Below are 56596 nucleotides of genomic sequence, written 5' to 3'. Positions count from 1 at the left end.
AGACTTTAGCCGTTCCAGAGTGGAAGTTTCCGGTACTGATAAAAGCATATTGCGTTGCCAAATTACCCTTTGGTTTTCGCTCGATGTAGCCAATTTTACTATGAACCTTCAATCCAGGAACCCCAAAAATTACATTAACACCAGCATCCTGTAGACGTTTGGACCATTTTACGTTGTTGGCCTCATCAAATCTTGCACGAAGTTCCAATACAGCCGTTACTTCTTTACCATTTCTAGCTGCGTTGATCAAAGCGCTCATCACTTGGGATTCTGATGCAACTCGATAAATGGTTATTTTAATTTTGGTAACATAAGGATCGATGGCTGCTTCACGTAAAAACTTCAAGAATACCGAATAATCATGGTAAGGAGCTACGATCATATGATCTTCCAAAGATATAGCCTCAAAATAGGTTCTGTATTTTTGGAAACTGTGTTGAACGATTGGCGTTATATTTTCATATTCCAAATCACTTCTTCCCATATTGGGGAACTTCATCAAATCTCGTTTGTTGTGGTATTTTCCACCTGCATTGATGCTATCATAATCGTCAATGCTTAATTTGTAAAGTAAGAACTCCAAAGTATCTTGTGCTAATTCTCGGTCGTATACTAGTCGTACAGGTTCCCCTTTACGTCTTCCTTCCAAACTTTTGGCAACTTTTTCTAGTAGACTGTTTTCTAAATCGGTATCCATATCCAATTCCGAATCTCTGGTGATTTTGATGGAATGTGCCTCAATATGGTCAAAATCAAAAACTTTGAAGATTTCACCCAAATGATAACGAACGATATCCTCTAAATACATCACATATTGTCTTTCATCAATTTTGGGTAATAAGACAAAACGAGGAAAAATATGGGTGGGGATGTCTATCAAAGCATATTTGGATTCGTCATAATGCTGAAATTTCACCGCTAGATAAAATGCTCCATCACGAATTGCTGGAGTCTTCAGCTCTTTTTCCAAAATGTATACCCCAATGGAATGACTCAATTCTGAGGTATAATAGTTGGTGACAAATTCTATGTATTCATTTGGAATATTTTTATCATCGATGAAATAGATATTATTTTCTTCTAAATCCAACAAGATTTGATCGTAGAGCGCATCATAGTCGGCACGTTGAATGGCGACCAAATCATTGATTTCCTCGATTAAATCTTCGTCTGTTTGGTTTTCAATAATGTTTCGATATCCGCGACTTTTCAATTGGATGGATCGCAATAGGGCCGAATAGCGAACCGAATAAAATTCATCCAAATTATTGGAATAAATTCCAAGAAATCTCAATTTTTCCAAAAGTGGAACATTGGGATCTTTCACTTCTTGCAACACGCGGGCATTAAATTTAAGCCAACTTATTTCTCGATTTACATAAATCTGATTCACAGTTCTTTAGGTTTTATGATTGTTTGTGTAGTTCCTTTTTCAATTCCTTGCCAATTGGGAGAATCAAAGCTGATTATCGCAGCACCCGAAGTTGGGAGATTTTCCAAATAGCGATTTCCCATACGGTTGACAAATTCTGTGAAGGCTTCATTGTGACCAAATACGATGGCCGTTTGATGCTCATCTGGGATATTTTTAATTTGTTTTAATAAATCAAAAAATGAAAATGTGTACAAATTTTCATTAATGTGTATCATTGGTTTTTCTGGAAAATAGGTTGCCGTAATTTCTGCCGTTTTATTTGCGCGCACTGCTGGGCTAGATTGCCAAAATTCAATGTCAAAATCGAGGATTGACTTGAGGTGTTTTGCCGTTTTATGCGTTCTTTCGATTCCAATTTGTTCCAAATCTCTCAATTGGTCCTTCACACCAAGATCCCATCTGCTTTTGGCGTGTCTGAATAAAATCAACTTTTTCATACGGATTGGCTTTGTAAGTTAGCAATGCTATCTAAAATACTATTTGCGATAAACTCTATTTTTTGTTCATCCAAATTCAAAGAAAGAGGAAGAGTTATGGTTCTTTTCAAGATTTCGTCAGACTTTGAAAAATCCTGATTGGCATAATCTGGAAGTAAATTTCGTTGCTCTTTGTACAAAGTTGTATCGTTTTTCACATCAAAAAAGTGGTTCCATTGTCGTATATAGTGCCAATTGTTGTCAAACCAATAGGCCGAAGCAATGCCGTTTTGCTTCAACTCAGACGAAACTTTTTTGGCAATTTCCTCTGAATTGAAAAATAAGGTCAAAAAGGATGCATTATCTCCATTTTCATCAATAATTCGACGAAATTGAATATCTTGATGGTGCATCAATTTGTTTTTTAGAGCTGATTTGATTTCTCTTTGTTTGCTAAGAATTTGATCTAATTTTTCCCATTGTCCTAAACCGACAGCGGCATGTAGTTCAGAAATTCTGAAGTTTAAACCTGTGACAGGATGTTTTTCTGCACCACGATCTTTGCCAATATGATCATGACCATGATCGGAATATTGGTGGCAGAATTCATACAAATCTTCTTGATTGGTTAAAATTGCACCTCCTTCACCACAGGTTATAGTTTTGACAAAATCAAACGAAAAGCAACCTATCGTACCCATTGTTCCCAGATATTCATTGCCAATTTTTGCTCCAATGGCTTGGCAAGCATCTTCTAGAACATAGAGTTGATGCTTTTGAGCTATAGTAAGTATCGCATGCATATCGGCCATTGCACCACACATATGAACAGGCATGATGGCTTTTGTACGAGGTGTTATGGCTTTTTCTACTTCATTTGGATCCATCGTCAAGGTATCGTCTATGTCTACCAAAATGGGAATGGCTCCTGTAAATAAAACCGCTTCAAAACTCGCAACGAATGTGAAACTTGGCATGATGATTTCATCTCCCGCTCCAATATTTAAAGATTTGATAGCTGTAATTAGGGCAGTTGTTCCACTACTTACTAGGTGTACGTATTGAGATTTTATTTTGTCAGCAATAGCCTTTTCAAATTCTGCCGCTTTCCAATGTTGGTTTCTTAATCCATCAAAATTATAACGCATTAAAATTCCAGTATCTAAAACCTCATTGAGGTGTTTTTTCTCTTCTTCTCCAAAAATTTCAAATCCAGGCATGTGAATGTATAGCTTTGAAACAAAGATAGGAATTCATGTCAATTTAGTGGCTGGATTGGGCTTGAAATAAATGAAAAAGAGGTCAATTTTTCATTGGCCTCTTTTTCTTAGTCAGAAGACTAGAATCTTTCACTGAGAAATGTTTCTACACGTAGTTGTTAGGGACAATAGAAACAAATTTTAGGTAATTAGGTTAGTTAGGTTAGGCATATAATATTTTTTAGTAAAAGAGGAGAGATTAAATAAATAGTATTTAATTGAAAAAGTTATGGTCATTTTAACAGCTAAATTCTGTATCTTCTGTTGCTATCATCTCGTCAAGTAAACTTGTGGATGAATTACAAATATACTATTTTGGTAGACTAATGTTTATTTTTCTAAGTTACAATTCTGTTACAATGTAATGAATTGATTAGTAGTGGATTATAATCTCATGTGGTAGCTTGGGTACTAGGGAGTTGACTCGATGGTTTTTAAAAATTCGGTCGGACTCATCTCTTTTTCAAGATCAAACTTTTTACGCATCCTATGCCAAGTTACCCGTATGGATGAGTCAGAAATACCCAATGCAGAAGCGATTTCATTTTGTTGTAAATTTAATTTTACTAAGCATATAAACCGTAATTCTGCCTCGGAAATAGTTGGATATTTTTGTTTAATGTTTTGAATACAATTCGGATGTACTTTCGAAAATAATCGTTTGAAATTTTCCCAATCATCCTTGGTTAAGATGGTTAGATCTTGTAATTCAGGAATTGATTCTTTGGGTGTGGCATGAACAATTGAAAATTTCTCCAATATAGATTGATTATGTTTCAATTTGTTCTTAAAAATTTGCAATTGTTTTTTTGCCTCTGAGATTTCGTGTTGACTTTGAATTAGTTTGAGCTCTGAAATCTCATGTTTTTTTTCTAGGTTTAAAATTTTCAATTTTTGTTTGAAAACATTTCGCTTGTAAAAATAATAGAGGACAAGGATCAGAATCAAAATTCCTATTAAGAAGAAATTGCGTGTATTTCTTTGTTTGGCCAGTATTTTTTCTGCTTCAGAAATAAGATTGACTAAGTTTTCATGTTGAAGTTTTTGTTGGATAGTTTGATGTTTCGCATCACTAGTTTTTTTTGATAATCGGTGTAGTGCAAGATGTTTTTGGTTGTTATAATAATAAACAGAATCGTATTTAGAGGTATGTTGGTATAGTTTTTCTAAACTTTTACTGGCTTCAATAATTTGATGGTCTGATTTTGATTTCACACCATTTAAAAAAGCATTCCTTCGAAATCCTATGGCTTCTTTGTAATTCTTGGTGTTTTCATGTAATAACCCCAACTTATTTTGAACTTTCGCTACATCTTGAAATTGTTTAAATTTTTGACTCGTGGATAAATTTTGAAACAATAAAGTTTCAGCTTCTTGAATTTCACCTTTTCTAAGGTAATATTGTCCAATTCCACCATCGGCAATTCCATTCCATAGAACCACAAAGTCTTTGTCAAAAACTTCAAATCCTTCTTGATACTTGGCGAAATTTTTCTGATAATGATCGAGTATTTTTTGGATGCTCTGGTAATAATACAGACTACTATCCTGTTTTTGCATACGATCATAAAGAGTGCCCAATAAATCTTGTGATAAGATGTGGATTTTTAAATTGGTTTCTGGATTGGGTAAATTTTCCAAACAATTTCGTGTATGTGCGATAGCATCTGGGAATTGTTCAATTGTATAATAGCTTAAACCGGTAAGATATTGATACAAATACAATTTGGGAAAATAGTTTTCACCTATTTGAGATTGAATTTCAATCGCTTTGGTTAAATAAAATAGGTTATTGTCAATGGATTCGATATTTCGATCTGCGTAAAGAGTATAAAGTTCTGATAGTAATTGGTTGTCCTTTAAGATCAAGGCGTATTTGAATAATTGTGTAATTTGCTCCTTTGGTTTCCAGTGGGAAGGATGATTTAATTTCATATCCCCAATGATTTCATACATTTTAATTCGAATTTTTAGACGATCTGAGGGATTTTTGTTTATATAATTATGAAGTTCAGCCATTCTTGTTCGAAACTTAGCAGGAACGAAATGATTGGTCAAGTCCGAATAAGTTTTTTGAGCTTCTAGGGTTTGAAGCACGCCTCTAACTTCCCAACTTTTTATCAACTCTTCTGTGGTGAAGTTTTGAGAATAAATCGTAGTTGTAAAGGCCAATAAGCCAAACAAGATGGATAGAAATTTATTCACAATATGATGCTATTTGAACATTCAATGTTTAAGTTGATCTAGTTGAAATTCAGAATCATAGCGAATTTGTATTTCAAATATACATATAGTTGATGGTTCTACGAAATTTCGGATAATTTTTAGATTGAGGTTAAATTGAATTGATAATCAAGGAGAAAAACGTAAAAATATTGATGATCTACTTGTATAGGAAAAATTAATTTGTAATTTTGCAGTCCCAAAAATTGGGGTTAAACATATTTTATAGTATGCCAACAATACAACAATTAGTAAGAAAAGGAAGAACAAAACTAGCCAAGAAGAGTAAATCGGCTGCTTTGGAATCTTGTCCTCAACGTCGCGGTGTATGTACACGTGTGTACACGACTACTCCTAAGAAACCTAACTCTGCAATGCGTAAAGTAGCGCGTGTTAGATTATCAAACGGAAAAGAAGTCAACGCTTACATCGGAGGTGAAGGTCACAATTTGCAAGAGCACTCGATAGTATTGGTTAGAGGAGGAAGGGTAAAAGATTTACCTGGTGTACGTTACCACATCGTTCGTGGTGCGTTGGATACAGCTGGTGTTAACAAGAGAACTCAGCGTAGAAGTAAGTATGGTGCAAAACGCCCAAAAGAAGCTAAAAAATAAAAACTTTGAGAAATGAGAAAGACAAAAGCTAAAAAAAGACCGTTACTTCCAGATCCAAAGTTTAATGATCAATTGGTAACACGTTTTGTGAACAACATGATGTACGATGGTAAAAAAAGTATTGCATTCAATATTTTTTATGACGCATTGGACATTGTTGATAAAAGAAAAGAAGATGCTGAGAAATCAGCTTTAGATATTTGGAAAGAAGCGTTGTCAAACGTTATGCCACACGTTGAGGTTCGCTCTCGTCGTGTTGGTGGTTCTACTTTCCAAATTCCAATGGAGATCCGTCCAGATAGAAAAATTGCTACGGCAATGAAATGGTTAATTCTATATGCTCGTAAGCGTAACGAGAAATCAATGGCTCAGAAATTGGCTGGAGAAATTATCGCTGCTGCAAAAGAAGAAGGTGCTGCCGTTAAAAAACGTCAGGATACGCATAAGATGGCTGAAGCAAACAAAGCATTCTCACACTTTAGAGTATAATTAAGATGGCAAGAGATTTAAAATATACAAGAAATATTGGTATTGCAGCTCACATTGATGCTGGTAAGACCACTACTACAGAACGTATCTTATTCTATTCAGGTAAGAACCACAAGTTAGGAGAAACTCACGAAGGTTCTGCTACAACTGACTGGATGGAGCAAGAAGCAGAAAGAGGGATTACCATTACTTCTGCGGCTGTTACTGTAAACTGGAAATTCCCAACTGAACAAGGGAAACCACTTCCAGATGCTAAAGATTATCATTTCAACATCATCGATACTCCGGGCCACGTTGACTTTACCGTTGAGGTAAACCGTTCATTACGTGTTTTGGATGGATTGGTGTTTTTATTCTCTGCCGTTGACGGTGTAGAACCTCAGTCTGAAACCAACTGGAGATTGGCTGACAACTACAAAGTTCCACGTATGGGATTTGTCAACAAAATGGACCGTCAAGGTTCTGACTTCTTGAAAGTTTGTCAACAAGTAAAAGATATGTTGGGTTCAAATGCTGTGCCTATCGTATTGCCAATTGGTGATGAAGCTGACTTCAAAGGAGTAGTAGATTTGATTAAAAACCGTGCAATTGTATGGCACGATGAAAACCACGGTTCTACATTTGACGTTGTAGAAATTCCAGAATCAATGAAAGACGAGGTAAAACAATTCCGCGGTCAATTAATTGAAGAAATTGCTGGATACGACGAGAACTTGTTGGAAAAATATATGGAGGACGAAAACTCTATTACGGAAGAAGAAATCCACACTGCATTACGTGCAGCTACATTGGATATGTCAATCATCCCAATGACTTGTGGATCTTCATTCAAAAACAAAGGAGTTCAGTTCATGTTAGATGCTGTATGTCGTTATTTACCATCTCCGATGGACAAAGAAGCGATTGAAGGTACTAACCCAGATACTGATGAGCCAATCGTAAGAAAACCATCTGTTTCTGAACCATTCGCTGCATTGGCATTTAAAATTGCTACTGACCCATTCGTAGGTCGTTTGGCTTTCTTCCGTGCTTATTCAGGAGGATTAGATGCAGGTTCTTATGTATTGAACACTCGTTCAGGTAACAAAGAGCGTATTTCTCGTATCTTCCAAATGCATGCAAACAAACAAGAGCCTATCGAAAGAATTGAGGCTGGAGATATTGGAGCTGCTGTAGGATTTAAAGATATCAAAACAGGAGATACTTTATGTGACGAGAAAAACCCAATCGTATTGGAATCTATGGACTTCCCAGATCCAGTAATTGGTATCGCTGTTGAGCCTAAAACGAAGGCTGACATGGATAAAATGGGTATTGCTTTGGCTAAATTGGCTGAAGAGGATCCAACTTTCCAAGTTAGAACAGATGAGGCTTCTGGGCAAACCATTATCTCTGGTATGGGTGAGTTGCACTTGGATATCATTGTAGACCGTATGCGTCGTGAATTCAAAGTGGAGGTTAACCAAGGTCAACCACAAGTAGAGTACAAAGAAGCATTTACATTAACTGGTACACACCGCGAGGTTTACAAAAAGCAATCTGGTGGACGTGGTAAATTTGCGGATATCGTCTTTACAATTGGACCTGCAGACGAAGGTAAAACTGGTTTGGAATTCATTTCTGAAATTAAAGGTGGTAACGTTCCAAAAGAATATATCCCTTCAATCGAGAAAGGTTTCAAAGCAGCTATGAAAAATGGACCTTTGGCTGGATACGAAATGGACTCAATGAAAGTTGTTTTAACAGATGGATCTTTCCACCCTGTTGACTCGGATCAATTATCATTCGAATTGGCTGCAAAAATGGGTTATAAAGAAGCTGCTCGTGCTGCGAAAGCTGTAATCCTTGAGCCAATTATGAAATTGGAAGTTTTGACTCCAGAAGAAAACATGGGTGATGTAGTAGGTGACTTGAACAGAAGAAGAGGTACGGTAACAGGTATGGATGACCGTGCAGGATCTAAAGTTGTTAAAGCTTTTGTTCCTCTATCTGAAATGTTTGGTTATGTAACTTCATTACGTACATTGACATCAGGTCGTGCAACTTCTACAATGGAATTTGATCACTATGAGCCAGCTCCACAAAACGTTGCTGAAACTGTGATCGCTAAATCAAAAGGTGCAACTGCTTAATTCTTAGAAAAATGAGTCAAAAAATCAGAATAAAATTAAAATCATACGATCACAATTTAGTAGATAAATCTGCTGAGAAAATCGTAAAAACTGTAAAAACTACAGGTGCTGTTGTGAATGGTCCTATTCCATTGCCAACTAACAAAAGAATTTTTACAGTATTGAGATCTCCACACGTTAACAAAAAAGCGCGTGAACAGTTTCAATTAACAGCTCACAAAAGATTGTTGGACATCTATAGTTCTTCATCTAAAACGGTTGATGCTTTGATGAAATTGGAACTTCCAAGTGGAGTAGAAGTAGAAATTAAAGTCTAATCTAGCCCGCGATTTCAATCGTGGGGTTGAAAAGATTTCAATCGTGGAAATTTAGATTTCAACAAACATTTGAAATTATAGTTTCAAAATATAGAATCCGCCTCAAAAGGGCGGATTTTTTTGTTTTAAGTAAAAAAAATCCCTAAAATTATTATATTAGATTTATATATTTTTAAAGCATCATGAAAAACTGTTTGAAATTTAATTTAATAATATTTTTATCAATAATATCATGTAAGTCAAACTCAGATACAGGATTTCCAAATTATGAAAAAACCAGAAAAATAGAAATTAATTTAAATCCACAAGCTGAGAGTGCATTAAATGAGATTACAAAAATAATTGATGGAAGACCGTTGATTAGTTTAAATGAAAATTATACAAATTTGGCATTGGCTAACAATTGTGAAATTTATTTTAATTTAAACGAAAATGACGAAAATATATACATTAGACATACCTATTATAAAGATAGAGCTCTTCTTAATGTAAGTCACTATGATGATTATCGTTTGCCTATTAATGAAATTGACCCGAGTAATATTATTGTTTCTGAAGATTACTTGCCTGTTTTTGGAGGTGAGTATGCTTCTATTAGAATAGGTGCAATGTATAATAATCCTGATATTTTTGAGCGTTGCAATACTAGATTTAATAATCAGGAAAAAACAGTCAAATGTATTAATCAATCTTATGTTGATTTACTATTAAAAGTTGAGGTTGCACATGAATTTAAAAAGCAACTTATTATTTTTGTAAATAATTTCAACATTGAGACTGAGCTTATAAAGAATGAATTAAATGTTTTAGATAATAACTCAAATAGTGTAGAATTGGAATTGTCTGATGTTGAATCGACTAAATCAGAATATTTAAAAGAAGGCAAAAATCTGCAAAATGACGAAAAGTTAATTTCATCAAGTAACTTACAATACATTTCAAAAGCTGAATTGTTTCAAAAAACAATTAATGATGCGAACAAAATAATTTTAAACAATTCTATTGTTGACACATCATATGTTGATGTGTTTGAGGTGATTGATATTAATCATAAAAAAATAAAGTATGGCAATTACATTTTTAGTTTAAATGATATAACAGTTAAATACAATTTTAAAAATATCCCTAATATTAAAGGAAATCATAGAATTGATATAGATTGTTCTAATAATGATAATTGTATTTTTAATACACTTACTAATGAAAGTATTTTTGGTGTTGGAAATGCACTTAAATCACAGGAATCTTGTGTTGCGTTAGTGAATGAATTGAGTAAATTAATACAGCTTTAGTTAAGTTACAGTCTTGTGCTATGTCAAATGAGAATAATTGGTTAAATGTTTTTTTAGGGTTAGAATTTAGCTCCCAAAAAATTGAAAGTGCAAAAAATTTCGTTTTATTTTGGAGCTTATTTGAAAGATATTTTTGTAATAAATATGCGAATTTAAAAATTATTGAAGAAAAACTTAACGAATTGCTGAATTCTTACAAACTGCCCAATTCAGTTTTTTTTTATTACTGTTTTTTTCGCAACCGTTATTTCACTAATGGAGAAATAAACACTCATTTCCAATCCCTAAACTTTAGAGATAGAAACCCCGATTTACGTTATAAAGAAAGGTTGATTGAAATATTAGAGAAAGAGCAACCAAGTGATAACGATAAATTATTTGCTTGTTTCATCATAATATATCGATATAGGAATAACTTATTTCATGGATCTAAAAATATTGCTAGATTAGAAGGTCAGATAGAAATATTTGAAAAGTCTAATCAGTTTTTACAAGAGTTCTTAGATTTTTTAAAAAGCAAAAACAAATTACGATCTTAAATTGTTTGAAAATCAATCTTTTATAATTCTGTTTCTTTTCCCTTCAAAATTCCTTAAAATCTTCTCTAAAAAATACTCCCGATAGCGCGGATTTGCAATCCGTGCATATAAAACAACTAAAAACAACCTGAAAATCAATCCTTTGTAATTTCATTCAATTCCAATTTGTATACACGCTAAGTTTAAACGCTTAAATAAAGATGTAATTTAAAGTTTTATTTGAAAAGTCCAGGCTCTTTGATCTAGTTTGTAAATATTTCCTATCTGCTTTATATCGGACTTGCTAAGAATTCTTGACATTCTAATCAATTTGATAAGCAAACTATTTTAGTATGAAGAAATGTTATATAATTATTTTTTTAGATTTTGATTCATTAGAATGAGCTTAAGGCTGTTTTAATGGTAAAGATTGGAATACTAATTTATTCCACTGGTATTAGTGTGTGAGAAGGGTTAGCAGTATATGCTAACCCTTATTCACAAATTAATAGGGTTAATAGTTGTTAGGAATAGTATTTTATCGTGTCAACCAGCCTCCATTTTTTACGGTTAAAATGGAAAATGGAAAGATCCAGAATAGTGCAAACAAGTAGAAAACACTATAGGGGTATGCCCATAAAGCATCAAGGAAATTATATTGTTTCGTAAAAAAGAACATCTGTATACTAGAAAATATAAAGGTTGCTCCCAATGCTGAACTTACATACAATAGTGGATGAGAAAACAGAAAATAAAACATCAATACTATTAATGGAATAGCCAGAAGCAATTTCAACCATTGATGTAAGAATATAAATCTCGCCCCGAATTTATTTTTTTCTCTAAAGTCCGTAAATACGAATTTATTCATCATCAAAGTTTCTCTTACATTGGAACGTCCCCAACGAGTAAACATTCTATGAAGTGTTTTAAATCCAGTTGGCGTATTGGTTAAGACATTGGAATTGCGTTGAAATTTCACTTCGTAGCCTTGTTTCAAAATAAAGTTGGTCATGGCACGATCTTCCCCAATTGTAGCTTCTCTTCCTAAGAATTTCTGGTTGATCCATTCGTCTAAAGAATGCATAACAGCTTCTCTTTTATAGGCCGATAAAGCGCCAGGAGTACAAAGTACAAATCCCAACGAGCTTTGAGCAGCTCTTATGAATTCAAAACTAAAGACGAAACTTACATTCAACATTTTGGGAATGATTCCTTGCTTTTTATTCAAAACCTTTACGTTTCCTGCAACGCCCCCACAATTTTCATTGACAACAAACGGACTTGCTAAATTGCGAATGGTGTTTTTCTCGACAACCGAATCACTATCTATGGTGATAAAAATTTCTCCTTTTCCTGTTGTAAATCCATGATACAAGGCATGTCGTTTCCCACGATTACGCGGTTGTTTGTGAATGATGATTTGACCATCTAAATCTTGATGTGCTTTCTGAATCCAATCCCATGTATCATCTTTACTACCATCATCTATGGATATAATTTCTAATTTTTCTTTTGGGTAGTTGCTTTGACAGATACTTTTTAAGGTTTCATATACCAATTTCCCTTCGTTATAAGCAGGAACAATTATGGTACAAACCGGTAGTTCTTCATCTGAAACAGATTCAATGGGTTTGTATTTGATGTATAAATAGGCAACATAAAATAAAAATAGAACTTGAAAGGTTAGAGTTGCCAATAAAAAGAAAACCAAAATTCTTCCTGGAAGTGTTTCCATTCGTTGAAAATGTATCTCATCGAAATAAGGACGGAAATTGTTCAATGCATAGATCGCACTAAACATTAAAATTTGAACACCTACTAAAATTCCAAAATCACGCTTTCGTAAATCTTTTAAATTGGCCAGAGAAAATGTCCTTTTGGACGGTTGAAAATTGGATTCATCTACTATTGTCTTTTCCATATTTATCACATTGAAATCACTCATCACAAAGTAATAGGGAATAGACTAGAGAAAGAACGAAATGCGTTCGATGTATGTCGAAATGCTTGTAGATAATTATCTACAAATTTCAGGAATTGGGATGATGAATTTTGAACAATTCAACCAAAGAAACCAAATTATCGATTTCCAATTTATCAAAAATTCTTTTCTTAAATGTACTGACAGTATTTTGTTTCAATTCCAATTGATTGGCGATTTCTAAATTTCCCCAACCTTTTGCATAGAGTTCAACAATTTGCATTTCGCGATCAGATAAACGTTTGAAAGGATTTAAAAAATCATTGTGTTGTGGAGCTATACTCAATAATTTTTCAGTGAAAGGAGGGAAATACTGTCCGTTTGCAATTAAGGATTCAATCGCTTTTCTGATTTCCCATTCGTTGCTAAGCTTACTTAGAAATCCGTCTGCACCTGCTTGTATAAATTTCAACGAATAAGTTTCTTCTTCAAAACTGGTGAACATCATGACCTTTAGGTTGGGCTGAATTTTTTTGATTTCGGGTAAAATGCTTAAACAATTCCCATCTTGCATTTGCGCATCGAGTATCGCAAAGTCAAACGAATAGGCTTGAAGGTTTTGAAGAATTTGCTGAAGGCTCGAAGCATGTTTGATTTGATTTTCTTCGTTAATATCTTCCAGAATCATTTCAATTCCTTGTCTAACGATAGTATGATCATCTGCCAATAAGAAATGGTAGGATTCGTTTGAACTAGTTGTCATGTTGCAAATCTAAAAATATTTCAAAAGAAACCTTTGTTCCTTTGTTGAGTTCGCTTTCCGCATAAATTGTTCCATTGAAGAGCTGGACAATTTCTTTGCACAAACTTAAACCTAATCCTGCCCCAAAATTTTCGATTTCATCTAAAAGAATTCCTTGGTAATATGGCTCAAATATTTTTTTCAAATCATGTTGAGATATTCCAATTCCAGTATCTATAATGGAAACGTTTAATTGAATTTGTTGAGTTGGAAGTTCCTTGATTTCACAAACTACTCGTATCTGTCCATTTTCTGTAAACTTGTTGGCATTACCCAAAATATTGATGAACAATTGATGGATTTTGATATTGTCTGAATTGACAACATAATCTTCCTTAATGTTTATATCGCATATAAATTCATTGTTTCGAGATTCAATATAAGGACGAAACATGGTCAATAAAGATTGAATTTCGTTTTTCAATTCAAATGTTTTGGGATGAAGTTCCAATGGTTTTTCCTGATTTTTGGTATAATCCAAAATCTGATTGGCTTGAATCAACAAGGAATTATTGGTAAACTCTATCGATTTCAGGTAATCTATTATTTTTTGATCATCTGTCCTTTTTTGAATTCGCTGGATGAAGATATTGATGATTTTCAAAGGACCGCGGACCTCATGACTTAACATGCCCAAAATTCGATTTTTAAAATTCAAGTTTTGTTCGACCTTCACATTGGCTTCTTTCAAAGCTTTTTCAACTTGAAAAGTTAGTTTGGTATAATAGATCAAAATACCCAAAACAATTAACATGGCGATCATCAAACCTAGAACCGTGAATTTTCGAATCTTTTCATTCAAAGAATTCTGAATGGAATATTGCTCTTCTAAATCATTGTTATGGTCTTCTACTTTTCCTTCATAGATTCGCATAAGGTTATTGCTATGTTCAATTAAATTGATATATACCTTATGTAGATTTTTATTTTGTTGGTCTGCTAAATTAATTTGAGTTTTAAATTTTTCAAATTCTTTTTGATAATGAGTATTGACAACATTGAGCGTACTGTCAATTTCCAATTTCACATGAGCCGTGTCAATCTCCTTTTGAAATTTTGCAATGATAATGGTAGTATCACGTTTTACGTCTACATTTCCCGTAATAGCATCTTTCAATCGTGGAAATAATTTTTTCTTGTTGACACTGTCCGAAATATGATGTACTTCGACTTCTGGAATAATTGGTTGTTCCTTTAGTTCAATTTCTTTGATTTTCGGTGGATCTTTGATGACGATTTTTTGTTGAGAAACTAAATAGGTTGAATCTATCAATTCCTCCAAATTATTGGGATGTTGTAAATCTTTAGAATCTTTTTTTTGTAAGCCAGATTTACTAGAAGAATGCAAATTTTCTGAATTTTCAATACTGTCAATGTTGTTCGATAGATTTCTGAGTGATTGAAAATATTCCTCCAAATAGGATTTATTTTGTGTGCTTACATACTTCTGCAAATTGGATTGAGCCAATGACAATTCCTTTTGTGCACTCCCAGTTAGTAATTGAAGTTCTTTGGATTCTTGAATTTGGGTTTCAATTGCTTCCAATTTTCGTTCATTAAAATATTCATTATAGAAAAATACCAAAATGATGAGCTGTATGAGAACGATGCTCGCAATTAAGGTATAATGAATTCTTTTTCTATGTTGATAATGAAATTTCATTGAATATGTTCACTTAAATCTTTATGCAAACGATTCAAGGTTTTAATTTTTATTGATTCATTCAGCTTTTTAAATCCAAATGTAATGGTAAATAAGAAGAGAGGAGATTACCCGAACCAAATTCAAAACTACAAATTAATTTAGATAGGTATTGTTAAGAAGGAGTAAAGATTGAATAAATAAGGAATTGCAGAGGAAAATTACCTTCAAAATTGCTGCAGAGAATATTTCTAATTAAGTAATTGAAAGTGAATAAGATGTCAAAAACTGAAAATGTTGACAAAAACAGATTAAAATATTCTCTAAAAAATACTTAGATAAAATTTGCACTGAATAAAATATTTACTATTTTTGCACACTCTTTTTTGGGGGTGAACTATGCCTAATTCACAAATAGATAATACGCAAACCCGCTAAATAAGAGATTAAAACAATATAAAAACAACATTAGAAAATGTCAGGTATCATTGGTAAAAAGATTGCGATGACTTCTTTGTTTGATGAAAACGGGAAAAATATTCCTTGTACCATCATTCAAGCAGGTCCTTGCGTCGTGACACAGGTCAGAACCGAAGAGAAGGACGGATACAAATCTGTTCAATTAGGTTTCGATGACGCAAAAGAGAAGAACACTTCTGCTGCTTTGAAGGGACACTTCAAAAAAGCAGGAACTACACCAAAAAAGAAATTGGTGGAATTTTATGGAGATTTTGTTGACGAATTAGAGTTAGGAAAAGAAGTAACGGTTGACTTATTCGGTGAAGGCGAGTATGTTGATATTACAGGTGTTTCTAAAGGTAAAGGTTTCCAAGGGGTTGTAAAACGTCATGGTTTTGGTGGTGTTGGTCAAGCTACTCACGGTCAACATAATCGTTTAAGAGCGCCAGGTTCTATTGGTGCGGGTTCAGATCCATCAAGAGTATTCAAAGGAATGCGTATGGCGGGTAGAATGGGAGGTAAAAACGTTACCGTTCAGAACTTAAATGTAGTAAAGATAGACAAAGAACAAAACCTTTTGATCGTAAAAGGTGCGGTTCCTGGTCCTAAAAATTCATACGTAATTATTAGAAGATGGAAATAGCAGTACTTAACATACAAGGTAAAGAGACTGGAAAGAAAGTTTCTTTAGATGATTCAGTATTCGGAATCGAGCCAAGTGAGCATACTGTTTATTTGGAAGTGAAACAATATTTAGCTGCACAACGTCAAGGAACTCATAAAGCTAAAGAGCGTGCTGAAATTGCAAAATCTACTCGTAAGATTAAGAAGCAAAAAGGAACAGGTACAGCTCGTGCAGGTTCTGCTAAATCTCCTGTATTCAGAGGAGGAGGTAGAGTGTTCGGTCCAAGACCAAGAAGCTATGACTTTAAATTGAATAAAGCTCAAAAAAGATTGGCTAAAAAATCTGTATTGAGCCAGAAATTGAAAGATAATGAAATCAAAGTTTTAGAAGACTTCACATTTGAAGCTCCAAAAACAAAAGAATTCATCAGTGTATTGAAAGCCTTAGGTTTAGATAATAAAAAAGCTCTTTTCGTATTGGGAGAGGCTAACAAAAACGTTTATTTATCTTCTCGTAACTTACAAAAAGCAAAAGTTGTGAATAGTTCAGAATTGAACGTATATGACATGATCAATGCTTCAGAAGTTGTATTCTTAGAAGGTTCATTAGCGTCAATTCAAGATAATTTAAGCAAATAAAACGAAAGATATGTCAGTTTTAATTAGACCCGTAATCTCAGAAAAGGCAACCAATTCAAGCGAGTTGTTAAGCCAGTATTCGTTTTATGTAAGTCCTAAAGCGAACAAATTGCAAATCAAAGAAGCAATTGAAAAAGCTTATGGTGTAACAGTGACCAAAGTAAGTACAATGATTTTTGCTCCAAAAGTAAAAACTCGTTATACAAAAACTGGATTGCAAGTTGGGAAAACCAACAAAATGAAAAAAGCAATCATTCATGTTGCAGAAGGACAAGAAATCGATTTGTTTAGTTAATTAATAATGTATAATCGTAGAAAGTAAAATGGATTTGGTTTGGACTGGAAATTCATTCAATCATTAAAACAAAAACAAGATACAATCTACAAAATACTAATTTTAAATGTCAGTTAGAAAATTAAAACCTATCACTCCCGGTCAGCGTTTCAGAATTGTAAATAATTTTGATAATGTTGAATCAGTGAAACCGGAGAAAACTCTTACGGTTGGTAAAAAGAGAAGCGGTGGTCGTAACCATTCAGGTAAAATGACGATGCGCTACATTGGGGGTGGACACAAGCAAAGCTATCGTATCATCGATTTCAAAAGAGATCGTGAAGGAGCTGCGACTGTTGAGTCAATTCAATATGACCCAAACAGAACAGCATTCATCGCATTGATTTCTTATGCAGACGGTGAAAAACGTTATGTTATTGCTCAAAATGGATTGAAAAAAGGACAAACTATTGAAGCGGGTGACTCTGTTGCTCCAGAAGTAGGTAACACAATGAAATTGAAAAACATTCCTTTGGGAACAGTTATCTCTTGTATTGAGTTACGTCCAGGTCAAGGTGCTTTGATGGCAAGATCTGCTGGTTCTTACGCTCAATTAGTAGCGAGAGACGGTAAGTATGTAACCATCAAGTTGCCAAGTGGTGAAAGTCGTATGATTTTAACAGAATGTAAAGCAACTATCGGAGTAGTTTCTAACTCAGATCATCAGTTAGAAGTTTCTGGTAAAGCTGGTAGAAGTAGATGGAAAGGACGTCGTCCTCGTACAAGACCTATGGTTATGAACCCGGTTGATCACCCAATGGGTGGTGGTGAAGGTCGTGCGACTGGAGGTATCCCTCGTTCTAGAAATGGTATGCCTGCTAAAGGTTACAAAACCCGTTCTAAGAAAAAGGCATCTAACAAATATATTGTTGAAAGAAGAAAGAAATAATCTATGGCACGTTCATTAAAGAAAGGACCTTTTATCCATTATAAATTAGACAAGAAAGTTCAAGCTAACGTAGAATCTGGAAAGAAAAACGTTATCAAAACTTGGTCAAGAGCTTCTATGATTTCTCCAGATTTCGTAGGACAGACAATCGCGGTTCACAACGGGAAACAATTTATTCCTGTTTATGTAACTGAAAACATGGTAGGACACAAATTGGGCGAATTTGCTCCAACTCGTACGTTTAGAGGGCACGCAGGTGCAAAAAATAAAGGTAAAAAATAAGAGTAGAAGACAATGGGATCTAGAAAAAGAATAAGCAACGAAAAAATTCAAGAGGCAAACAAGAGTATTGCTTTCGCGAAGTTGAATAACTGCCCAACTTCTCCTCGTAAAATGAGATTGGTAGCAGACATCATCCGTGGTGTAGAAGTACAAAAAGCTTTGGGTATTTTAAAATATTCAAAACAACATGCTTCTGACAGATTGGAGAAACTTTTATTGAGTGCAATTGCTAACTGGCAAGTGAAAAACGAAGGTGCTGACGTAGAGGAAGCAGGTTTGTTTGTTAAAACTATCAATGTTGATAGCGCACGTCAATTGAAGAGAATTCGTACAGCTCCTCAAGGTAGAGCACACAGAATCAGAAAGCGTTCAAACCACGTAACTATCGTGTTGGGAACTAAAGAAGATAAAGTAAAAGTAGATAATAAGTAATATGGGACAGAAGACTAATCCAATCGGAAATCGTTTAGGTATCATCAGAGGATGGGACTCAAACTGGTACGGTGGAAATGATTACGGCGATAAAATCGCAGAAGACGCTAAAATTCGTGAGTATTTAAAAGCTCGTTTATCGAAAGCTGGTGTTTCTCGTATCTATATCGAACGTACATTGAAACTAGTTACTGTTACCGTTACAACTGCTCGTCCCGGGATTATTATCGGTAAAGGAGGACAGGAAGTTGATAAATTAAAAGAAGAGTTGAAAAAAATCACTGGTAAAGAGGTTCAAATCAACATCTTTGAAATCAAACGTCCTGAATTAGACGCAGTTTTAGTAGCTGATAGCATTGCACGTCAAATTGAAAATCGTATCTCTTATAGAAGAGCGATCAAAATGGCAATTGCCGCTGCAATGAGAATGAATGCAGAAGGAATCAAAGTTCAAATTTCTGGACGTTTGAACGGAGCTGAAATGGCACGTTCTGAGTCTTACAAAGACGGACGTATTCCTTTGTCAACTTTCCGTGCAGACATTGATTATCACATTGGTGAAGCGCATACAACCTATGGTCGTATGGGGATCAAAGTTTGGATCATGAAAGGAGAAGTATATGGTAAACGTGAATTGTCTCCACTAGTTGGTTTGCAAAAGAAGCAAGGCAAAAAGAAGCCAGAAGGCAGAAGAGGTGGCGATAGAAAAAGACAAGCACGTTAATTAAGTTTAATCGTCAAGAAAAGAAATAAAGATGTTATCACCGAGAAGAGTAAAATTTAGAAAAACCCAGAAAGGCAAAATGAAAGGGGTGACCAAAAGAGGTTCACAACTTGCCTATGGGACATTCGGTATCAAATCGTTAGACGAGGCATTCATTACAGCGCGTCAAATTGAAGCTGCCCGTATTGCTGCTACACGTTTTATGAAACGTGAAGGACAATTATGGATCAAAATATTCCCAGATAAGCCTATTACCAAAAAACCTGCAGAGGTTCGTATGGGTAAAGGTAAAGGAGCACCTGAATATTGGGTTGCACCTGTACAACCAGGAAGAATTTTATTTGAAGTAGGAGGGGTACCTCAAGAAGTTGCGACAGAGGCATTGCGTTTAGCTGCTCAGAAACTTCCAGTTAAGACTAAGTTTATCATTGCTAGAGATTATCAAGCTTAAAAAATTGCAATTATGAAAGTTACAGATATTAAAGACTTAAGTATAGAAGATATCAAAGCTAAAATTGCTGAAGAAAAAGCAAGCTTGGCAAAATTGAAGGTTAGTCACAAAGTTTCTCAATTGGAAAGTCCTTTGTCTATTCGTGAATCTCGTAAATTCATTGCGAGATTGTCAACCGTGTTGAACCAAAAATTAGCTCAACATTAAAAACTGTCTCAAGATGGAAAGAAATTTAAGAAAAGAAAGAGTAGGTGTAGTTGCAAGTAACAAAATGGATAAAACCATCGTTGTTGCTGAAACATACAAGCAAAAACACCCATTCTACGGAAAATTCGTTAAAAGAACGAAAAAATATACTGCACACGATGAAAATAACGAGTGCAATGAAGGTGACACTGTTCGTATCTCCGAGACACGTCCGTTGAGTAAAAACAAACGTTGGAGATTAGTAGAAATCATAGAAAGAGCTAAGTAATATGTTACAGCAAGAATCAAGATTAAAAGTGGCAGATAACACAGGAGCTCGTGAAGCTTTGGTTATCCGTGTTTTAGGTGGTACTAAAAGACGTTATGCTTCGGTAGGAGACAAAATCGTTGTTGCGATTAAAGAAGCTACTCCTTCTGGAAACGCGAAAAAAGGTAGCGTTTCAAAAGCAGTTGTTGTTCGTACCAAAAAAGAGGTAAGAAGAAAAGACGGATCTTACATCCGTTTTGATGATAATGCTTGCGTTTTACTTAATGCTCAAGGTGAGATGAGAGGAACGCGTGTATTTGGTCCAGTTGCACGTGAATTACGTGACAAGGAATATATGAAAATCGTATCACTAGCTCCTGAGGTGCTATAAAATTTTATAACGATGTCAAAGTTGAAAATTAAAAAAGGTGACAACGTAGTTGTTTTATCAGGTTCTTCAAAAGGAATGAAAGGTTCTGTTTTGAAAGTCTATCCTGAAAAAGGCAAAGCAATCGTTGAAGGTGTGAACAAAATTAAAAAACACACCAAACCAAACGCAGAAAACCCTCAAGGAGGAATCGTTGAAACAGAAGCTCCAATCTATGTAAGTAAATTGGCGTTGGTTGATTCAAACGGAAATCCAACTCGTGTTGGATACGAAATCAAAGGTGATAAGAAAGTAAGAATTGCTAAGAAAACCGGTAAAGAAATTTAAGATGAGTACAACATACAAACCGCGTCCGCAAGTAAAATATAAAGAGGAAATCGTTCCTGCATTGAAAGAAGAGTTTTCTTACACTTCAGTGATGCAAGTACCTAAATTGCAAAAAATCGTTTTGTCTCAAGGTTTAGGTGGAGCTACAGCTGACAAGAAAATTGTTGACTATGCAGTAGAGGAAATGACTCTTATTTCAGGACAAAAAGCAGTAGGAACTATCTCTAAGAAAGACGAAGCTGCATTTAAATTACGTAAAGGGATGCCAATCGGGGCAAAAGTTACGTTAAGAGGAACTCAGATGTACGAATTCTTAGATCGTTTGGTTTCTTCCGCTTTACCACGTATCCGTGATTTCAACGGAATCAGTGCAAAAGGATTTGACGGAAGAGGAAACTATAACTTAGGTATTACTGAGCAAATTATTTTCCCAGAGATCAACATCGACAAAGTGAAAAAAATCCAAGGGATGGACATCACGTTCGTGACTTCTGCAAACACAGATAAAGAGGCGAAAGCTTTGTTAGAGAAATTCGGTTTACCATTTAAAAAAGACACAAAATAAGATGGCTAAAGAATCTATGAAAGCGCGTGAGCGCAAAAGAGAAGCGTTAGTTGCAAAGTTTGCAGAAAAACGTAAAGCTTTGAAAGAAGCAGGAGATTATGAGGCATTGCAAAAATTGCCAAAAAATGCATCTCCAGTACGTTTGCACAACCGTTGCAAATTAACAGGTCGTCCTAGAGGATACATGAGAACTTTCGGTCTATCACGTGTAACATTCCGTGAAATGGCTAACCAAGGTTTGATCCCAGGGGTACGCAAAGCAAGCTGGTAAGATTTTCGAATTCCGGTCGCTGAGCTTAGTCGAAGCGTAGGGTGTAGAAAATCCCAACATATAAATCCAATCTCGAAAGAGGTTGGATTTTTTGTTTGCATAGAAATATTTTGTTTTTTTGATAAAATATTGATAGAAAACGTAAAAATACTTTGGTCTAATTTGTCAAATCAAAAAATCTTCCTATTTTTGCACGCCTAAATGTATTCGAATTGAACACATTTGGAGAGTTTAAGTTTAAAAGTAGAGCGCGAGGCTCTATACTGTAAAATAAACATTTATGTATACAGATCCAATTTCAGATTATCTGACTCGCATCAGAAATGCGATGTCTGCAGGACACAAAGTTGTGGAAATCCCTGCTTCTAACCTTAAAAAGGAAATCACAAAAATCCTTTTCGATCAAGGTTATATTTTGAACTATAAGTTCGAAGATGCTTCTCACCAAGGTTCTATCAAAATCGCTTTGAAATATGACAAAGCAACCAAAGAACCCGTAATCAAAAAATTAAAAAGAGTATCTCGTCCAGGTTTACGTCAGTACAAAGGTGCTGGAGAATTACCAAGAGTATTAAACGGTTTAGGAGTTGCTATCGTTTCAACTTCAAAAGGTGTAATGACTGACAAACAAGCTCGTCAAGAGAATGTTGGAGGTGAGGTATTGTGTTTAGTTTATTAATATTGATTAAAAAGAAAAGAAAATGTCAAGAATAGGTAACGCAATCATCAATATTCCAGCTGGTACTTCTGTTGAATTAAAAGACGGAGTTGTTACAGTAAAAGGAAAGAATGCAGAAATGACTCAGACCGTTAAAGAAGGATTTGAGTTGAAACAAGAAGATGGTCAATTGACAATCGTTCGTCCATCTGAATCAAAAGAAGACAAAGCATTGCATGGTTTATACAGAGCATTGATCAACAATATGGTAATCGGAACTTCAGAAGGTTTCAAATTACAATTGGAATTGATCGGGGTTGGATATAGAGCAGCAAGTCAAGGACAAAAATTGGATTTATCTTTAGGATTCTCTCACAACATCGTGATGGAATTGCCAAACGAAGTAAAAGTTGAGGCAGTAACTGAAAAAGGTAAAAACCCAATCATCAATTTAACATCTCACGATAATCAATTATTGGGTATGATCGCGGCAAAAATCCGTTCATTCCGTAAGCCTGAACCATACAAAGGAAAAGGTATTAAATTCGTAGGAGAAATCATTAGAAGAAAAGCAGGTAAATCTGCATAATAAATTATAATCGAACAATGGCACTATCAAAAACAGAAAAAAGACAAAAGATAAAAAGACGTGTTCGTCGTAATATCTTTGGAACAGCTGCAAGACCACGTCTATCAGTTTTCCGTTCCAATAAAGAAATTTACGCTCAATTGATCGATGACGAAGCAGGGGTAACTTTGGCTTCAGCATCATCTAGAACAACTTCGGCTTCTGGTAACAAGTCAGAAAAATCAGCAGCAGTAGGAAAAGCAATCGCTGAATTAGCGAAATCAAAAGGAATCGAAACAGTTGTATTTGACCGTAACGGTTTTGTTTACCATGGTAGAATCAAAGCTTTAGCAGATGGTGCTAGAGAAGGAGGTTTAAAATTCTAAGAAAGAAAAGACATGTTAGGATATAGAAACATAGAAAAAGTAAAACCAGCTGGTATAGAATTAACTGACCGTTTGGTAGGAGTACAACGTGTTACCAAAGTAACCAAAGGAGGACGTGCATTTGGATTCTCTGCTATCGTAGTAGTAGGAGACGGAAACGGAGTCGTAGGTTACGGATTGGGAAAATCAAAAGAGGTTGCTTCTGCAATTGCAAAAGCAGTTGAAGATGCAAAGAAAAATTTAGTAAGAATCCCATTGGATGGGCATACAGTTCCACATGAAATCGAAGCTCGTTATGGTGGAGGACATGTATTCTTGAGACCAGCTTCTCACGGTACAGGTTTGATCGCTGGTGGTGCGGTTCGTGCGGTGTTGGAATCAGTTGGAATCCGTGACGTATTGTCAAAATCAAAAGGATCTTCTAACCCTCACAATGTGGTAAAAGCTACTTTCAAAGCTTTGTTGAATTTGAGAAGTGTTAACGTAGTTGCACGTCAAAGAGGTATTTCGGTAAGTAAAGTGTTTAACGGTAAATAATCGATAAGATGAGTAAAGTAAAAGTAAAACAAGTACGTAGCGCCATCAATCGTGATAAGTCTCAAAAAGCTACTTTGGTTGCATTGGGATTGAAAAAGTTAAATCAAGTTGTAGAACATGAGTCTACTCCTCAGATCGAAGGTATGATTAAAAAAATTCAACACTTAGTTGAAGTAGAAAAAGCTTAATTTTAAACTCAGATGAAATTAAATAATCTAAAACCTGCTGCAGGTTCAGTTAAAAATAAATTCCGTAAAGGTAGAGGAGAAGCGAGCGGTAACGGTGGTACATCGGGCCGTGGACACAAAGGACAAAAATCACGTTCTGGTAACAAGAAAAAAGTTGGTTTTGAAGGAGGTCAAATGCCTTTACAACGTCGTACTCCAAAATTCGGTTTCAAAAACATTAACCGAGTAGAATACAACGGAATCAATTTAGATGTTATCCAAAAATTGGTTGACGAAAGCAAAATTAGTGGTACTCTTACCAAAGAAGATCTTGTAAAACAAGGTTTGGCTCACAAAAATGATTTGATCAAAATTTTGGGTCGTGGAGAATTGAAAGCAAATGTTTCTATTACAGCTGACAAATTCACCAAAACTGCTCAAGAAGCGATTGAAAAAGCAGGTGGTAAAGCAGAACTAGTAAACGCAAAGTAATTTATAAGGAATTTCTCAACAAGAACCTGTAAAAGGGTTCTTGTTGTAGATATAAAATCAACAATTTACACATGAAAGGGTTTATACAAACGATTAAAAATATTTGGAGCATCAAAGAATTAAGAGAGAAATTAATGATTACTTTCTTTTTTCTTGTTATTTACCGTTTTGGTTCTTATGTTCCGCTTCCAGGTATTGATGTAAATGAGGTAACCAGACTTTTGGCTGCTCAGGCAGATTCTCAACAAGGTCTATTAGGATTATTAAATTCTTTTACAGGAGGTTCGTTTAACCGTGCTTCCATTTTGGCTTTAGGGATCATGCCATATATTTCTGCCTCGATTGTTGTACAGTTGATGGGATTAGCAGTTCCTTATTTGCAAAAATTGCAAAAAGATGGAGATAGTGGTCGTAAGAAAATTACTCAGATTACAAGATGGTTAACCATTGCGATCTGTTTGGTTCAAGCGCCTGCTTACTTGACTTTATTACAAACACAATTATTGCCTTATAGCGGTGGATTTGCCTCTGCTTACTTGATTGATCCAGGAACCTTCTGGTTCATTGTACCTTCAACCATTATTTTGGTAACTGGAACCGTATTCACAATGTGGATGGGAGAGAAAATTACCGACAGAGGTATCGGAAACGGTATTTCGATTTTAATTATGGTTGGTATCTTGGCAGATCTTCCTCGTGCCTTAATCAATGCATTTGAAATTGATCAAACAGGTGGAATCATGTTCCTATTGGAAATCATTGGATTGTTAGTTGTTATCTTACTTTGTGTGATGTTAACACAAGCAGTTCGTAAAGTTCCAGTTCAATATGTAAGAAGAGCACAAGTTGGTTCTAGTAGCTATATGCGTTCCATGACAGATTCAGTTCGTTCTTACATTCCATTAAAAGTGAATGCTTCAGGAGTTATGCCGATTATCTTCGCTCAGGCGATTATGTTCTTACCTGCGACTTTGATTGGTTTTGTTTCAGACCCAAATTCATCTTTGAGTTTGTTTTTCCAAAAAGTTGCAGATCCATTCTCTTGGCAACATAGCGTTATTTTCGCTTTCTTGATTATCATCTTCACCTTCTTCTATACTGCGATTACAATTCCAGTAAATCAGATGGCAGATGACTTGAAACGAAATGGTGGAATCATTCCAGGTATCAAACCAGGAAAAGATACAGCAGATTTCTTAGATGATGTATTGTCAAAAATTACCTTACCAGGATCTTTGTTCTTGGTGGTAATTGCAGTTCTTCCAGCCGTTGCTCATTTATTTGGAGTAGACCAAGGATTGGCAATGTTCTACGGAGGTACATCTTTATTGATTATGGTTGCTGTTATTTTGGATACAATTCAACAAATTAATACCTACTTATTGAATCACCATTACGATGGTTTGATGACGACAGGTAGATCAAAAAACGTAGCTTAATAAATAAACAAATTTCCCAAAAGGAAGAGAACAAAGAATGGCAAAACAAAAACACATAGAACAAGACGGAACAATTATCGAAGCATTGTCAAACGCAATGTTTAGAGTAGAATTGGAGAATGGACACATTGTGACTTCTCATATTTCGGGTAAAATGCGTATGCATTATATCAAATTGTTACCGGGTGATAAAGTGAAAATAGAAATGTCACCGTATGATTTGACGAAAGGTAGAATTACCTATCGTTACTAAGATTAAACGGAAAAATATAGGAACTGTTTCAGCAATTTGTTGAAACAGTTTTTTTGTTTGAGGTGAATTGAATTGAAGCCGAAATCTTACCCATTTTGAAATCCTCAGATTTTCAAAATATTAGGCAAGAAATTATTTTTTGGTTTCAATAAATTTTGTACCTTTGCAAACCTTAATGGAGTAGTGTGTCCAGACAATTCGTGGTTTTGATTGATTATCAGGATTTTAGAATTTTAACGGACAGGCGAATTCCAAGAAGGAAACGACTGGAGGCATATTGCCGGATTATTTAATAATAAGAACTACAATGAAAATTAGAGCATCAATTAAAAAAAGAAGTGCCGATTGCAAAATTGTACGTAGAAAAGGCGTACTGTACGTGATTAATAAGAAGAATCCTAAATTTAAACAAAGACAAGGTTAAGATATGGCACGTATTTCAGGAGTAGACTTACCAAAAAACAAAAGAGGAGAAATAGGGTTAACTTATATCTACGGGATTGGTAAGAGCACAGCACAAAAGATTTTAGCACAGGCTAATGTTGACAAAGACAAAAAAGTAAACGATTGGAACGATGACGAGATCAACGCAATCCGATTGTCAATTACTGAAAACTACAAAGTGGAAGGTGAGCTTCGTTCGGAAGTTCAATTGAACATCAAACGTATGATGGACATTGGATGTCAACGAGGAATTCGTCACCGTCTTGGATTACCTCTAAGAGGGCAGCGTACTAAAAACAATTCTCGTACGAGAAAAGGGAAAAAGAAAACAGTTGCTAACAAGAAAAAAGCCACTAAATAATAAGTAGATGTAGTTATGGCAAAGAATCAAAAAACACAAGCAAAGAAGAGAAAAGTTATTGTTGAGGCTACTGGGCAAGCTCATATTCAAGCTTCATTCAACAACGTTATCATTACTTTGACAAATAAAAATGGAGAAGTTATTTCTTGGTCTTCAGCTGGTAAAATGGGCTTTAGAGGATCTAAGAAAAATACACCATATGCTGCTCAAGTTGCTGCACAAGATGCAACTTCTCAAGCCTTAGAAGCTGGATTAAGAAGAGTAAAAGTATATGTGAAAGGACCTGGACAAGGTCGTGAGTCTGCAATCCGTACTATTCACAACGGAGGTATTGAAGTAAGCGAAATCATCGACGTAACACCATTGCCACACAACGGTTGTCGTCCACCAAAACGTAGAAGAGTTTAATCGAATTAAATTCCTAGTAATTTAATTTCTAAATTCTAATAACAAAATTTAAAGAAAAATGGCAAGATATACAGGACCAAAAACCAAAATCGCTAGAAAATTCGGACAACCAATCTTTGGTGACGATAAAAGCTTCGAAAAGAAAAAATACCCACCGGGACAACACGGACCTAACAAAAGAAGAGGTAAAAAATCGGAATACGCAGTTCAGTTAGAAGAAAAACAAAAAGCAAAATATACCTATGGTATTTTGGAGCGTCAGTTTGCGAACATGTACAAAAAAGCAAACGCGAAACCAGGTATTACCGGGGAAATCTTATTGCAATTGTGTGAGTCACGTTTGGACAACGTAGTATACAGAATGGGAATTGCTCCTACTCGTAGTGCTGCAAGACAATTCGTAACACACAAACACATCACAGTTAACGGAGAATTGGTAAACATTCCTTCTTATACGTTGAAACCAGGTGATGTAGTTGGAGTAAGAGCTAAATCAAAATCATTAAGCGCTATTACAGATTCATTGAAATCTCGTTCTACTTATGACTGGTTGATTTGGAATGACGAGCAAATGTCAGGTACATTTAACTCGGTTCCAGAGAGAATCCAGATTCCGGAAGACATCAAAGAACAATTGATTGTCGAATTATACTCTAAATAATCCTAATTTTTAAGAGCAAGAAAAGATGACAATTTTAAACTTTATAAAACCGGACAAAGTAGTCTTAATAGAATCAGACAGCAATTTTGGACAATTCGAATTCCGTCCATTAGAGCCTGGTTATGGTTTGACAATTGGGAACGCTTTGCGTCGCGTATTGCTTTCTTCTTTAGAAGGATATGCAATTACTTCGGTTCGTATCGAAGGCGTTGACCATGAGTTTTCTACCATTTCTGGTGTTGTAGAAGACATGACTGAAATTATTTTGAATTTGAAAAAAGTTCGATTCAAAAGACAAATCAGTGATTCTGATACAGAAACTGTAACGGTTTCAATCTCTGGCCAAGAGCAATTAACAGCAGGTGATTTAGGGAAATTCATTTCTGGATTCCAAATCTTAAACCCTGACTTCGTAATTGCTAACATGGACAAAAAAGTGAAATTAGACTTCACTTTCACGATTGAAAAAGGTCGCGGTTACGTACCAGCAGATGATAATAAAAAGTCAAATGCTCCGATCGGAACGATTGCCATCGACGCTATTTATACGCCAATCAAAAACGTAAAATACAGCGTTGAAAACTATCGTGTTGAACAAAAAACCGATTATGAAAAATTAGTTTTAGACATCACAACAGATGGTTCAATCTCTCCTCAAGATGCATTGACTGAGACTGCCAAAATTTTAATTCACCACTTCATGTTGTTCTCTGACGAGCGCATCACTTTGGAAGCAGAAGAAGTAGCTTATGGCGAAACCTATGATGAAGAAGCATTGCACATGAGACAGTTGTTGAAAACAAAATTGGTTGATATGGACTTGTCAGTTCGTGCTTTGAACTGTTTGAAAGCAGCTGAAGTTGAAACCCTGGGAGAATTGGTTTCTTACAATAAATCAGACTTGATGAAATTCAGAAACTTCGGTAAAAAATCTTTGACTGAATTAGAAGAATTAGTAGACAACAAAGGGTTAAGTTTCGGAATGGACATTTCCAAGTATAAGTTAGACGTAGAATAATTTTAAGAAAATGAGACACGGTAATAAAATCAATCATTTAGGTAGAACAGCTTCTCATAGAAAAGCAATGTTATCAAACATGGCTACCTCTTTGATTACACATAAAAGAATCAATACTACAGTTGCGAAAGCTAAAGCTTTACAACGCTATATTGAACCATTGATCACCAAATCAAAAACAGACGATACAAACAACCGTCGTGTTGTATTTAGTTATTTACAAGACAAAGAAGCAGTTGCTGAATTGTTCCGTGAAGTAGCTCCAAAAATTGCAACTCGTCCAGGTGGTTACACTCGTATCATCAAAACTGGTTTCCGTCATGGAGACAGCGCTGATATGGCGATGATCGAATTAGTAGATTTCAACGAATTGTACACTTCTGCTAAACCAGAGAAGAAAACAAGAAGAAGTAGAAGAGGTGGTGCGAAAGCTGAAGCTGCTCCTGCTGCTGAAGTTGAAACAAAAGTAGAAGAAGCTCCAGTTGAAGAGCCAAAAGCTGAAGCTACTGAAGCTCCAGAAACTTCTACTGAAGAAGGAACTGAAGAAAAGAAAGATTAATTTAATTTTTCAAGTATATAAAAGAGCTACTCCTAGAGTGGCTCTTTTTTTTGTGCCGAATTCTTTAACAATACCTCATAAAAAAAGCTCAGATTTCTCTGAGCTTTGTATTTACATAAATTTGTTATTTAGGTTCCTTGTTTGGTGTACACCATCGTTAAATCTTCTTGCAATACGATGTTCATTTCTTCATCCATATAGATTTGTCCATCTGGAATGATAAAGGTAATGGTGTTTCCTACCAATGTACCATTCCATGTAGTGCCTTCTGCATCTGTAATGGAAATTGTTTGCTCATTGATGGTATAATTCGAAATGAGTGTTTCTTCCAACTCATTGATACATTCTGTCGTGAAAGTAACTTCATCTGGAAAGGTTCCTTGCACAGTCGTATTCAAGTAAGAATTGGAAATTAATTTCCCTGTATTATTGGGTAATAATTGCATCATTTCGTTTTGGTAACAACCAGATTCTGCTAGAAAATCAGTGGAAGCTGTACCATCTTCATTGATATCGACTGGAGTTTCTACCGTCATTGCGGTCAATTTCCAATATCCTGTAGCTGAAAAGGGTTGTTCAAATCCATTGAATAATTCTTCATCATTGGTACAACCAATTAAGATTGTGGCAACTCCTGCTAATAGCAATATTTTTTTCATTGATGTATATAAATTGTTCGTGTGTTACTTAACTTACTTTGTATGAAACGAAAAATCTTTCATTATCGTATAAACTGCTACTTGATTTATCCTTCTGTATAGTATTGGTAGAAGTACGGAATGGTTTCAATTCCTTTGTAGAAATTAAACAATCCAAAATGCTCGTTTGGAGAATGGATCACATCTGAATTCAATCCGAATCCCATCAAAACAGATTTCGTTCCTAATTCTTTTTCAAATAAAGCAACAATTGGAATACTTCCTCCGCCTCTTGATGCCAAAGCTTCTTTTCCAAATGTTTGGGTCATGGCTTTTTTGGCAGCGATAAATCCTTTGTCAGACGTTGGCAAAACATAAGAATGTCCACCATGATGCGGTTTCACCACAACTTCTACTGAAGAAGGCGCTAACGTAGGGAAATAATCGGCAAATAATTGCGTGATTTTGTCAGGATCTTGATCGGGCACCAAACGCATGGAAATTTTTGCGTAGGCATGAGAAGGAATAACTGTTTTCGCTCCTTTTCCAATATAGCCACCCCAGATTCCATTTACATCCAATGTCGGACGAACGGAAGCTCTTTCGATGGTTGAATATCCTTTTTCTCCTTGAATATCTGCAATTCCGATGGATTTTTTATACGCTTCTAAATCAAACGGGATTTTATCCAAATCGGCCTTGTCTTCTGGAGAAAGTTCTTTCACATCATCGTAAAATCCAGGAATGGTAATTCTTCCATCGTCATCGTGTAATTTGGCAATCATGCGTGAAAGAACATTCAAGGGATTGGGAACGGCTCCTCCGTACACACCCGAGTGCATATCCAAATCGGCTCCTTTTACTTCAACTTCCACATAGGAAAGTCCACGTAGACCAACGGAAATAGAAGGTTGTTCTTTGGAAATGATTTCCGTATCCGAAATCAAAATGATATCGTTTTTTAATTTTTCTTTGTTATTTCGAACGAATTCACCCAAGCTTGGAGAACCTACTTCTTCTTCTCCCTCGATCATAAATTTTACATTACATGGCAATTCTCCTGATTTGTTCATGGCTTCAAAAGCTTTGACATGCATGAAAAATTGTCCTTTATCATCGGCAGAACCACGAGCGAAAATTGCTCCTTCTGGATGAATTTCTGTTTTTTTGATGACAGGTTCAAATGGTCCTGATTCCCATAATTCAATTGGATCTGCTGGTTGAACATCATAATGTCCATATACCAAAACAGTCGGTTTGGTAGGGTCAACCATTTTCTCACCATATACAACTGGATAACCACTTGTTTCGCAAATCTCAACATTGTCAGCTCCAGCAGCTTTTAAAAACTCTGCTACTTTGTCTGCTGTATTCAAAACATCTTGGTTAAAAGCTGGATCTGCACTTACAGAAGGAATCTTTAATAGTTCCAATAATTCATCTAAAAATCGTTGTTTATGCTCGTTTATAAACTTCTGCGTTTCGTTCATTTCTATTCGTTTCTTATTATAAAAAGTAAATGTAGGGATTTTTCACAAAGTTAGAAAGGGAAATTTGATTGAAGCATTTCGATCAAGCCTATGTGAATGGGCTATAAGATGGTTAAATGAAAATTGATTAGGAAATATTTGGATGGATTGAATTGAATATCGGTTTGAATTTATTTTGGCATGTATTTTTGCTGCGGCAAAAATCATGACAAAATAGGATGATAAGTGGTGAATTTATAACCTAATTGCGCTAGGGATTGTAGCAGAAATCCTTTTTGTGAAACAAAAAGATTGTCGCGGAAAGCCCGCTTGAGCGCCCAAGGAATATGAATCTAATTTTTATCTTTGCTCAAAATTGAGATATGATTATTTATAGCGTAACGATTTCGGTGGAGGAAACAATTGAGCAAGAATGGGTGCAATGGATGCGTGAGGAGCACATTCCAGAAGTTTTGGCTACAGGTAAATTTTTGAATTGTCGATTTTCGAAATTGGTTTCGCACAAAGAACCTGGTGCTGTAAATTATTCGGCTCAATATACCTGCACGTCTAAAGAGGAATTGAAGGATTATCAAACGAATTTTGCTCCTGCTTTGCAACAAAAATCAATGGTGAAATATGCCGATAAAATGTTGGCTTTTCGTTCGGAATTGGAAATTATTGAGGATTTATTAGCTTAATTGTAAAAAAAAGAGACTCCTTTTGGGAATCTCTTATTTGATATTTTATTTAATCTTAATCTTTTGTTAAACGTTCCAAGGCATATTGAATCATCAAATCCACCGATTTATATGAATCTTGGCTAAACGTTCCTGCTGCGCGATTGGCTACGATACAATTCAAAGACAAAGCTTCGTGTCCCAACATTTTGGATAGACCGTAAATAGCAGAAGTTTCCATTTCAAAGTTGGTCACGCGGTAGTTCCCATAGCTAAATGAACTCAAAATTTCATTGATGTCAAAAGGATTGGGTTTTAAACGCAAATGTCTTCCTTGTGGACCATAGAATCCGCAAGCAGTTCCTGTAATTCCTTCAAATGTATTCTCTGAACGCAAAGTTTCCAAAATAGAAGTAGAACCTTTTACGATGTACGGAATTGCTTTGGCGTCGTCCCATGCTGAATGCTCGAAGAAAGCTTCTTCCATTTCGATATCACGAACCAATTCGGAATCCTCGTAAAAATGCAACAATCCATCCATTCCCAATCCATGCGTACTCATAACGAATGAATCAACCGGAATGTCTCTTTGCAAAGCTCCAGATGTTCCCAATCTTACAAATTGCAATTCGCGGTGAACTTCATTTTCTTCACCAGTTTCCAAATTGATATTGGCCAAGGCATCTAATTCGCTCAAGACAATGTCAATGTTATCGGTTCCCATTCCCGTAGAAATAACTGTAATTCGTTTTCCATTCAAACTTCCAGTATGGGTTACGATCTCACGCTTTTGCGTTTGAAATTCAATCGAATCAAAATACTTAGAAACTTTAGCCACACGGTCTGGATCGCCTACTGTGATCACTAAGTCTGCCAATTGTTCTGGACGAATGTTGCAATGGTAAATACTTCCATCTGCATTTAGGATAAGTTCGGATGCTTTCTTGCTCATACTTTCAAATTCAACTTCAAAATTATCAAATCTAATTCGAATAAAGATAAAATCCATCAATTTTATTAAATGTTAGTCTAGTCTAACAAAGTTATTTATATTTGCATAAAAATATTGACTTTATGTTTCAAGACGTTCTAACGTATTTTCAATCCATCGATCCAGTTTTGGCAGCCTTGTATGCAACTTTGTTTACATGGTCCATGACAGCTTTGGGTGCATCTACTGTGTTTCTGTTTAAAAATGTGAGCCGAACGCATTTAGATGGAATGTTGGGCTTTACGGGTGGCGTCATGATTGCGGCTAGTTATTGGAGTTTATTGGCTCCAGCCATTGCCATGAGTGAAGGAGAAGGCTTTTTACGTATTGTTCCAGTTGCATCTGGTTTTATCTTGGGTGCTTTGTTTTTGTTTTCCTTGGATAAAATATTGCCGCATTTGCACATCAATTTCAAACAAGCAGAAGGAGTGAAGTCACCATGGCAACGTACAACCTTGCTGACTTTGGCTATAACGCTTCATAATATTCCCGAAGGTTTAGCTATTGGCGTTTTATTCGGTGGAGTTGCTGCAGGTATTCCAGAAGCAACCATTGCAGGCGCTGTAACCTTAGCAATCGGAATGGGGATTCAAAACTTCCCGGAAGGAATTGCAGTTGCCATGCCGCTGAGACGAATGGGATTGTCAAGAAGAAAAAGTTTTGCATACGGACAAGCTTCTGCAATAGTTGAACCTATTTTTGGTGTTCTCGGGGCTTTGGCAGTTGCTTTTTTTACGCCTATTTTACCTTATGCCTTGGCATTTGCTGCAGCAGCTATGATTTATGTGGTCATTGAGGAAGTCGTTCCTGAAACCCAACAAAGTGGGAATACAGATATTGCAACGCTAGGTTTTGTCTTGGGATTTGTTGTGATGATGAGCCTCGATGTCTTGTTGGGCGCTTAAGAAATTTTAAAAGTATGAGAGTGTATTGATTGGAAAGTACTATCTTTCCCCAATCATTGATTTTCCTATTTTAACCAGAGGACATTCAACATTTAATTTAAATCCTCTAAAAAATGGGCATTCTTATTTTTTTCGTACTTCATTGGTACTTTTCCTTATTTTTTCAATCTGTTTTTCATCATCGTTATGCGGCGCATAATCTTTTTACAATGTCCAAATTTTGGGAAAGAACTTTCTTTTTTGGGTGTTTTTTGACGCAAGGTTCCTCTTACATCAGTGCCTATTCGTATGGATTGATGCATCGATTACATCATGTTCATACAGACAAACCAGAAGATCCACATTCGCCACACAATGATCCCAATCCTTTTTTATTGATGTGGGCAACGAGAAATAGTTATTTTAATATTTACTCAGGAAAAACTCCTGTAGAAGATAAGTACAGAAAGAATTTACCAGAATGGAAAGCTTTTGATACCATTGCACATAACTGGATTTTTAGAATTATTTGGATTGGAATTTACATTGCAATTTATGCAACATTGGCAACCGCATGGTGGCAATGGTTATTGTTACCTATTACAATTATCATGGGTTCATTTCAAGGAATGGCAGTCAATTGGTGGGCACATAAATTCGGATATGAAAATTTCAAAATGACCAATACTTCTAAAAATATTCTTCCGTTTGATTTGATCTTTTGGGGTGAAGCCTACCACAACAATCACCATAAATATCCAGCAAGAGCCAACAATGCCAATCGTTGGTTTGAATGGGACATGGGTTATCAGTCCATGCGATTACTCAATTTTTTGGGTGTCATTCAGTTAAAGCCACAGCCTATTCAATAAGTTAGATTTCGTACAATTCAATAGGAAGATCATCGGGATCAAAGAAAAAAGTAAATCGCTTTCCTGTAAATTCATCCACTCGAATCGGCTCGGTATCAATACCTTTATTTTTCAATTCGTTGATTGTATCCTCAATATTCATTACCTGAAATGCTAAGTGACGAAGTCCAGTTCCTTCTGGTTGCGAAAGTCTTTTGGGCGGATTGGGAAAGGAAAACAATTCAATGATATAATTTCCATTAAGGGCTAAATCCAATTTATAAGAACCACGTTCTTCTCGAAACACTTCACGGATAATCTCCAAACCCAAAATTTCGGTATAGAATTTTTTCGAAATGGTATAATTCGAACAGATAATGGCGATATGGTGAATGTTTTGAAGCATTTAAGTCTAGTTTATTAATTTAAGTAAATTCAAAGGCTGATGAATAATTTTAGATGCCGCATGGTTGCGTAATTCTTCTTCGGTTCTAAATCCCCAAGTAACGCCGATGGACTTTACATCTGCATTGGAAGCCGTCATCATATCTACTCCCGAATCTCCGACAAATAAGGTTTTCTCTTGATTAATTTGGGTTTCGTTCATGATTTGCATCAAAATACTAGGATTCGGCTTTTTGGCTTCTCCTATTCGGTGTCCTAAAACCACATCAAATGAAATTGAAGGAAAATATCGTTTCACCAGATTTACCGTCGCTTCATGGTATTTGTTGGAGGCAATTGCTAATTTGAATTCTCTAGCTTGCAATTCCTGAAGTAATTCTTGAATTCCATCGTAAGGTCGCGTCAGATCATATTTGTGGGCTTCATAATGCGTCACAAATTCCTTTCTGATTTGTTGAAATTTCACCTCGTCATGGAAGTTTTCGGGTAAACAAGTTTTCAGTAAATTATCGATTCCGTTTCCAATAAAAGTTCTGTATAGTTCCAATTCATGCGTTGGGAATCCATATTTTGCCAGTACATAATTGACCGAATTTCCCAAATCTTCATACGTATTGAGCAAGGTTCCATCTAAATCGAAAATGATTAATTTGATTTTTGGAGTAGAATGAATTCGAAAATAAAAGATTGAAGCGACCATCACAACCATGTAAATGTACATGATATATGCGTCAGATATAAATCCATCTTTGATAACATCGAACCCAAGAAAATAAAAGGTTAGAGAAATCCCAATGAGCGACAAAGCAGACAAAATATATCGAAGTATTTGTGTGTTTTTGCTTTTATATAGAAATAGAATTAAACCTAAAATTATAAAGGTTGGTGTGGAATATATAACCGAAATGATAACAAAGAGGAAATAACTCGTCAAAAAATTATCCAAACCAAAATCTTTGAACGTAAGAATCAATACATTGATCAAACAAGAAAGAAAGATAGTCACGAACCAAACTTTGGCCCAATACAGAAGTTTTTGCATATGAAAAAGGTTGACTCAAATGTACAGAATCTGAATCAACCTTTGGTTTTATTTCGAATTGTTAAACTGTTTTCTTTTTCGCTGGCATTAATTTTTTAGCTAATTTGAAAATAGGAAATGCCACAAGTCCGGCAAGGATTCCCACCACAAATTCTTTCAAAATGGATGGAATATTTGGAACCAAATGATGCAAATAATCAATGTTGTGAACGAAAATTCCACCTGCCACAAGCAATAATGCCAAGGTTCCTACGATGGATAAAATGCGGATAACAATAGGAAGTGCAGCCACCAAAAATTTACCCAAAGTATTCATAAAGCCTTTTTCGTTGGAATATTTGATCAACTTATATCCGGCATCGTCCATACGAACAATCAAGGCTACAACACCATAAACTCCAATCGTTGCTAAAATTGCAACCACACAAACTGTAAGGATTTGGGTAGGAAGTGGTTTGTCCAGTACCGCTCCCAATGCGATGATGATAATTTCGACGGAAAGTATAAAGTCAGTTGTGATGGCAGATTTCACTTTGGCTTTTTCATTGACCAGTCCGTCGTTTGTATTTTCTTTAATCACTTCTTCACCTTTTTTCGTTCGATGAAATAGAAATTCGATGATTTTTTCCATTCCTTCATAGGCAAGGTAAAATCCACCCAACATTAAAATTGCGATGATTGCAGGCGGATAAAAATAATTGAGCAGAAGTGCTGCTGGAACGATGATCAATTTGTTGAGAAATGATCCTTTGGTGATCGCCCATAGAACGGGAATTTCGCGTGAAGATAAAAATCCGGTTGCTTTTTCCGCGTTTACCGCAAGATCATCGCCTAAAATTCCAGCTGTTTTTTTGGTTGCCAATTTACTTGCGACTGCAACGTCGTCCATTAGTGCAGCTATATCGTCCAATACTGCAAAAATTCCTGATGCCATTAGGTTTAATTTTGTACAAATGTAATTTTTTTAAGATAATTTAATAATTATTAGTTGTTGTATTATTAATTTAAATAATAAGCTTTGAAATAAAAAAATGTTAATATCTCAATTAGGAATGATGTAATTGTGTTTTTATTTTTGAGTTAATTTAAAAAACTTTATATGAGATTTTTAGAAAACAATTGGTTAGAATTGATTGCAATATTAATTAGTTTAATATCCTTATATATATCATATTTAAAATTTAGAAAGGGTAATCTGACGAATCTTGAATTAACATTTTTTAATTTATTAAAAGATTTAGAAAACGCTAAATCAACAATTATTTATAAAACTACGCGTGAGGAATTAAATGGTGCTAAAATTTTTTTTAAAATCAATAATGAAATATTGAATGCTGTTAAATTATTATATTCTCAAAAGAATCAAAATCAATTTATAGTAGCTAATGCTTATGATAATTTAAACAATCTATCTTTGGATGATGCTATTGATGTTATTAATGAAAAGTTTGTAGAAGTATTTGAACCTACAATGTCATCTTATTTAGGATATTTAAGGTCAATGATTTATTTCATAAATAAAAATAAATATTCTAATAGTTTTATGTTTCATTTTAAAAGTAAGATAACCGAAGATGAGCTTATTTTTTTATATTATTATAGTCATTCTAAATATGGACAAGATTTTTTAGAGTTCAGTAAATCATGTAATTTATTTGAAAATTTAAATAAATCAAGAGTAATAGGTTTTAAATAATATAAAGTTTAAAATAAAAAAAATGGACTGAGTTTCCCCAATCCATTTTCATATTTGTATTCGAATTTCGAAATTCTATTTTGTAATGCCTTCTAATTTGAAAATGAATGCATATTCCAAAGCAACTTCTTTGATGGCTTCAAAACGCCCTGAAGCTCCACCATGACCCGCAGTCATATCGGTTTTTAGCAACAACAAATTATTGTCGGTTTTCATTTCTCTCAACTTTGCAACCCATTTCGCAGGTTCCCAATATTGAACTTGAGAATCATGCAAACCTGTTGTTACCAACATATTCGGATAGCTCTTTCTTTCAATATTGTCATACGGCGAATAGGATTTCATGTAGTCATAATATTTTTTATCATTTGGATTTCCCCATTCGTCATATTCCCCAGTTGTCAAAGGAATCGAATCATCCAACATCGTGGTTACGACATCCACGAAAGGAACTTGAGCAACAATTCCATTGTAGATTTCTGGTGCTTGGTTGATAATCGCACCCATTAACAATCCGCCTGCAGATCCACCCATCGCATAAAGATGTTTGGCAGAGGTATATTTGTTCTCAATGAAATATTTCGAAATATCCACGAAATCGTTGAAAGTATTTTTCTTGTTTAACATTTTTCCATCTTCGTACCAATTTCTACCTAATTCTTGTCCGCCACGAATGTGAGCCAATGCATAAATAAATCCTCGATCCAACAAGCTCAATCTTCCTGAACTAAAGTAAACATCCATGGTTGAACCATACGAACCATAGGCATATTGCAACAAAGGCGTATTTTCATTGATCACCAAATCTTTTCTATGAACAATAGAAACTGGAACCTTTACACCATCACGAGCCGTTACCCAAAGGCGTTTGGTTACATAATTGTCTTTGTTGAAATCTCCTAAAACGACTTGTTCTTTTTTCACTTCACTCGTTTTGTCTTCCATGTTGAAATCAATGGTTGAGTTTGGAGTCGTCATCGAAGTATAGCCATAACGTAAAATTTTGGAGTCAAAATCTGGATTGAATCCAATGTATGCTGAATAAACTTCTTCTTTGAAAGGTAAATTGTATTGCGTTTTCCCATCCCAAGTTCTGATGTTCAGTTGAGTCAAACCATTGGTTCTTTCTTCTAAAACAAGGTAATCATTGTAGATTTCAAAATTCTCTAGGAAATAATCTTCTCTGTGAGGAATAACATCTTTCCAATTCGACTTTCCAGTTTTGGTAACCGGAGTTTTCATCAATTTGAAATTGGTTGCATTGTCTTTATTGGTCATGATATAAAAGTCAGATCCATAATGTTCAATGCTGTATTCTAAATCACGTTGACGTTTTTGGAAGATGGTCCATTTTGCATTGGGTTGATCAGCTGGAATGAAGCGATATTCGTCAGAAACAGTACTTCCGCTACCAATGATGATGTACTTACGAGATTTCGTTTTGTACACATAGGTATTGAAGGTATCATCTTTTTCTTCGTATACCAAAACATCAGCACTTTGTGGAGTTCCCAAGATATGTTTCCAAATTTGGTACGAACGTAAGGTTTCATCTTTTCGGGTATAGAAAAGCGTTTTGTTGTCTGCCGCCCAAACTGAACCACCCGTTGTGTTTTCCAATTTGTCTGATAATATTTTACCCGTTTTCAAATCTTTGATTTGTATGGTATAAATTCTTCTACTTACAGTATCTTGTCCAAAAGCTGCGTATTGGTTGTTTTCCGAAACATTTAAACCATTTAAGTTATAATATGAAAAACCTTTTGCCATTTCGTTTACATTGAACAAAATTTCTTCTGGAGCATCAATGTTTCCTTTTCTACGTGTATGAATTGGATATTGACCACCTGTTTCGTAACGCGTGATGTAATAATAACCATTCAATTTATAAGGAACAGAGGAGTCATCTTCTTTGATTCTCCCTTTGATTTCGTCAAATAAATTTTTCTGAAGTTCTTCGGTATCCTTCATCATGAAATCGGTATAGTCGTTTTCATCATTCAGGTACTGAATTACTTCTGGATTTTCACGTTCGTTTAACCAATAATAATTGTCAATACGAATATCACCATGTTTTTCTAAACGTTTTTCAATGGTTTTCGCTTTTGGCGCTTGCATAGATTGTGCATTTAAATTTGCTACAGCTATAACCAATGCTAAAGCTGAAAGCGGTTTTTGAATAATTTTCATATATGATTCTAAGGGTTGAGTTATTGTACTTTTTTGAATTCTTTTAATTCAAATTCGTTAGAAGAATTCAAATAATCAATACCAATTGTTTCTCCGTCATAATATCCAACAGTCGTATATTGATGGTTGCCATTTGTTACGGTAGCTTGATAAATTCCAGCTCTGCTAGTAGGTTTCAACAAAGCAATAACTGTATTGGAAGATTTTTCAATCAAAGCCAATGAACCATCTTTTAATTCCGTTAATTGAACGATGGTATTTCCACTTTTAAATTCCGTTCCCAACGAAATAGATGGTGCAGAAGCGGGAACTTTTGTTTCTACTTTTTCTTCAATTCGTACAGTTTCTTTAGGCTCTGGAATTGTACCATAAACGATTTCAGTGGGATGAGAAGGTTTCAAAGTTTTTAAAGCAATTCTCATGGCGTCCTGATATCCTTCTTTGTAATCTTTTATACTCGATTCTCCACGAAAAGTTTCTAGGATTTGTCCCTCACAGTTTTTTAAATGTACGAGTATGATATTTTTTCTCCAACTTCTTTCTTTCTCCATATCAACCGTCAAGGCTCTGCACGGATTGTTATGCATATCTGAAGGCCAATAAGCTGGGTTTTCTGTGATTCCTTCGTAGGATTTGTTTTTTACAAATTGCTTGAAAACAGGTCCTAAATGAAATTGATCTTCTTCAAAACTTGTAAAGCTTTGAGGTATGATGATGTATCGATAATTGGATACCGATTGTGCATGTAAAACGAATGTACTTAGGATGAATAAAAAAGAAAATGCTGATTTCATAACTAAATTTTCTGAGCCAAATATACGAAAACACTTTATGCGAATCCTTCTTGGCTTTTTCTTTTTATTCTGAAATTAAATCCACGAATTTGCAACTTGTATTTTAAGTCAAAATAAAATGCTTTTTGGAATCAAATAATACCGAAAAGGCTTAATTTTACAGCTTCATAATAATTCACGCAAATAACAAAATAATATGAAATTTTTTATCGACACAGCCAATCTAAATGACATCAAGGAAGCACAAGATTTAGGCGTTTTAGATGGTGTAACGACCAATCCATCTTTGATGGCAAAAGAAGGAATTACGGGGCAAGAAAACATTTTGCAACATTACCGTGACATTTGTGAAATCGTTGATGGAGATGTAAGTGCTGAGGTGATCGCGACAGATTTCGAAGGAATGATCAAAGAAGGCGAGGAGTTGGCGAAATTGAACGACCAAATCGTCGTGAAAATTCCCATGACCAAAGATGGAATCAAAGCTTGTAAATACTTTACCGAAAAAGGAATCAAAACCAATGTAACCTTGGTTTTCTCAGTTGGTCAGGCATTGTTAGCAGCCAAAGCAGGAGCGACTTATGTTTCTCCGTTTTTGGGAAGATTGGATGATATCTCAACTGATGGCATGAATTTGATCGAAGAAATCAGAATCGTTTACGATAATTATTTGTTTGATACCCAAATTTTAGCAGCTTCCGTTCGTCATACGATGCACATTGTCAATTGCGCAAAAATCGGTGCAGATGTGATGACTGGACCTTTATCATCTATCATGGGATTGTTGAAACACCCATTGACCGATATTGGTTTGGCACAATTCTTAGCCGATCACGCAAAAGGAAATCAATAAGAAACTAATTGAATATACTGAAAAAGACGGATCCTCATCCGTCTTTTTTTATTTAGTTAATGTCCGCTTTGATTCCCGGATAATCCTTCATCTTTCGTAGCTCAATATCTTCTCGTTTGTTTAAAATTTGAAGCAAATCATCCAATTCCTTCACACTATTTTCATCACGAAAATATTGATCATGTGTTAACAAAACCAAATGGTTTTCTGTTTGAACACGATTATTGGAAAAAGTCGAATCGATGATCGCCATGATTTCTTTTCCTGTTTCTTTCACTTTATAAGTTGAATCCGATTTCCATTCAACATCCCAACCTACCAATATAAATTCATTTTTCGCCAAATAATCTGCAGCTTTTTCTGAGGATTTTAAATCGGTTTCCTTGATAGAATCCAATCGCCAAATATTACGTCCAGGTGTTCTGGCAATCATTAATTTTCTATTTAAACTATCATTCATTCGGTTGAAATCTTCCAAAACTTTCACAGAATCCTTATAAAATTCAGAAAATTTATTGTTCGCATGCGAATAGCTATGATTGGCAATTTGGAACAAGGTATCTTGTATGATCATTTCAAAATTTCGTTCTTGGGCTTTACTTCCTTTGATGTGTGAACCCACCAAAAACAAAGTAGCAGGAACTTTTTCTCTTTGAAGAGATTGAATAACATGGGAAGTTCCTTTATTCGGTCCATCATCAAAGGTGATGTACACGTATTTCTTGGAACTTTTTGTAATAGATTCTGGACTAATTGGAGGAGCAACCTTTTGTCTGTTTTCCAAGGAAACTTTCGTTTTAATAGGTTGTAAACCGATAGAAGGTTTGTCTGTTTGGCATTGAAGGAAAAAGAAACTTCCTAGGAAAAGGAAGGCAACACGAGAGAATTTTGGGAACATAAAAGTTGAAATCGTATTAAGTTAATGAATTGTTAAAATATTAGTATTTCATTAACAAAATGCAGGCCAATTTTTCAACTTAATTGTTAAAAAATTATAGAAAAAAAATTCTCTATTTTATTGACAATTTTTTATTTTTTTTCCATTTTCATATTTCATTTCGCATGGGCTGCCGTCTTTTTCAATGCAATACCAAATTCCATGCTTCTTGCCATTTAAGTATTCTTTGTGTTGTTGAATTTCTCCTTTTAGAAGATAATCATAAGACTTTACTTTTCCATTCTCATCATAGGAGTAAACTTCATATCGATCTTTACCATCGAAATTTCGAATTCGTTTTATAAGTTTTTGGGTGGAATCATAATAATATTCCTCATATATAGTTTGCTTTCCTTCTTTTGAATAATAATATTTTTCACTTATGAGTTTTCCCTCCTCATATTCTTCAATTACTCCCTTTCCTTTTTTACCTTTAAAATCTACCGACTCACTTACTAATTTTTTAGTTGCATGATGATAAACCAAACCATCTTTAAAATAAATATCATATTGACTTAAAGTTTCTTGACTATAAGAAAACGAGAAGTTTAAAAGTAAAAGGAAAAATAGAATTTTATTCATAGTTGAAATATATCAATTATTTCCCTGAATCTTATTTTTCTCAAAAACAGGGCGTGAAATAAACCAATAATAAACCAAAGCAAATAGGCAAAAACCTGCTGTGATGAGGTACATCATTTCAAATCCGAAATGATCACCAAAATATGCACCTAGCAACATCCCTATACCAATTCCTAAATCAAATCCTGTTAAATAGGTCGAATTGGCCGTTCCTCTTTTGGAACCTGGCGCCATGTTGATGTACATGGTTTGCAAGGCAGGAAACAAAGTTCCGTATCCGATTCCGATCAAAAGTGCAGACAAACAGAAGAAATAAATGCTATGCAAAAGAGCAAATCCTACAAATCCTAAACTGATGACCAACAAGGCAACGACCATTACTTTATGAAGATGTCCACGATCCACAAATCGACCAGAAGTTACTCTTGATAGAACAATTCCTCCAGCCAAAAACAAAAAGAAAATTCCCGCATTTTGAATTCCCGTTTCTTTGCCATACAATACAGCGTAGGAAATCAAAGTTCCCCATCCAAATGCCAAAAACAATTGATTGATGAAAATCGGAATGGATTTGAGTAATAAAAATCGGTCCAAGGAAATCGGCGGAATTTTGTCCAATCGTTGTCGTTTGGGAACTTGGATGAACATCACCACCAAAATTGACAAAAATCCCATGAACAAAGCACAGGTGATCAAGGTTTGAAATCCATAGGAGTCATAAATCATCACGGCAATATAAGGCGCAACCGCCATCGCAATGTTGGTGTTTACTCCAAAATATCCGATTCCTTCTGCACGTCTCGAAGCAGGAATGATGTCAATCGCGACCGTATTGGCCGAAACTGTTGCCAATCCCCAAGACATTCCATGAATGAATCGTAAAATCACCAAAAACACTACCGTTGTGGCGAAATAATAGCCGAAAAAAGTTGCAATGAAAACGGTGAGTCCCAATAGAAATAAAGGTTTCCGCGAATAAACATCGACCCAATACCCGCAAAACGGACGGATTAGTAACAATGCAATCGCATAAGAAGAAAGTACAATTCCGATTTTGGAATGTGGAACCTCTAAAACTTCCGAAAGATAAATGGGAATGGTCGGCATCAAAAGGTTAAAAGAACAAGCCACCAAAAAGTTCGCCACGCATGCAATGATGAAATTTTTGTTCCAGATTTTTTCTTTTCCTTCCATTTCTTGAATTCCATCCAAATTTAGCGAACATAAACCTCATGAAAAAAGAAAGTCCGTTAAATTTATTTGATGTTTTGATACTGATTTTTTAGAAGCCATTCCAGCTGTTTGTTTCTATCTTTTTTGCTTGTTCGTTTTTTGTTTCGGCAAAAAAGGAGTTCACTTCGTTCCACTCTTTTTATCCGACAAAAAATCTTCACAACCAAAAAAGGATATCCACTTCCATCTGGGCTATTTTAAGGATGGGAGTTGGAGGTAGGAAGCTGAAATTTTATAAATAAAAAAAATAATCAGATAGAATCTAAAAGTTGCATAATCTCATCTCCCCATTCGTCTATTATATTTTTTCCTATGCCTTTTATTTCAAATAGATTTTCTTTGGTTTTAGGCGGATTTTTAGCTAAATTGCTTAGAGTAGAATTGGAGAAAATTCTAAAAGCGGGAATATTTAATTTTTTAGAAGTTTGATATCTCCATGATTTTAACGCATCAAATATTTTGATTTGCTCATCATTTAATTCTTCAAGGATTTCTTCTTTATTCTTCGAATTGTAGAATACCAAAATATTCCAGCAGGGAAATGGATCTATAGAAAAAGATTCAGTTGATTTAATTATTTCATTTTTATCAAGAAATCGATTTATTTGTCTTAAATCTTCCAGATAAAAAGTTTCAGATAGCCTAAGTGTAAAATTCTGAATTTTCATATTATTAAGTTTTTAGTCAACTCAATATATTCAAAATTTAAAAATCACACATTAATTTAAATGTTTAACTTCTAATTTCTCTTGTAAATACTCACCAGTATGCGATGCCTCAACTTTGGCAACATCTTCGGGTGTGCCTTCTGCGACAACTTCTCCACCATGTTTTCCACCGTCTGGACCAATGTCGATAATCCAATCGGCTGCTTTGATGATGTCCATATGGTGTTCAATCACAAAAACGGTATGGCCAATTTCAATCAAGGCTCTCAAAGCTTTCAAGAGTTTCTTAACATCGTGGAAATGTAATCCGGTGCTTGGTTCGTCAAAGATGAACAAAGTCTGTTTCTGAGTTTGACCTTTGGTTAAAAAGGAAGCCAATTTGATTCGTTGGGCTTCTCCTCCCGAAAGCGTGTTGGAGGATTGTCCCAATTGAACATAGCCCAAACCCGTTTCTTGAAGAGGCAATATTTTCTCGACAATTTTGGATTCTTTGTGTTTTTGGAAAAACTCGACCGCATCATCCACAGTCATATGCAGGATTTCCGAAATATTTTTGTCTTGGTATTTGACCTCAAGAATTTCTTTTTTGAATCGATGACCATGGCAAGTTTCACATTCCAATTCTACATCGGCCATGAACTGCATTTCAATCGTAATGGTTCCTTCCCCTTTACATGTATCACATCGACCACCATCGACATTGAACGAAAAATGTTTCGGTTGAAAGCCCATCAATTTACTTGCTTTTTGTTTGGCGAATAGATTTCGGATATCGTCGTAAGCTTTCACATAAGTAACTGGATTGGATCGAGATGATTTTCCAATCGGATTTTGATCGATCAATTCAATGTTGTGAATGCGTTGAATGGAACCCGTGATTTCATCATAATCACCGATTTTATTTCCGTAAATTCCTAAATTTCGTTGAATGGCAGGCGTTAAAATTTCTTTCATCAAGGTACTTTTTCCCGATCCGGAAACACCTGTCACAACGGTCAACGTATTCAATGGGAATTTTACATCGAGATTTTTTAAGTTATTCTCACGCGCTCCTTTGATTTCGACAAAGTTTTTAAATGGAATTCTATTTTTTGGAACTTCAATTTCCAATCGGCCGTTGAGGTAATCAGCCGTCAACGTATTGGCTTTCATCAATTCCTCATAAGTTCCTTCAAAAACAACTTCACCTCCATGGGTTCCAGCTTCAGGACCAATGTCAATGATATAATCAGCTGCTTTGATGATGTCTTCGTCGTGCTCTACCACAATCACAGAATTTCCCAAATCACGAAGTTTGCGCAAAATTCCAATCAATCGTTCGGTGTCTTTGGAGTGCAATCCGATGGATGGTTCGTCTAAAATATACATGGAACCTACCAAACTACTTCCCAGTGAAGTCGCCAAATTAATTCGTTGACTTTCTCCACCCGAAAGCGTATTGGAAGCGCGATTTAAGGTTAAATAACTCAAACCAACATCGATCAAGAATTCGATTCGACTACGGATCTCAAACAAAATTCGTTTCGCAACCTTCTCTTCGTATTGGCTTAATTGAATTTGATCGAAGAATACTTTCAATTCGTCCAAAGGCAAATCCACCAAGTCTTGAATCGCTTTCTCATTTACTTTTACATAAGAAGCCTCTTTGCGTAGACGTTTTCCTTTACAAGTCGGACAAACCGTTTTCCCTCTGTAACGAGAAAGCATGACACGGTATTGAATTTTATAGGTATTGGATTCTACCATTTGGAAAAATCCGTCAATTCCTTCCCAATTACCTTTTCCTCTCCAAAGAATTTCTTTTTGAGAATCGGATAATTCATAATAAGGTTTGTGAATAGGAAAATCAAATTTGACCGCTTTTCGAATGAAATCATCTTTCCATTCGCTCATTTTATCCCCTTTCCAAGCTACTACCGCATCTTCATAAATCGATAATTTCTTGTTAGGAATCACCAAATTCTCATCAATCCCGATGACTTTTCCATATCCTTCACAAGTTGGACAAGCTCCATAGGGATTGTTGAAACTGAAGAAATGAATGGTTGGATCGTTAAACGAAATACCATCCAATTCAAATGCGCTTGAGAAAGGTTTTTCGGTATTTTTATCTACATCTTTAATGATTAATTCTCCATTTCCTTCAAAAAAGGCTGTTTGAATCGAATCGGCTAAACGATGATAGAAAGATTCGTCGTCTTGGGTTTCAATTCGGTCGATGACCAAGAATACTTTGGTATCTTTTTTAGGTTCAAATTTGAATTCGATTAAATCTTCAATTTTCACCTGATTTCCATCGACATCCAATCGTGAGAAACCTTGTTGCTGCAAAACATTTAGTTGTTCTGTAAACGTTCGATCTGAAGAAAGAAGGACAGGCGATAATATCAAAATTTTGGAACCATTGTCCAAAGATTGAATATAATCCACCACATGGGTTACGGTTTGCTTTTGCACCAATTCACCTGAAATAGGGGAATAGGTTTTTCCAATTCGGGCAAACAATAATTTTAAGTAATCATAGATTTCGGTCGTTGTTCCTACAGTCGAACGAGGATTTGTGCTGATTACTTTTTGTTGAATCGCAATCGCAGGAGCAATTCCTTTGATATAATCCACTTGAGGTTTGTCCAATTTCCCCATGAATTGACGCGCATAGGAAGACAAACTCTCTACATAACGACGTTGACCTTCTGCATACAAAGTATCAAAAGCCAAGGAAGATTTTCCAGAACCCGAAAGTCCCGTAATCACCACCAATTTATTTTTGGGAATGGCTAAATCTATGTTCTTTAAATTATGGAGTTTAGCACCTTTGATGATGATAAATTCCTTCGGATCGTATGCTGTTAAATCTTTCTTCATTTTGAAGGTGCAAAGGTACTACAATTGCTTGGCTTCAAAAATATTGAGGAGAAAATATTATGTTAATTTCAGATTTTTAAAGGAAGATTCCCTTCAAATATTTTTTGTCAAATTGAATTAATAGTTCGTTCTTTGGTGAAGAAATTAAAAAATGCAACAAAACAACATCCATACTTGGCCCCCATTTTTCTTAAAAGTTTAGGGAAAGGTATGTTTGTGTCAAAAATATTAAGTGAAAACGCTTTCCCATGGGAGAGCGTTTTTTTTATGCAAATAAATTAACAAATGAAAACAAAGAACGTAGCAATTATTGGAGCAGGGAATTTAGGGATTTCCATTGCAGAAGGTTTGGTGAAAAAGCAAAAACGAAAGGCAGAAAATATTTTGTTGAGCCGCAATCAAATTCAGAAAATTGAACATTTGAAAAAGATGGGAATGATTGTTTCCCAAAAGAATGCTGAAATTGTTCCCGTTGCTGACGTGGTGATTTTAGCGGTAAAACCCTACAAAGTATTAGAGATTCTGAAAGAAATTCAACCTTATCTTCAACCTTCCACCATAATAGTATCGGTGGCAACCGGAATTGAAATTTCTTCGATGCAAAAAATTATAGGAAATCAACAACCTATATTTCGAGCCATGCCCAATACGGCAGCAGCGGTTTCGGAATCCATGAGTTGTATTTGCGGAAATTCCGAGGAAGGAAGAAAAGAAGTAGAAGATATTTTTCAGTCGATTGGAGAAACGATTTTCATTACCGAAAAATTGATGAATGCCGCAACTGTTGTGGGAGCTTGTGGAATTGCCTATGTTTTGCGATTCATTCGTGCGATGATTCAAGGTGGTGTTGAAATTGGATTTGATTCACAGACCGCTTCGAAAATTGTTACCCAAACGGTAAAAGACGCTGCCGAATTATTGATTCAGAATGGTTTGCATCCGGAACAAGAAATCGATAAAGTGACAACTCCAAAAGGATGTACGATTGTGGGCTTAAACGAAATGGAACACCAAGGATTTAGTTCTTCTTTGATCAAAGGAATCAAAACTTCGTTTGAAAAGATTTAGATTTGCCTAGCTGAAAATTAAAAGATGGAAAAGAAATTGAGATTAATTTGGGATTTTCGTGGACCCGATGCGCAAAAAACGGCAGAACACCATGAAATTCATTTGAAGGAATTCATTCAAGCGGAAAAATTGATGAATAATATTACGGGAGTTGAAACTATTTCAGAAATGTATTCGGTAGCCTATTTGGTAGTCGATGAGAATGAAATGATTGCAGTTCGAGATGCTTTGAAACCTCATAGAGGCGAATGGTATGAAAATTGATGCCTCAGCTAAAATTTTTTGAAAAAAATAACGTTATAACCCTAAACAAAAATTAATTTATGAAAAATGTATTTGCCTTAATGCTTGCTATGTTCGTTGGACTTGGAATGGTTTCTTGTAGTTCTGATGATGACAATGGGTCAACTCCTCAATTTACGATGGTAGGAACTTGGAAAGTTACACAAGTTTTCATCAATGGTGTTGAACACAATGTAGATGATTATTGTCCTTACAAAGGTACATTTCAATTTGTGACTGGAGGAACATATGTAGAAAATGGTTTTGAATTGAACAATACAAATGATTGTGTGGCGAAAGAAACGGTTGGAGGTACTTGGGCGAAAAGTGGAAATACGTATACCTTAACGTTGACAGGAAATGCGAGTTCTACTGTATTGCCAAATTCATTTAGTCCTATCACAACTTCTGGGGTTATCAATAAATTTGAATTGAATTTATCAGCAGGAGGAATCCCAACCAAATTGGTATTCTCAAAACAATAAATTATCGAAACTTTAAGATATTTCAATCCCGATTCTGTCGGGATTTTTTTATTTTTAAAACATGAAGATTTTATCACCAGAACAACTCAAAAGAGTCGAAACTCAAACGATCACGATTCAAGACATAGAACTTATCAATTTAATGGAGCGAGCAGCCAATGCCATTTTGAATTGGTTAAAATCAAAAATAGATGTTTCCAAAAATTCCTTTACTATTATTTGTGGAGTTGGAAACAATGGAGGAGATGGATTGGCGCTAGGAAGATTGCTGTGGGAAGAAAAAGCCAATGTCAAAATTTATTTGCAGAAAAATAATTCCTATTCGCTCGATAATTTGACCAATCAGAAGCGTCTAAAGGATTTGAAAATACCATTTGAATACTACGATGAGACCACGAAATTGGAAATTATTCCCAATTCCATTCTGATTGATGCGATATTCGGATATGGATTGAATCGCCCTATAGGTGATGAGTGGAAGCCGATTATTGACCAGATCAATCAATCTCCCAATACGGTGATTTCGGTTGATGTTCCATCGGGATTGTTTTGTGATCAATTGAATTCAGAAAAGGATCCAATTGTGGAATCAGAAGTTACCTTAACCTTTCAAACTCCGAAATTATCCTTATTAATTCCAGAAAATCAGCAATATGTCAATGAATTTGAAATATTGGACATCAGTTTGGATTTAGAATCCATTGAAAAGGAAGATTCTCAATTGGGTTATTTTTCAATGAATTATGTTCCACAATTTTATTTCAAACGTCCAAAATTCAGCCATAAGTATGATTATGGAAATGTTTTGGTGATTGGCGGAAGTTATGGGAAAATAGGAGCGAGTTTGTTGGCTGCAAAAGCGGTTTTTAAATCAGGTGCTGGATTGGTTACTATGTATGTTCCAAAATGTGGGTATTCGGTAATTCAAACAGCTTTGCCAGAGGCAATGGTTCAAACTGATTTTTCAGATGAAATGATTACAAAATTTCCCAATGTGGAACGTTATGATACTATTGTGATTGGCCCTGGAATGGGAACCGATGAGAAAACTTATCGGGCTTTTGAAGAATTTTTATCGGAAAATGATTTGTCTGACAAGAAATTAATCATCGATGCTGATGGAATCAATTTGTTGAGCAATCATCCGAACTTACTTGAGAAATTACCCAAAGAAACCATTTTGACGCCACATGATAAGGAACTGGAACGTTTGATTGGATCGTGGGAAAATTCTTATGATAAAATTGAGAAAATTCAATCTTTTGTGCAATCCCATGAATTGGTCATTGTTGCCAAAGGCTTTATTACGCAAACATTTCTCGCAAATGGAGAAGCTTATTTCAATTCTTCTGGAAATCCAGGAATGGCTACGGCAGGAAGTGGTGATGTTTTGGCAGGAATCATCGCAGGATTGTATGCGAAACAATACAATGCTTCTGAAGCTGCAATATTTGGTGTGTTTCTTCATGGTTTTTCTGGAGATGTAGCATCGCAACAATTGGGAGAAGAAAGTATCATGGCGACCGATTTGATCAATTATATTCCTGTGGCCTTTAAAACTTTGTTTGGATAACAAATAGATGTTGAAAAGTCATCTTGTTTTCTTTATAAGTCCAAGCTTTTTAGCATGTTTTTGTGGACTCAAAATACTACTTTTGCACACAAAGAAATCATCATGACGTTAGAGCAATTACAAACACACGTACAACAAACTCGTAGAGATATTGTGAGAATGGTTCATGCCGTAAACAGTGGACATCCGGGAGGATCACTTGGTTGCGCTGAATATTTCACAGCTTTATACGGAAAAGTAATGGATTATTCCACCGATTTTAACATGGACGGAATCGGAGAAGATTTATTCTTTTTATCAAACGGACATATTTCCCCAGTTTATTATAGCATCTTGGCTAGATTTGGATTCTTTCCAGTTGAGGAATTGAATACGTTTAGAAAATTGGATTCTCGTTTGCAAGGACATCCAACAACCCACGAAGGTTTGCCCGGAGTTCGAATTGCTTCTGGATCTTTGGGGCAAGGATTGTCTGTTGCAATTGGTGCAGCTTTAGCCAAAAAACTAAACAACGACGATAAATTGGTGTATTCTCTTCACGGTGATGGAGAATTGCAAGAAGGACAAATCTGGGAGGCTTTGATGTTTGCTGCTGCAAAAGGAGTAGACAACATCATTTCTACCATCGATTACAATGGTCGTCAAATTGACGGAGATACCAAAGATGTTTTGGATTTGGGTGATTTGCATGCCAAAATGGAAGCGTTTGGATGGTTGGTTTTGGAAGAAAAAGAAGGAAACAACCTAGAAAAAGTAATCGCAATTTTGGAAAAAGCAAAATCAGAAACAGGTAAAGGAAAACCAGTTATGATCATCCTTCACACCGAAATGGGAAATGGAATTGACTATATGATGGGGACGCATGCTTGGCATGGTAAAGCTCCAAATGACGAACAATTGGAAAAAGCATTGGCTCAAAATCCTGTAACTGAACTTGGAGATTATTAAGATGAAAAAAATAAACCTAATCATTACTTTCCTTTTGTTTTCATTGGTTTGGGGACAATCTAAACTTGACATGCATTATTCATTGGACTATTCTTTTTATTCCAACGATGAATCCATGAATGAGAAACCTTTTGTGAAACATTATATTCCCCAAAAGTTTTCAGAATCAGGAAAAGCTTCTTTGTTATTTTTTGAAACCTATGACTTGAGTGGTGCTCCAGGATATCTTTATTTTCAAGAAGGTAAAGCCATTGAGATTTATTCCAATAACTTGAACAATAATTTCAAAATCAAAGATCGTTTTAGCGCCTATGATTTTTACAGTGATCCAATTGATACGCTATACCATAAGGTAGAATTTGTGAAAGCAGACATTCCATCCAAAAAAATATTGGAAAGAACTTGTAATAATTATTACATTAAAACAATCAATGAAGGAGTAGAATCTGTTGATTTTATGGTTTGCGTAGAAGAATCAAGTGAAATTGACAATCTTCGTTTTCTTTTTCCTAATCAAGAAGGAACCAAAGTAAAAGGTTTGATTTTACAATTTGCTCCATTTGATTTATACGAAACTGAAGGGCTTCATTTGAAAGCGATTGAGAAAATTAATTCAAGCATTCAATTTGATTTTCAAAAGGAATATGCGGATTATGTTGCCAAAAGAGATTCATTGAGAACTGCTTTTGAAACAGAAATTGAAAAATATGATGAGGATTCATTTGTAGATCCAGTTGCTGTAGACGACTATACGTATGAATTGGAATATGCAAACCAACCTGGAGTTTGTCAATACGAAGGATTTTTTGATTTGAATTTCAGTACCGATAAGGCATTGGATATCGCTTCCAACTATTTGAATAGCTTGTGTTCCATGAGTTATTATTTGAAAGCGGGAGAAGAAGATACTTTCAAAGCTTTTGCCATTCGCGATGCGAAAACGGCAACCAAGAACTTCCGAAAGGAAGGACTTTTCACCAAAGCCGATGAGAAAATGTTCTACAATTTCATCAAAGCGGGTTTTGAGAAACTTCAAAAATCTGAATATTCAGTAGTAGAGGCTGCTGCAAAGGCAACCGAAGATGCTGCTTGGGCTGCGGAAGATTATGATTGGGCTGCAGATTTAGATGCATATCTAACGCCATATGTAAGCGAATACGCAGAAATGAAACCAGAAGGAACCGATTATGCAATTGATCAATTAGAAGAAGATTCTCCATTATGGAAAACCATGCCTACCTATTGCAAAAAAGTGGATTCCATTGTTCCAAACTTTTCTAACGCAGAATTGAAATTGCATGCTAAAAATTATGCAGGGCAAATTTGCGACATGTATTTGGGGGAATTTTCACCTGAAAATGTATGGTACAAAGGAACCTTGGATGCCATACGCGCCGAACAAAAATATTTCTCTACCATAAAAGAGAAATTAAACAACAATGACACAAAATTATTAGACGAATTTTTAAATAGTTTAGACTAAAATGATTGACGTTACATACACAGAAAAAAAAGACACCCGTAGTGGATTCGGAGACGGATTGACTGAATTGGGTAGAACCAATCCAAACGTAGTAGCTTTATGTGCTGACTTAATTGGATCTTTGAAAATGGATGATTTCAAAAAGGAAAATCCAGATCGTTTCATTCAGGTTGGAATCGCAGAAGCCAATATGATTGGGATTGCAGCTGGTTTGACCATTGGTGGGAAAATTCCATTTACGGGAACATTTGCAAACTTTTCAACTGGGCGCGTTTATGATCAAATCCGTCAATCGGTTGCCTATTCAGGGAAGAATGTGAAAATTTGTGCTTCTCACGCAGGTTTAACTTTGGGAGAAGATGGGGCAACTCACCAAATTTTAGAAGACATCGGAATGATGAAAATGTTGCCAGGAATGACGGTCATCAATCCATGTGATTACAATCAAACCAAAGCAGCTACAATAGCAATTGCTGATCACGAAGGACCAGTTTACCTTCGATTTGGTCGTCCAGCCGTTCCTGTTTTTACATCACCTGACCAAGATTTTGAAATCGGAAAAGGCATCATGATTCAAGAAGGGACAGATGTAACGCTTGTTGCAACAGGACATTTGGTGTGGGAAGCTATGTTGGCTGCCAATGAATTGGAAAAACAAGGTATTTCTGCTGAGGTAATCAATATTCACACCATCAAACCATTGGATGAAGACATCATTTTACGTTCTGTACGCAAAACAGGGAAAGTGGTTACTTGTGAAGAACACAACAAGCTTGGTGGATTAGGAGAAAGCGTTGCACATTTGTTGACAACGAAATATCCTGCTCGTCAAGAGTTTGTAGCAACAGATGATACTTTTGGAGAAAGTGGAACTCCAGCCGAATTGATGAAAAAATACGGTTTGGATGCTGATGCAATTGTTGATAAAGTAAAAAAAATCATGATGTAAATCTTTTAGAGTCTTTTCTGGAAAAGGCTTTTAGAAGTAATGAACAAAAGTTAATAACTCAAGTTAAAACACTGTGTATAAACTACATCGATTTTTTTTGGTTTCAACGTATTGAGATTGTAACTTTGACTTAATAAACGAATTCTTCTAGAGGTTCCATTGAAATTTCGAGAAGAAATTGAGAAGATCTTTTAAAGAATTTAATTTATGTTGATTGAACAATCGTTCTATCAAATAATGTTCGAAATTGGTTGTAGAATAGATTTATTTCTTTTTCCATCAATTTTGGATGAGTAATTTACCAAATGGATTTTCAATTAGGAAATTGAAGCCTAGGTTTAATCGAAAGGATAAACCCGCTAAATAATTCTTAAATAAGAAGGAAATTCCACAGAATTGAAAGGAAATGAAACGTAAATGCTCAAAATTTTCGGAACAGCCTATTTTCAACTTGAAGATGTAAGGTTAAGACGATGAAAAGAGTAAAACCTTTTCGCTATCAAATGTTTCGAAAGTGAAAACCCTGTTATACTTAGGTATAGGAGGGTTTTCTATTTTATAAAAGTTTCAAAATAAAATTGAAATCTATAGTTGTGTAGGATTTAATTTGAATTTAGTAAGCTTAATATTTATTATAATTCATTGATGGTGAATATGATGTCCGACTGAATTTTCACTGAAAATTCTAATTAGATTTCCATAAATAGGGCGTAAACAAAATAAGAATCGCAAATAACTCTAAACGTCCAAGTATCATCAGAAACGCACAAAACCATTTGGCTAAAGGTGTTAAATTGGCAACAGTTTCGGTTGGACTATAATCGCCTAATCCCAATCCTATATTCCCTAAGGATGACGCTGACAAACTCATCGCAGAAATAAATTCTTCGTATCCAGGATTTAACCCTTCATTGATTAAAGCCAAAATGATTGAACTAACAATCCAAATGAACATATACATCACAAAAAACGCAAGTATATTGTACACAATATTTTGAGTCAAGCTTTTTTTATTATAGCGAACTGGAATAATCGCATTTGGATGAATCAATCGTTTGAATTCCAAAATACTATTCTTTAATAAAATTACATGACGAATGATTTTTACGCCTCCAGAAGTTGAACCTGCCGATCCGCCCACAAATAATAAAGAGAAGAAAAGCATGGAAACAAAAGG

At 35.2% G+C, this 56596-nt stretch carries 67 protein-coding genes (2 of these 67 only partly in view); 46 read left to right on the top strand and 21 right to left on the bottom strand.

The window, feature by feature from the left end; all coding sequences use genetic code 11:
• From ppk1 to ABID46_RS03890, 4 genes are all read right to left on the bottom strand, one after another.
• A protein-coding gene (gene ppk1, locus ABID46_RS03905) for a polyphosphate kinase 1 (RefSeq protein ID WP_354507269.1) crosses the window boundary here: on the bottom strand, positions 1 to 1393 show its 5' portion. It extends 683 nt beyond the left edge of the window; only the first 1393 of its 2076 coding nucleotides appear in the window; the start codon lies at positions 1391 to 1393; its stop codon lies off the left edge, out of view.
• A complete protein-coding gene (locus tag ABID46_RS03900) occupies positions 1390 to 1872 on the bottom strand; it encodes a SixA phosphatase family protein (protein WP_354507267.1) in 483 nt (160 codons plus the stop codon). Before ABID46_RS03900 ends, ppk1 begins: the two co-directional genes overlap by 4 nt.
• On the bottom strand, positions 1869 to 3071 hold the full coding sequence (locus ABID46_RS03895) for a DegT/DnrJ/EryC1/StrS family aminotransferase (protein WP_354507265.1): 1203 nt from the start codon (positions 3069 to 3071) through the stop codon (positions 1869 to 1871). Before ABID46_RS03895 ends, ABID46_RS03900 begins: the two co-directional genes overlap by 4 nt.
• Positions 3072 to 3521: 450 nt before the next feature.
• Positions 3522 to 5315 (bottom strand): tetratricopeptide repeat protein, encoded by a 1794-nt coding sequence (locus ABID46_RS03890; RefSeq protein WP_354507263.1) that lies wholly within the window; start codon positions 5313 to 5315, stop codon positions 3522 to 3524.
• A 248-nt stretch (positions 5316 to 5563) separates the two neighbouring features.
• Here ABID46_RS03890 and rpsL point away from each other — a divergent pair, with 248 nt between their 5' ends.
• The 6 genes from rpsL (at position 5564) to ABID46_RS03860 (ending at position 10716) form a co-directional block, all read left to right on the top strand.
• The gene (rpsL, locus tag ABID46_RS03885) at positions 5564 to 5947 is read left to right on the top strand and encodes a 30S ribosomal protein S12 (RefSeq protein WP_182043640.1); all 384 of its coding nucleotides are present in this window, start codon (positions 5564 to 5566) and stop codon (positions 5945 to 5947) included.
• A gap of 12 nt (positions 5948 to 5959) precedes the next feature.
• Positions 5960 to 6436: a 30S ribosomal protein S7 gene (gene rpsG, locus ABID46_RS03880; RefSeq protein WP_354507260.1), complete on the top strand. Its 477-nt coding sequence runs from the start codon at positions 5960 to 5962 to the stop codon at positions 6434 to 6436.
• A 5-nt stretch (positions 6437 to 6441) separates the two neighbouring features.
• Positions 6442 to 8568 (top strand): elongation factor G, encoded by a 2127-nt coding sequence (gene fusA / locus ABID46_RS03875; RefSeq protein ID WP_354507258.1) that lies wholly within the window; start codon positions 6442 to 6444, stop codon positions 8566 to 8568.
• An 11-nt stretch (positions 8569 to 8579) separates the two neighbouring features.
• Positions 8580 to 8885: a 30S ribosomal protein S10 gene (gene rpsJ / locus ABID46_RS03870; RefSeq protein WP_354507256.1), complete on the top strand. Its 306-nt coding sequence runs from the start codon at positions 8580 to 8582 to the stop codon at positions 8883 to 8885.
• Positions 8886 to 9067: 182 nt separating this feature from the next.
• Positions 9068 to 10177, top strand: coding sequence for a hypothetical protein (locus ABID46_RS03865; RefSeq protein ID WP_354507254.1), 1110 nt, complete (start codon positions 9068 to 9070; stop codon positions 10175 to 10177).
• A 20-nt stretch (positions 10178 to 10197) separates the two neighbouring features.
• A complete protein-coding gene (locus tag ABID46_RS03860) occupies positions 10198 to 10716 on the top strand; it encodes a hypothetical protein (protein ID WP_354507252.1) in 519 nt (172 codons plus the stop codon).
• A 517-nt stretch (positions 10717 to 11233) separates the two neighbouring features.
• Here ABID46_RS03860 and ABID46_RS03855 read toward each other — a convergent pair.
• The 3 genes from ABID46_RS03855 to ABID46_RS03845 all read right to left on the bottom strand — a co-directional run bounded on the left by ABID46_RS03855 (position 11234) and on the right by ABID46_RS03845 (position 15084).
• The gene (locus tag ABID46_RS03855; protein ID WP_354507250.1) at positions 11234 to 12619 is read right to left on the bottom strand and encodes a glycosyltransferase family 2 protein; all 1386 of its coding nucleotides are present in this window, start codon (positions 12617 to 12619) and stop codon (positions 11234 to 11236) included.
• 109 nt (positions 12620 to 12728) lie between these two features.
• Entirely contained in the window at positions 12729 to 13382 is a 654-nt protein-coding gene (locus ABID46_RS03850; RefSeq protein WP_354507248.1) for a response regulator, read from the bottom strand.
• Positions 13372 to 15084, bottom strand: a complete 1713-nt coding sequence (locus ABID46_RS03845) for a sensor histidine kinase (RefSeq protein WP_354507246.1) — start codon at positions 15082 to 15084, stop codon at positions 13372 to 13374. The genes ABID46_RS03850 and ABID46_RS03845 overlap by 11 nt, the downstream gene beginning before the upstream one ends.
• Before the next feature lie 454 nt (positions 15085 to 15538).
• On the opposite strand from ABID46_RS03845, the gene rplC reads away from it, so the two are divergent.
• The 28 genes from rplC to rplQ all read left to right on the top strand — a co-directional run bounded on the left by rplC (position 15539) and on the right by rplQ (position 29853).
• Positions 15539 to 16165: a 50S ribosomal protein L3 gene (gene rplC, locus ABID46_RS03840; RefSeq protein WP_354507244.1), complete on the top strand. Its 627-nt coding sequence runs from the start codon at positions 15539 to 15541 to the stop codon at positions 16163 to 16165.
• Entirely contained in the window at positions 16156 to 16785 is a 630-nt protein-coding gene (rplD, locus tag ABID46_RS03835; RefSeq protein WP_354507242.1) for a 50S ribosomal protein L4, read from the top strand. Before rplC ends, rplD begins: the two co-directional genes overlap by 10 nt.
• A 10-nt stretch (positions 16786 to 16795) precedes the next feature.
• Positions 16796 to 17080 (top strand): 50S ribosomal protein L23, encoded by a 285-nt coding sequence (gene rplW, locus ABID46_RS03830; protein ID WP_354507240.1) that lies wholly within the window; start codon positions 16796 to 16798, stop codon positions 17078 to 17080.
• A 106-nt stretch (positions 17081 to 17186) separates the two neighbouring features.
• On the top strand, positions 17187 to 18008 hold the full coding sequence (gene rplB, locus ABID46_RS03825) for a 50S ribosomal protein L2 (RefSeq protein WP_354507238.1): 822 nt from the start codon (positions 17187 to 17189) through the stop codon (positions 18006 to 18008).
• Positions 18009 to 18011: 3 nt separating this feature from the next.
• On the top strand, positions 18012 to 18290 hold the full coding sequence (rpsS, locus tag ABID46_RS03820) for a 30S ribosomal protein S19 (protein WP_354507236.1): 279 nt from the start codon (positions 18012 to 18014) through the stop codon (positions 18288 to 18290).
• Positions 18291 to 18302: 12 nt separating this feature from the next.
• Complete coding sequence (gene rplV / locus ABID46_RS03815) at positions 18303 to 18722, top strand: 50S ribosomal protein L22 (RefSeq protein WP_354507234.1); 420 nt, start codon at positions 18303 to 18305, stop codon at positions 18720 to 18722.
• Position 18723: 1 nt separating this feature from the next.
• Positions 18724 to 19446, top strand: a complete 723-nt coding sequence (rpsC, locus tag ABID46_RS03810; RefSeq protein ID WP_354507232.1) for a 30S ribosomal protein S3 — start codon at positions 18724 to 18726, stop codon at positions 19444 to 19446.
• A gap of 31 nt (positions 19447 to 19477) precedes the next feature.
• On the top strand, positions 19478 to 19897 hold the full coding sequence (gene rplP / locus ABID46_RS03805) for a 50S ribosomal protein L16 (RefSeq protein ID WP_354507231.1): 420 nt from the start codon (positions 19478 to 19480) through the stop codon (positions 19895 to 19897).
• Positions 19898 to 19909: 12 nt separating this feature from the next.
• Positions 19910 to 20104 carry a 50S ribosomal protein L29 gene (gene rpmC, locus ABID46_RS03800; RefSeq protein ID WP_354507229.1) on the top strand — a complete coding sequence of 65 codons (195 nt, stop codon included), beginning with the start codon at positions 19910 to 19912 and terminating at the stop codon, positions 20102 to 20104.
• Positions 20105 to 20117: 13 nt separating this feature from the next.
• Complete coding sequence (rpsQ, locus tag ABID46_RS03795) at positions 20118 to 20372, top strand: 30S ribosomal protein S17 (protein ID WP_354507227.1); 255 nt, start codon at positions 20118 to 20120, stop codon at positions 20370 to 20372.
• Position 20373: 1 nt separating this feature from the next.
• Positions 20374 to 20742, top strand: coding sequence for a 50S ribosomal protein L14 (gene rplN, locus ABID46_RS03790; protein ID WP_354507225.1), 369 nt, complete (start codon positions 20374 to 20376; stop codon positions 20740 to 20742).
• Positions 20743 to 20754: 12 nt separating this feature from the next.
• On the top strand, positions 20755 to 21066 hold the full coding sequence (rplX, locus tag ABID46_RS03785) for a 50S ribosomal protein L24 (RefSeq protein ID WP_354507223.1): 312 nt from the start codon (positions 20755 to 20757) through the stop codon (positions 21064 to 21066).
• Between the two features lies 1 nt (position 21067).
• Positions 21068 to 21631 carry a 50S ribosomal protein L5 gene (gene rplE, locus ABID46_RS03780; protein WP_354507221.1) on the top strand — a complete coding sequence of 188 codons (564 nt, stop codon included), beginning with the start codon at positions 21068 to 21070 and terminating at the stop codon, positions 21629 to 21631.
• A 1-nt stretch (position 21632) separates the two neighbouring features.
• Positions 21633 to 21902 (top strand): 30S ribosomal protein S14, encoded by a 270-nt coding sequence (gene rpsN / locus ABID46_RS03775; RefSeq protein WP_354507219.1) that lies wholly within the window; start codon positions 21633 to 21635, stop codon positions 21900 to 21902.
• Positions 21903 to 22182: 280 nt separating this feature from the next.
• Entirely contained in the window at positions 22183 to 22581 is a 399-nt protein-coding gene (gene rpsH / locus ABID46_RS03770; protein WP_354507217.1) for a 30S ribosomal protein S8, read from the top strand.
• A 22-nt stretch (positions 22582 to 22603) separates the two neighbouring features.
• Entirely contained in the window at positions 22604 to 23149 is a 546-nt protein-coding gene (rplF, locus tag ABID46_RS03765) for a 50S ribosomal protein L6 (RefSeq protein WP_354507215.1), read from the top strand.
• A 17-nt stretch (positions 23150 to 23166) separates the two neighbouring features.
• Positions 23167 to 23514 (top strand): 50S ribosomal protein L18, encoded by a 348-nt coding sequence (gene rplR, locus ABID46_RS03760; protein WP_354507213.1) that lies wholly within the window; start codon positions 23167 to 23169, stop codon positions 23512 to 23514.
• A 12-nt stretch (positions 23515 to 23526) separates the two neighbouring features.
• Complete coding sequence (rpsE, locus tag ABID46_RS03755) at positions 23527 to 24051, top strand: 30S ribosomal protein S5 (RefSeq protein WP_354507211.1); 525 nt, start codon at positions 23527 to 23529, stop codon at positions 24049 to 24051.
• 8 nt (positions 24052 to 24059) lie between these two features.
• Positions 24060 to 24239: a 50S ribosomal protein L30 gene (gene rpmD / locus ABID46_RS03750; protein WP_354507209.1), complete on the top strand. Its 180-nt coding sequence runs from the start codon at positions 24060 to 24062 to the stop codon at positions 24237 to 24239.
• Positions 24240 to 24251: 12 nt separating this feature from the next.
• Entirely contained in the window at positions 24252 to 24710 is a 459-nt protein-coding gene (gene rplO / locus ABID46_RS03745; RefSeq protein ID WP_354507207.1) for a 50S ribosomal protein L15, read from the top strand.
• A 71-nt stretch (positions 24711 to 24781) separates the two neighbouring features.
• On the top strand, positions 24782 to 26149 hold the full coding sequence (secY, locus tag ABID46_RS03740; RefSeq protein WP_354507205.1) for a preprotein translocase subunit SecY: 1368 nt from the start codon (positions 24782 to 24784) through the stop codon (positions 26147 to 26149).
• A gap of 37 nt (positions 26150 to 26186) precedes the next feature.
• Positions 26187 to 26402 carry a translation initiation factor IF-1 gene (gene infA / locus ABID46_RS03735; protein WP_182043907.1) on the top strand — a complete coding sequence of 72 codons (216 nt, stop codon included), beginning with the start codon at positions 26187 to 26189 and terminating at the stop codon, positions 26400 to 26402.
• 307 nt (positions 26403 to 26709) lie between these two features.
• Entirely contained in the window at positions 26710 to 26826 is a 117-nt protein-coding gene (gene ykgO, locus ABID46_RS03730; RefSeq protein ID WP_084017289.1) for a type B 50S ribosomal protein L36, read from the top strand.
• Positions 26827 to 26829: 3 nt separating this feature from the next.
• Positions 26830 to 27207, top strand: a complete 378-nt coding sequence (gene rpsM / locus ABID46_RS03725; RefSeq protein WP_354507202.1) for a 30S ribosomal protein S13 — start codon at positions 26830 to 26832, stop codon at positions 27205 to 27207.
• Between the two features lie 15 nt (positions 27208 to 27222).
• Complete coding sequence (rpsK, locus tag ABID46_RS03720) at positions 27223 to 27615, top strand: 30S ribosomal protein S11 (protein ID WP_354507200.1); 393 nt, start codon at positions 27223 to 27225, stop codon at positions 27613 to 27615.
• A gap of 58 nt (positions 27616 to 27673) precedes the next feature.
• A complete protein-coding gene (gene rpsD / locus ABID46_RS03715; RefSeq protein WP_354507198.1) occupies positions 27674 to 28276 on the top strand; it encodes a 30S ribosomal protein S4 in 603 nt (200 codons plus the stop codon).
• A 25-nt stretch (positions 28277 to 28301) separates the two neighbouring features.
• Positions 28302 to 29294 (top strand): DNA-directed RNA polymerase subunit alpha, encoded by a 993-nt coding sequence (locus tag ABID46_RS03710; protein ID WP_354507196.1) that lies wholly within the window; start codon positions 28302 to 28304, stop codon positions 29292 to 29294.
• 10 nt (positions 29295 to 29304) lie between these two features.
• Positions 29305 to 29853, top strand: coding sequence for a 50S ribosomal protein L17 (rplQ, locus tag ABID46_RS03705; RefSeq protein WP_354507195.1), 549 nt, complete (start codon positions 29305 to 29307; stop codon positions 29851 to 29853).
• A 128-nt stretch (positions 29854 to 29981) separates the two neighbouring features.
• Here the strand turns inward: rplQ and ABID46_RS03700 are convergent, their stop codons facing one another.
• Positions 29982 to 30512 carry a hypothetical protein gene (locus tag ABID46_RS03700; RefSeq protein ID WP_354507193.1) on the bottom strand — a complete coding sequence of 177 codons (531 nt, stop codon included), beginning with the start codon at positions 30510 to 30512 and terminating at the stop codon, positions 29982 to 29984.
• Between the two features lie 86 nt (positions 30513 to 30598).
• Positions 30599 to 31981 (bottom strand): dipeptidase, encoded by a 1383-nt coding sequence (locus tag ABID46_RS03695; protein WP_354507191.1) that lies wholly within the window; start codon positions 31979 to 31981, stop codon positions 30599 to 30601.
• A 362-nt stretch (positions 31982 to 32343) separates the two neighbouring features.
• Between ABID46_RS03695 and ABID46_RS03690 the strand changes: the two genes are divergently transcribed.
• On the top strand, positions 32344 to 32661 hold the full coding sequence (locus ABID46_RS03690) for a DUF4286 family protein (protein WP_354507189.1): 318 nt from the start codon (positions 32344 to 32346) through the stop codon (positions 32659 to 32661).
• Between the two features lie 55 nt (positions 32662 to 32716).
• On the opposite strand, the gene ABID46_RS03685 is transcribed toward ABID46_RS03690, so the two are convergent.
• Complete coding sequence (locus ABID46_RS03685; RefSeq protein ID WP_354507187.1) at positions 32717 to 33592, bottom strand: nucleoside phosphorylase; 876 nt, start codon at positions 33590 to 33592, stop codon at positions 32717 to 32719.
• Between the two features lie 122 nt (positions 33593 to 33714).
• Between ABID46_RS03685 and ABID46_RS03680 the strand changes: the two genes are divergently transcribed.
• On the top strand, positions 33715 to 34536 hold the full coding sequence (locus ABID46_RS03680) for a ZIP family metal transporter (RefSeq protein ID WP_354507185.1): 822 nt from the start codon (positions 33715 to 33717) through the stop codon (positions 34534 to 34536).
• A 113-nt stretch (positions 34537 to 34649) separates the two neighbouring features.
• Positions 34650 to 35387: an acyl-CoA desaturase gene (locus ABID46_RS03675; RefSeq protein WP_354507183.1), complete on the top strand. Its 738-nt coding sequence runs from the start codon at positions 34650 to 34652 to the stop codon at positions 35385 to 35387.
• A gap of 1 nt (position 35388) precedes the next feature.
• Here the strand turns inward: ABID46_RS03675 and gloA2 are convergent, their stop codons facing one another.
• The 3 genes from gloA2 to ABID46_RS03660 form a co-directional block, all read right to left on the bottom strand.
• Complete coding sequence (gloA2, locus tag ABID46_RS03670) at positions 35389 to 35772, bottom strand: SMU1112c/YaeR family gloxylase I-like metalloprotein (protein WP_354507181.1); 384 nt, start codon at positions 35770 to 35772, stop codon at positions 35389 to 35391.
• Between the two features lie 6 nt (positions 35773 to 35778).
• Entirely contained in the window at positions 35779 to 36813 is a 1035-nt protein-coding gene (locus ABID46_RS03665) for an HAD-IA family hydrolase (protein ID WP_354507179.1), read from the bottom strand.
• Positions 36814 to 36874: 61 nt separating this feature from the next.
• A complete protein-coding gene (locus ABID46_RS03660) occupies positions 36875 to 37747 on the bottom strand; it encodes a DUF808 domain-containing protein (protein WP_354507177.1) in 873 nt (290 codons plus the stop codon).
• 165 nt (positions 37748 to 37912) lie between these two features.
• Between ABID46_RS03660 and ABID46_RS03655 the strand changes: the two genes are divergently transcribed.
• Complete coding sequence (locus ABID46_RS03655) at positions 37913 to 38509, top strand: hypothetical protein (protein ID WP_354507175.1); 597 nt, start codon at positions 37913 to 37915, stop codon at positions 38507 to 38509.
• 75 nt (positions 38510 to 38584) lie between these two features.
• Here ABID46_RS03655 and ABID46_RS03650 read toward each other — a convergent pair whose 3' ends face one another.
• Entirely contained in the window at positions 38585 to 40699 is a 2115-nt protein-coding gene (locus ABID46_RS03650; RefSeq protein WP_354507173.1) for a S9 family peptidase, read from the bottom strand.
• A 20-nt stretch (positions 40700 to 40719) separates the two neighbouring features.
• A complete protein-coding gene (locus ABID46_RS03645) occupies positions 40720 to 41493 on the bottom strand; it encodes a hypothetical protein (RefSeq protein ID WP_354507171.1) in 774 nt (257 codons plus the stop codon).
• Between the two features lie 196 nt (positions 41494 to 41689).
• Here ABID46_RS03645 and fsa point away from each other — a divergent pair, with 196 nt between their 5' ends.
• Entirely contained in the window at positions 41690 to 42346 is a 657-nt protein-coding gene (gene fsa, locus ABID46_RS03640; RefSeq protein WP_354507169.1) for a fructose-6-phosphate aldolase, read from the top strand.
• Positions 42347 to 42398: 52 nt separating this feature from the next.
• On the opposite strand, the gene ABID46_RS03635 is transcribed toward fsa, so the two are convergent.
• From ABID46_RS03635 to uvrA, 5 genes are all read right to left on the bottom strand, one after another.
• Complete coding sequence (locus ABID46_RS03635) at positions 42399 to 43244, bottom strand: polysaccharide deacetylase family protein (protein ID WP_354507167.1); 846 nt, start codon at positions 43242 to 43244, stop codon at positions 42399 to 42401.
• 117 nt (positions 43245 to 43361) lie between these two features.
• Positions 43362 to 43865 (bottom strand): hypothetical protein, encoded by a 504-nt coding sequence (locus ABID46_RS03630; protein ID WP_354507165.1) that lies wholly within the window; start codon positions 43863 to 43865, stop codon positions 43362 to 43364.
• Between the two features lie 12 nt (positions 43866 to 43877).
• On the bottom strand, positions 43878 to 45077 hold the full coding sequence (locus tag ABID46_RS03625) for an MFS transporter (protein ID WP_354507163.1): 1200 nt from the start codon (positions 45075 to 45077) through the stop codon (positions 43878 to 43880).
• Between the two features lie 272 nt (positions 45078 to 45349).
• The gene (locus ABID46_RS03620; protein ID WP_354507161.1) at positions 45350 to 45766 is read right to left on the bottom strand and encodes an HRDC domain-containing protein; all 417 of its coding nucleotides are present in this window, start codon (positions 45764 to 45766) and stop codon (positions 45350 to 45352) included.
• A gap of 51 nt (positions 45767 to 45817) precedes the next feature.
• Positions 45818 to 48631 carry an excinuclease ABC subunit UvrA gene (gene uvrA / locus ABID46_RS03615; RefSeq protein WP_354507159.1) on the bottom strand — a complete coding sequence of 938 codons (2814 nt, stop codon included), beginning with the start codon at positions 48629 to 48631 and terminating at the stop codon, positions 45818 to 45820.
• A gap of 285 nt (positions 48632 to 48916) precedes the next feature.
• On the opposite strand from uvrA, the gene proC reads away from it, so the two are divergent.
• The 7 genes from proC (at position 48917) to ABID46_RS03580 (ending at position 55419) form a co-directional block, all read left to right on the top strand.
• Positions 48917 to 49699: a pyrroline-5-carboxylate reductase gene (proC, locus tag ABID46_RS03610; protein ID WP_354507157.1), complete on the top strand. Its 783-nt coding sequence runs from the start codon at positions 48917 to 48919 to the stop codon at positions 49697 to 49699.
• Positions 49700 to 49723: 24 nt separating this feature from the next.
• Entirely contained in the window at positions 49724 to 49963 is a 240-nt protein-coding gene (locus ABID46_RS03605; RefSeq protein ID WP_354507155.1) for a hypothetical protein, read from the top strand.
• Between the two features lie 59 nt (positions 49964 to 50022).
• Positions 50023 to 50466: a lipocalin-like domain-containing protein gene (locus ABID46_RS03600; RefSeq protein WP_354507154.1), complete on the top strand. Its 444-nt coding sequence runs from the start codon at positions 50023 to 50025 to the stop codon at positions 50464 to 50466.
• Between the two features lie 61 nt (positions 50467 to 50527).
• Positions 50528 to 52039: an NAD(P)H-hydrate dehydratase gene (locus ABID46_RS03595; RefSeq protein WP_354507153.1), complete on the top strand. Its 1512-nt coding sequence runs from the start codon at positions 50528 to 50530 to the stop codon at positions 52037 to 52039.
• A gap of 102 nt (positions 52040 to 52141) precedes the next feature.
• Positions 52142 to 52987 carry a transketolase gene (locus ABID46_RS03590; protein WP_435529319.1) on the top strand — a complete coding sequence of 282 codons (846 nt, stop codon included), beginning with the start codon at positions 52142 to 52144 and terminating at the stop codon, positions 52985 to 52987.
• Position 52988: 1 nt separating this feature from the next.
• The gene (locus tag ABID46_RS03585) at positions 52989 to 54470 is read left to right on the top strand and encodes a hypothetical protein (protein WP_354507152.1); all 1482 of its coding nucleotides are present in this window, start codon (positions 52989 to 52991) and stop codon (positions 54468 to 54470) included.
• A gap of 1 nt (position 54471) precedes the next feature.
• On the top strand, positions 54472 to 55419 hold the full coding sequence (locus ABID46_RS03580) for a transketolase family protein (RefSeq protein ID WP_354507150.1): 948 nt from the start codon (positions 54472 to 54474) through the stop codon (positions 55417 to 55419).
• A gap of 685 nt (positions 55420 to 56104) precedes the next feature.
• On the opposite strand, the gene ABID46_RS03575 is transcribed toward ABID46_RS03580, so the two are convergent.
• Positions 56105 to 56596, bottom strand: partial view of a TrkH family potassium uptake protein gene (locus ABID46_RS03575; RefSeq protein WP_354507148.1) — the 3' portion only. It continues 1071 nt past the right edge of the window; the window shows 492 of its 1563 coding nt (coding positions 1072-1563); the start codon falls outside the window, past its right edge — the gene reads right to left on this strand; the stop codon is at positions 56105 to 56107.

It is taken from the genome of Moheibacter stercoris (assembly GCF_040545805.1).
GTDB lineage: Bacteria > Bacteroidota > Bacteroidia > Flavobacteriales > Weeksellaceae > Moheibacter > Moheibacter stercoris.
This window is presented reverse-complemented; position numbering and strand designations above follow the sequence as displayed.

Bases quoted from the DNA above. Each gene is read 5' to 3' on its own strand.
- rplO (WP_354507207.1), top strand. From the start codon at position 24,252: ATGAAATTAAATAATCTAAAACCTGCTGCAGGTTCAGTTAAAAATAAA.
- ABID46_RS03630 (WP_354507165.1), bottom strand. From the start codon at position 43,865: ATGAATAAAATTCTATTTTTCCTTTTACTTTTAAACTTCTCGTTTTCT.
- rpmC (WP_354507229.1), top strand. From the start codon at position 19,910: ATGAAAGTTACAGATATTAAAGACTTAAGTATAGAAGATATCAAAGCT.
- rplW (WP_354507240.1), top strand. From the start codon at position 16,796: ATGTCAGTTTTAATTAGACCCGTAATCTCAGAAAAGGCAACCAATTCA.
- ABID46_RS03600 (WP_354507154.1), top strand. From the start codon at position 50,023: ATGAAAAATGTATTTGCCTTAATGCTTGCTATGTTCGTTGGACTTGGA.
- rplR (WP_354507213.1), top strand. From the start codon at position 23,167: ATGGCACTATCAAAAACAGAAAAAAGACAAAAGATAAAAAGACGTGTT.
- ABID46_RS03860 (WP_354507252.1), top strand. From the start codon at position 10,198: ATGTCAAATGAGAATAATTGGTTAAATGTTTTTTTAGGGTTAGAATTT.
- ABID46_RS03695 (WP_354507191.1), bottom strand. From the start codon at position 31,981: ATGAACGAAACGCAGAAGTTTATAAACGAGCATAAACAACGATTTTTA.
- rplD (WP_354507242.1), top strand. From the start codon at position 16,156: ATGGAAATAGCAGTACTTAACATACAAGGTAAAGAGACTGGAAAGAAA.
- ABID46_RS03645 (WP_354507171.1), bottom strand. From the start codon at position 41,493: ATGAAATCAGCATTTTCTTTTTTATTCATCCTAAGTACATTCGTTTTA.
- ykgO (WP_084017289.1), top strand. From the start codon at position 26,710: ATGAAAATTAGAGCATCAATTAAAAAAAGAAGTGCCGATTGCAAAATT.
- ABID46_RS03595 (WP_354507153.1), top strand. From the start codon at position 50,528: ATGAAGATTTTATCACCAGAACAACTCAAAAGAGTCGAAACTCAAACG.
- ABID46_RS03585 (WP_354507152.1), top strand. From the start codon at position 52,989: ATGAAAAAAATAAACCTAATCATTACTTTCCTTTTGTTTTCATTGGTT.
- rplP (WP_354507231.1), top strand. From the start codon at position 19,478: ATGTTATCACCGAGAAGAGTAAAATTTAGAAAAACCCAGAAAGGCAAA.
- rpsD (WP_354507198.1), top strand. From the start codon at position 27,674: ATGGCAAGATATACAGGACCAAAAACCAAAATCGCTAGAAAATTCGGA.
- rpsL (WP_182043640.1), top strand. From the start codon at position 5,564: ATGCCAACAATACAACAATTAGTAAGAAAAGGAAGAACAAAACTAGCC.
- rplQ (WP_354507195.1), top strand. From the start codon at position 29,305: ATGAGACACGGTAATAAAATCAATCATTTAGGTAGAACAGCTTCTCAT.
- ABID46_RS03665 (WP_354507179.1), bottom strand. From the start codon at position 36,813: ATGCAAAAACTTCTGTATTGGGCCAAAGTTTGGTTCGTGACTATCTTT.
- ABID46_RS03895 (WP_354507265.1), bottom strand. From the start codon at position 3,071: ATGCCTGGATTTGAAATTTTTGGAGAAGAAGAGAAAAAACACCTCAAT.
- uvrA (WP_354507159.1), bottom strand. From the start codon at position 48,631: ATGAAGAAAGATTTAACAGCATACGATCCGAAGGAATTTATCATCATC.
- rplF (WP_354507215.1), top strand. From the start codon at position 22,604: ATGTCAAGAATAGGTAACGCAATCATCAATATTCCAGCTGGTACTTCT.
- rplC (WP_354507244.1), top strand. From the start codon at position 15,539: ATGTCAGGTATCATTGGTAAAAAGATTGCGATGACTTCTTTGTTTGAT.
- ABID46_RS03590 (WP_435529319.1), top strand. From the start codon at position 52,142: ATGACGTTAGAGCAATTACAAACACACGTACAACAAACTCGTAGAGAT.
- ABID46_RS03680 (WP_354507185.1), top strand. From the start codon at position 33,715: ATGTTTCAAGACGTTCTAACGTATTTTCAATCCATCGATCCAGTTTTG.
- ABID46_RS03660 (WP_354507177.1), bottom strand. From the start codon at position 37,747: ATGGCATCAGGAATTTTTGCAGTATTGGACGATATAGCTGCACTAATG.
- rpsK (WP_354507200.1), top strand. From the start codon at position 27,223: ATGGCAAAGAATCAAAAAACACAAGCAAAGAAGAGAAAAGTTATTGTT.
- rplB (WP_354507238.1), top strand. From the start codon at position 17,187: ATGTCAGTTAGAAAATTAAAACCTATCACTCCCGGTCAGCGTTTCAGA.
- secY (WP_354507205.1), top strand. From the start codon at position 24,782: ATGAAAGGGTTTATACAAACGATTAAAAATATTTGGAGCATCAAAGAA.
- ABID46_RS03900 (WP_354507267.1), bottom strand. From the start codon at position 1,872: ATGAAAAAGTTGATTTTATTCAGACACGCCAAAAGCAGATGGGATCTT.
- ABID46_RS03580 (WP_354507150.1), top strand. From the start codon at position 54,472: ATGATTGACGTTACATACACAGAAAAAAAAGACACCCGTAGTGGATTC.
- ABID46_RS03655 (WP_354507175.1), top strand. From the start codon at position 37,913: ATGAGATTTTTAGAAAACAATTGGTTAGAATTGATTGCAATATTAATT.
- fusA (WP_354507258.1), top strand. From the start codon at position 6,442: ATGGCAAGAGATTTAAAATATACAAGAAATATTGGTATTGCAGCTCAC.
- ABID46_RS03635 (WP_354507167.1), bottom strand. From the start codon at position 43,244: ATGTTCCCAAAATTCTCTCGTGTTGCCTTCCTTTTCCTAGGAAGTTTC.
- rpsS (WP_354507236.1), top strand. From the start codon at position 18,012: ATGGCACGTTCATTAAAGAAAGGACCTTTTATCCATTATAAATTAGAC.
- rplE (WP_354507221.1), top strand. From the start codon at position 21,068: ATGAGTACAACATACAAACCGCGTCCGCAAGTAAAATATAAAGAGGAA.
- ABID46_RS03700 (WP_354507193.1), bottom strand. From the start codon at position 30,512: ATGAAAAAAATATTGCTATTAGCAGGAGTTGCCACAATCTTAATTGGT.
- rpsC (WP_354507232.1), top strand. From the start codon at position 18,724: ATGGGACAGAAGACTAATCCAATCGGAAATCGTTTAGGTATCATCAGA.
- infA (WP_182043907.1), top strand. From the start codon at position 26,187: ATGGCAAAACAAAAACACATAGAACAAGACGGAACAATTATCGAAGCA.
- proC (WP_354507157.1), top strand. From the start codon at position 48,917: ATGAAAACAAAGAACGTAGCAATTATTGGAGCAGGGAATTTAGGGATT.
- fsa (WP_354507169.1), top strand. From the start codon at position 41,690: ATGAAATTTTTTATCGACACAGCCAATCTAAATGACATCAAGGAAGCA.
- rpsJ (WP_354507256.1), top strand. From the start codon at position 8,580: ATGAGTCAAAAAATCAGAATAAAATTAAAATCATACGATCACAATTTA.
- ABID46_RS03865 (WP_354507254.1), top strand. From the start codon at position 9,068: ATGAAAAACTGTTTGAAATTTAATTTAATAATATTTTTATCAATAATA.
- ABID46_RS03675 (WP_354507183.1), top strand. From the start codon at position 34,650: ATGGGCATTCTTATTTTTTTCGTACTTCATTGGTACTTTTCCTTATTT.
- rpsG (WP_354507260.1), top strand. From the start codon at position 5,960: ATGAGAAAGACAAAAGCTAAAAAAAGACCGTTACTTCCAGATCCAAAG.
- rpmD (WP_354507209.1), top strand. From the start codon at position 24,060: ATGAGTAAAGTAAAAGTAAAACAAGTACGTAGCGCCATCAATCGTGAT.
- ABID46_RS03690 (WP_354507189.1), top strand. From the start codon at position 32,344: ATGATTATTTATAGCGTAACGATTTCGGTGGAGGAAACAATTGAGCAA.
- rpsM (WP_354507202.1), top strand. From the start codon at position 26,830: ATGGCACGTATTTCAGGAGTAGACTTACCAAAAAACAAAAGAGGAGAA.
- ABID46_RS03620 (WP_354507161.1), bottom strand. From the start codon at position 45,766: ATGAAAATTCAGAATTTTACACTTAGGCTATCTGAAACTTTTTATCTG.
- rpsE (WP_354507211.1), top strand. From the start codon at position 23,527: ATGTTAGGATATAGAAACATAGAAAAAGTAAAACCAGCTGGTATAGAA.
- rplX (WP_354507223.1), top strand. From the start codon at position 20,755: ATGTCAAAGTTGAAAATTAAAAAAGGTGACAACGTAGTTGTTTTATCA.
- rpsH (WP_354507217.1), top strand. From the start codon at position 22,183: ATGTATACAGATCCAATTTCAGATTATCTGACTCGCATCAGAAATGCG.
- ABID46_RS03605 (WP_354507155.1), top strand. From the start codon at position 49,724: ATGGAAAAGAAATTGAGATTAATTTGGGATTTTCGTGGACCCGATGCG.
- ABID46_RS03650 (WP_354507173.1), bottom strand. From the start codon at position 40,699: ATGAAAATTATTCAAAAACCGCTTTCAGCTTTAGCATTGGTTATAGCT.
- rplN (WP_354507225.1), top strand. From the start codon at position 20,374: ATGTTACAGCAAGAATCAAGATTAAAAGTGGCAGATAACACAGGAGCT.
- ABID46_RS03845 (WP_354507246.1), bottom strand. From the start codon at position 15,084: ATGAAATTTCATTATCAACATAGAAAAAGAATTCATTATACCTTAATT.
- ABID46_RS03855 (WP_354507250.1), bottom strand. From the start codon at position 12,619: ATGGAAAAGACAATAGTAGATGAATCCAATTTTCAACCGTCCAAAAGG.
- gloA2 (WP_354507181.1), bottom strand. From the start codon at position 35,772: ATGCTTCAAAACATTCACCATATCGCCATTATCTGTTCGAATTATACC.
- rpsN (WP_354507219.1), top strand. From the start codon at position 21,633: ATGGCTAAAGAATCTATGAAAGCGCGTGAGCGCAAAAGAGAAGCGTTA.
- rpsQ (WP_354507227.1), top strand. From the start codon at position 20,118: ATGGAAAGAAATTTAAGAAAAGAAAGAGTAGGTGTAGTTGCAAGTAAC.
- ABID46_RS03710 (WP_354507196.1), top strand. From the start codon at position 28,302: ATGACAATTTTAAACTTTATAAAACCGGACAAAGTAGTCTTAATAGAA.
- rplV (WP_354507234.1), top strand. From the start codon at position 18,303: ATGGGATCTAGAAAAAGAATAAGCAACGAAAAAATTCAAGAGGCAAAC.
- ABID46_RS03685 (WP_354507187.1), bottom strand. From the start codon at position 33,592: ATGAGCAAGAAAGCATCCGAACTTATCCTAAATGCAGATGGAAGTATT.
- ABID46_RS03850 (WP_354507248.1), bottom strand. From the start codon at position 13,382: ATGACAACTAGTTCAAACGAATCCTACCATTTCTTATTGGCAGATGAT.